The 57,671-nt window shown below is 46.5% G+C and carries 52 protein-coding genes (2 of these 52 running past the window's edge); 27 read left to right on the plus strand and 25 right to left on the minus strand.

Features of this window, described 5'->3' with window-relative positions:
- Positions 1-841, minus strand: partial view of a TonB-dependent receptor gene (locus tag R7Q48_RS05555; protein WP_025768678.1) — the beginning only. 1,196 nt of this gene lie to the left of the window's left edge; the window shows 841 of its 2,037 coding nt (coding positions 1-841); its start codon is at positions 839-841; its stop codon lies off the left edge, out of view.
- A 250-nt stretch (positions 842-1,091) separates the two neighbouring features.
- On the opposite strand from R7Q48_RS05555, the gene R7Q48_RS05560 reads away from it, so the two are divergent.
- The 5 genes from R7Q48_RS05560 to R7Q48_RS05580 are packed head-to-tail and all read left to right on the plus strand — an operon-like array spanning position 1,092 to position 8,340.
- Positions 1,092-2,303 (plus strand): acetyl-CoA carboxylase biotin carboxylase subunit family protein, encoded by a 1,212-nt coding sequence (locus tag R7Q48_RS05560; protein ID WP_238843746.1) that lies wholly within the window; start codon positions 1,092-1,094, stop codon positions 2,301-2,303.
- Positions 2,300-4,132, plus strand: a complete 1,833-nt coding sequence (locus R7Q48_RS05565; protein WP_256903077.1) for an IucA/IucC family protein — start codon at positions 2,300-2,302, stop codon at positions 4,130-4,132. Before R7Q48_RS05560 ends, R7Q48_RS05565 begins: the two co-directional genes overlap by 4 nt.
- A gap of 6 nt (positions 4,133-4,138) precedes the next feature.
- On the plus strand, positions 4,139-5,344 hold the full coding sequence (locus R7Q48_RS05570) for an MFS transporter (RefSeq protein WP_256903078.1): 1,206 nt from the start codon (positions 4,139-4,141) through the stop codon (positions 5,342-5,344).
- Entirely contained in the window at positions 5,316-7,145 is a 1,830-nt protein-coding gene (locus R7Q48_RS05575; protein WP_256903079.1) for an IucA/IucC family protein, read from the plus strand. Before R7Q48_RS05570 ends, R7Q48_RS05575 begins: the two co-directional genes overlap by 29 nt.
- The gene (locus R7Q48_RS05580; protein ID WP_318132193.1) at positions 7,138-8,340 is read left to right on the plus strand and encodes a type III PLP-dependent enzyme; all 1,203 of its coding nucleotides are present in this window, start codon (positions 7,138-7,140) and stop codon (positions 8,338-8,340) included. The genes R7Q48_RS05575 and R7Q48_RS05580 overlap by 8 nt, the downstream gene beginning before the upstream one ends.
- Before the next feature lie 73 nt (positions 8,341-8,413).
- Here the strand turns inward: R7Q48_RS05580 and R7Q48_RS05585 are convergent, their stop codons facing one another.
- The 3 genes from R7Q48_RS05585 to R7Q48_RS05595 are packed head-to-tail and all read right to left on the minus strand — an operon-like array spanning position 8,414 to position 11,788.
- Entirely contained in the window at positions 8,414-9,658 is a 1,245-nt protein-coding gene (locus tag R7Q48_RS05585; RefSeq protein WP_256903081.1) for an ABC transporter substrate-binding protein, read from the minus strand.
- A 2-nt stretch (positions 9,659-9,660) separates the two neighbouring features.
- Positions 9,661-11,091 (minus strand): ATP-binding protein, encoded by a 1,431-nt coding sequence (locus R7Q48_RS05590; protein WP_029861278.1) that lies wholly within the window; start codon positions 11,089-11,091, stop codon positions 9,661-9,663.
- Positions 11,081-11,788: a response regulator gene (locus R7Q48_RS05595; RefSeq protein ID WP_005383484.1), complete on the minus strand. Its 708-nt coding sequence runs from the start codon at positions 11,786-11,788 to the stop codon at positions 11,081-11,083. The genes R7Q48_RS05590 and R7Q48_RS05595 overlap by 11 nt, the downstream gene beginning before the upstream one ends.
- Before the next feature lie 265 nt (positions 11,789-12,053).
- Here R7Q48_RS05595 and ptsG point away from each other — a divergent pair, with 265 nt between their 5' ends.
- Positions 12,054-13,496 carry a glucose-specific PTS transporter subunit IIBC gene (ptsG, locus tag R7Q48_RS05600; protein ID WP_081886422.1) on the plus strand — a complete coding sequence of 481 codons (1,443 nt, stop codon included), beginning with the start codon at positions 12,054-12,056 and terminating at the stop codon, positions 13,494-13,496.
- Between the two features lie 95 nt (positions 13,497-13,591).
- Here the strand turns inward: ptsG and R7Q48_RS05605 are convergent, their stop codons facing one another.
- A complete protein-coding gene (locus R7Q48_RS05605) occupies positions 13,592-14,038 on the minus strand; it encodes a DUF302 domain-containing protein (protein ID WP_033906624.1) in 447 nt (148 codons plus the stop codon).
- Between the two features lie 227 nt (positions 14,039-14,265).
- Here R7Q48_RS05605 and R7Q48_RS05610 point away from each other — a divergent pair, with 227 nt between their 5' ends.
- Entirely contained in the window at positions 14,266-16,257 is a 1,992-nt protein-coding gene (locus R7Q48_RS05610; RefSeq protein WP_256903083.1) for a U32 family peptidase, read from the plus strand.
- 30 nt (positions 16,258-16,287) lie between these two features.
- On the opposite strand, the gene R7Q48_RS05615 is transcribed toward R7Q48_RS05610, so the two are convergent.
- The 5 genes from R7Q48_RS05615 to R7Q48_RS05635 are packed head-to-tail and all read right to left on the minus strand — an operon-like array spanning position 16,288 to position 21,159.
- The gene (locus R7Q48_RS05615) at positions 16,288-17,937 is read right to left on the minus strand and encodes a glycosyltransferase family 39 protein (protein ID WP_213966422.1); all 1,650 of its coding nucleotides are present in this window, start codon (positions 17,935-17,937) and stop codon (positions 16,288-16,290) included.
- Positions 17,934-18,650: a class I SAM-dependent methyltransferase gene (locus tag R7Q48_RS05620; RefSeq protein WP_154204080.1), complete on the minus strand. Its 717-nt coding sequence runs from the start codon at positions 18,648-18,650 to the stop codon at positions 17,934-17,936. The genes R7Q48_RS05615 and R7Q48_RS05620 overlap by 4 nt, the downstream gene beginning before the upstream one ends.
- 13 nt (positions 18,651-18,663) lie before the next feature.
- Entirely contained in the window at positions 18,664-19,041 is a 378-nt protein-coding gene (locus R7Q48_RS05625) for a GtrA family protein (protein WP_167415812.1), read from the minus strand.
- Positions 19,028-19,978, minus strand: a complete 951-nt coding sequence (locus R7Q48_RS05630) for a glycosyltransferase family 2 protein (RefSeq protein WP_256903084.1) — start codon at positions 19,976-19,978, stop codon at positions 19,028-19,030. Before R7Q48_RS05630 ends, R7Q48_RS05625 begins: the two co-directional genes overlap by 14 nt.
- 8 nt (positions 19,979-19,986) lie before the next feature.
- The gene (locus tag R7Q48_RS05635) at positions 19,987-21,159 is read right to left on the minus strand and encodes a glycosyltransferase (RefSeq protein ID WP_256903085.1); all 1,173 of its coding nucleotides are present in this window, start codon (positions 21,157-21,159) and stop codon (positions 19,987-19,989) included.
- A gap of 267 nt (positions 21,160-21,426) precedes the next feature.
- Here R7Q48_RS05635 and R7Q48_RS05640 point away from each other — a divergent pair, with 267 nt between their 5' ends.
- From R7Q48_RS05640 to R7Q48_RS05660, 5 genes are all read left to right on the plus strand, one after another.
- The gene (locus tag R7Q48_RS05640; RefSeq protein ID WP_005374689.1) at positions 21,427-21,672 is read left to right on the plus strand and encodes a DUF3297 family protein; all 246 of its coding nucleotides are present in this window, start codon (positions 21,427-21,429) and stop codon (positions 21,670-21,672) included.
- Between the two features lie 226 nt (positions 21,673-21,898).
- Positions 21,899-22,624 (plus strand): ABC transporter ATP-binding protein, encoded by a 726-nt coding sequence (locus R7Q48_RS05645; RefSeq protein WP_053307992.1) that lies wholly within the window; start codon positions 21,899-21,901, stop codon positions 22,622-22,624.
- On the plus strand, positions 22,611-25,121 hold the full coding sequence (locus R7Q48_RS05650; RefSeq protein WP_318132195.1) for an ABC transporter permease: 2,511 nt from the start codon (positions 22,611-22,613) through the stop codon (positions 25,119-25,121). Before R7Q48_RS05645 ends, R7Q48_RS05650 begins: the two co-directional genes overlap by 14 nt.
- Positions 25,121-26,230, plus strand: a complete 1,110-nt coding sequence (locus R7Q48_RS05655; protein ID WP_318132196.1) for a lipocalin-like domain-containing protein — start codon at positions 25,121-25,123, stop codon at positions 26,228-26,230. Before R7Q48_RS05650 ends, R7Q48_RS05655 begins: the two co-directional genes overlap by 1 nt.
- A 103-nt stretch (positions 26,231-26,333) precedes the next feature.
- Positions 26,334-26,600, plus strand: a complete 267-nt coding sequence (locus tag R7Q48_RS05660) for a DUF2999 family protein (protein WP_004746427.1) — start codon at positions 26,334-26,336, stop codon at positions 26,598-26,600.
- Between the two features lie 111 nt (positions 26,601-26,711).
- On the opposite strand, the gene R7Q48_RS05665 is transcribed toward R7Q48_RS05660, so the two are convergent.
- Together R7Q48_RS05665 and R7Q48_RS05670 are read right to left on the minus strand one after the other, a co-directional pair.
- Positions 26,712-27,299 (minus strand): GNAT family protein, encoded by a 588-nt coding sequence (locus R7Q48_RS05665; protein WP_318132198.1) that lies wholly within the window; start codon positions 27,297-27,299, stop codon positions 26,712-26,714.
- A gap of 91 nt (positions 27,300-27,390) precedes the next feature.
- Positions 27,391-28,254, minus strand: a complete 864-nt coding sequence (locus R7Q48_RS05670) for an AraC family transcriptional regulator (RefSeq protein ID WP_318132199.1) — start codon at positions 28,252-28,254, stop codon at positions 27,391-27,393.
- Positions 28,255-28,438: 184 nt separating this feature from the next.
- Between R7Q48_RS05670 and R7Q48_RS05675 the strand changes: the two genes are divergently transcribed.
- Both R7Q48_RS05675 and R7Q48_RS05680 read left to right on the plus strand, forming a co-directional pair.
- The gene (locus R7Q48_RS05675) at positions 28,439-29,338 is read left to right on the plus strand and encodes a GyrI-like domain-containing protein (RefSeq protein ID WP_318132200.1); all 900 of its coding nucleotides are present in this window, start codon (positions 28,439-28,441) and stop codon (positions 29,336-29,338) included.
- Between the two features lie 298 nt (positions 29,339-29,636).
- On the plus strand, positions 29,637-30,734 hold the full coding sequence (locus tag R7Q48_RS05680; protein ID WP_085569445.1) for a YdcF family protein: 1,098 nt from the start codon (positions 29,637-29,639) through the stop codon (positions 30,732-30,734).
- Positions 30,735-30,811: 77 nt separating this feature from the next.
- Here R7Q48_RS05680 and R7Q48_RS05685 read toward each other — a convergent pair whose 3' ends face one another.
- On the minus strand, positions 30,812-31,234 hold the full coding sequence (locus R7Q48_RS05685; protein ID WP_005374640.1) for an organic hydroperoxide resistance protein: 423 nt from the start codon (positions 31,232-31,234) through the stop codon (positions 30,812-30,814).
- Between the two features lie 137 nt (positions 31,235-31,371).
- On the opposite strand from R7Q48_RS05685, the gene R7Q48_RS05690 reads away from it, so the two are divergent.
- The 4 genes from R7Q48_RS05690 to R7Q48_RS05705 all read left to right on the plus strand — a co-directional run bounded on the left by R7Q48_RS05690 (position 31,372) and on the right by R7Q48_RS05705 (position 36,248).
- Positions 31,372-31,830, plus strand: a complete 459-nt coding sequence (locus R7Q48_RS05690; protein ID WP_318132201.1) for a MarR family transcriptional regulator — start codon at positions 31,372-31,374, stop codon at positions 31,828-31,830.
- A 305-nt stretch (positions 31,831-32,135) separates the two neighbouring features.
- Complete coding sequence (ahpC, locus tag R7Q48_RS05695) at positions 32,136-32,693, plus strand: alkyl hydroperoxide reductase subunit C (RefSeq protein ID WP_005374632.1); 558 nt, start codon at positions 32,136-32,138, stop codon at positions 32,691-32,693.
- Between the two features lie 333 nt (positions 32,694-33,026).
- Positions 33,027-34,595 carry an alkyl hydroperoxide reductase subunit F gene (ahpF, locus tag R7Q48_RS05700; RefSeq protein ID WP_005374617.1) on the plus strand — a complete coding sequence of 523 codons (1,569 nt, stop codon included), beginning with the start codon at positions 33,027-33,029 and terminating at the stop codon, positions 34,593-34,595.
- Between the two features lie 1,233 nt (positions 34,596-35,828).
- On the plus strand, positions 35,829-36,248 hold the full coding sequence (locus R7Q48_RS05705; RefSeq protein WP_318132202.1) for a VOC family protein: 420 nt from the start codon (positions 35,829-35,831) through the stop codon (positions 36,246-36,248).
- Positions 36,249-36,325: 77 nt separating this feature from the next.
- Here the strand turns inward: R7Q48_RS05705 and R7Q48_RS05710 are convergent, their stop codons facing one another.
- Entirely contained in the window at positions 36,326-36,865 is a 540-nt protein-coding gene (locus tag R7Q48_RS05710; RefSeq protein ID WP_171058398.1) for a CAP domain-containing protein, read from the minus strand.
- A gap of 127 nt (positions 36,866-36,992) precedes the next feature.
- On the minus strand, positions 36,993-37,949 hold the full coding sequence (locus R7Q48_RS05715; protein WP_257897596.1) for a LysR family transcriptional regulator: 957 nt from the start codon (positions 37,947-37,949) through the stop codon (positions 36,993-36,995).
- 127 nt (positions 37,950-38,076) lie between these two features.
- Here R7Q48_RS05715 and R7Q48_RS05720 point away from each other — a divergent pair, with 127 nt between their 5' ends.
- The 3 genes from R7Q48_RS05720 to R7Q48_RS05730 all read left to right on the plus strand — a co-directional run bounded on the left by R7Q48_RS05720 (position 38,077) and on the right by R7Q48_RS05730 (position 40,196).
- Complete coding sequence (locus R7Q48_RS05720) at positions 38,077-38,763, plus strand: DJ-1/PfpI family protein (protein ID WP_046875663.1); 687 nt, start codon at positions 38,077-38,079, stop codon at positions 38,761-38,763.
- Between the two features lie 83 nt (positions 38,764-38,846).
- Positions 38,847-39,332 carry a sigma-70 family RNA polymerase sigma factor gene (locus tag R7Q48_RS05725; RefSeq protein ID WP_318132209.1) on the plus strand — a complete coding sequence of 162 codons (486 nt, stop codon included), beginning with the start codon at positions 38,847-38,849 and terminating at the stop codon, positions 39,330-39,332.
- Between the two features lie 168 nt (positions 39,333-39,500).
- Positions 39,501-40,196: a VC0807 family protein gene (locus R7Q48_RS05730; protein WP_046875662.1), complete on the plus strand. Its 696-nt coding sequence runs from the start codon at positions 39,501-39,503 to the stop codon at positions 40,194-40,196.
- A 73-nt stretch (positions 40,197-40,269) separates the two neighbouring features.
- On the opposite strand, the gene R7Q48_RS05735 is transcribed toward R7Q48_RS05730, so the two are convergent.
- Positions 40,270-41,262: a zinc-dependent alcohol dehydrogenase family protein gene (locus R7Q48_RS05735; protein ID WP_257897594.1), complete on the minus strand. Its 993-nt coding sequence runs from the start codon at positions 41,260-41,262 to the stop codon at positions 40,270-40,272.
- Positions 41,263-41,350: 88 nt separating this feature from the next.
- Positions 41,351-42,166: an AraC family transcriptional regulator gene (locus R7Q48_RS05740; RefSeq protein ID WP_046876128.1), complete on the minus strand. Its 816-nt coding sequence runs from the start codon at positions 42,164-42,166 to the stop codon at positions 41,351-41,353.
- Positions 42,167-42,277: 111 nt separating this feature from the next.
- Here R7Q48_RS05740 and R7Q48_RS05745 point away from each other — a divergent pair, with 111 nt between their 5' ends.
- Positions 42,278-42,982: an MOSC domain-containing protein gene (locus R7Q48_RS05745; protein WP_318132203.1), complete on the plus strand. Its 705-nt coding sequence runs from the start codon at positions 42,278-42,280 to the stop codon at positions 42,980-42,982.
- A 54-nt stretch (positions 42,983-43,036) separates the two neighbouring features.
- Here the strand turns inward: R7Q48_RS05745 and R7Q48_RS05750 are convergent, their stop codons facing one another.
- Together R7Q48_RS05750 and R7Q48_RS05755 are read right to left on the minus strand one after the other, a co-directional pair.
- Positions 43,037-44,275, minus strand: a complete 1,239-nt coding sequence (locus tag R7Q48_RS05750) for a DEAD/DEAH box helicase (RefSeq protein WP_213866657.1) — start codon at positions 44,273-44,275, stop codon at positions 43,037-43,039.
- A gap of 264 nt (positions 44,276-44,539) precedes the next feature.
- On the minus strand, positions 44,540-45,541 hold the full coding sequence (locus R7Q48_RS05755; RefSeq protein WP_005383547.1) for an arginine deiminase-related protein: 1,002 nt from the start codon (positions 45,539-45,541) through the stop codon (positions 44,540-44,542).
- 404 nt (positions 45,542-45,945) lie between these two features.
- Here R7Q48_RS05755 and R7Q48_RS05760 point away from each other — a divergent pair, with 404 nt between their 5' ends.
- Positions 45,946-47,796 (plus strand): ABC transporter ATP-binding protein, encoded by a 1,851-nt coding sequence (locus R7Q48_RS05760; RefSeq protein WP_005374597.1) that lies wholly within the window; start codon positions 45,946-45,948, stop codon positions 47,794-47,796.
- 591 nt (positions 47,797-48,387) lie between these two features.
- Positions 48,388-49,095 carry a DUF445 domain-containing protein gene (locus R7Q48_RS05765; protein WP_005383549.1) on the plus strand — a complete coding sequence of 236 codons (708 nt, stop codon included), beginning with the start codon at positions 48,388-48,390 and terminating at the stop codon, positions 49,093-49,095.
- Between the two features lie 102 nt (positions 49,096-49,197).
- Here R7Q48_RS05765 and R7Q48_RS05770 read toward each other — a convergent pair whose 3' ends face one another.
- Together R7Q48_RS05770 and R7Q48_RS05775 are read right to left on the minus strand one after the other, a co-directional pair.
- Positions 49,198-49,674 carry an Lrp/AsnC family transcriptional regulator gene (locus tag R7Q48_RS05770; RefSeq protein WP_005374595.1) on the minus strand — a complete coding sequence of 159 codons (477 nt, stop codon included), beginning with the start codon at positions 49,672-49,674 and terminating at the stop codon, positions 49,198-49,200.
- Positions 49,675-49,966: 292 nt separating this feature from the next.
- Positions 49,967-50,215 (minus strand): hypothetical protein, encoded by a 249-nt coding sequence (locus R7Q48_RS05775; RefSeq protein WP_130545664.1) that lies wholly within the window; start codon positions 50,213-50,215, stop codon positions 49,967-49,969.
- Positions 50,216-50,573: 358 nt separating this feature from the next.
- Here R7Q48_RS05775 and R7Q48_RS05780 point away from each other — a divergent pair, with 358 nt between their 5' ends.
- Positions 50,574-51,107 carry a GNAT family N-acetyltransferase gene (locus tag R7Q48_RS05780; RefSeq protein ID WP_085569453.1) on the plus strand — a complete coding sequence of 178 codons (534 nt, stop codon included), beginning with the start codon at positions 50,574-50,576 and terminating at the stop codon, positions 51,105-51,107.
- Between the two features lie 18 nt (positions 51,108-51,125).
- Positions 51,126-51,560, plus strand: coding sequence for a hypothetical protein (locus R7Q48_RS05785; RefSeq protein WP_017820067.1), 435 nt, complete (start codon positions 51,126-51,128; stop codon positions 51,558-51,560).
- Positions 51,561-51,651: 91 nt separating this feature from the next.
- Here R7Q48_RS05785 and R7Q48_RS05790 read toward each other — a convergent pair whose 3' ends face one another.
- Positions 51,652-51,891 (minus strand): RNA recognition motif domain-containing protein, encoded by a 240-nt coding sequence (locus R7Q48_RS05790; protein ID WP_005374587.1) that lies wholly within the window; start codon positions 51,889-51,891, stop codon positions 51,652-51,654.
- 148 nt (positions 51,892-52,039) lie between these two features.
- Between R7Q48_RS05790 and R7Q48_RS05795 the strand changes: the two genes are divergently transcribed.
- Positions 52,040-52,573 carry a GNAT family N-acetyltransferase gene (locus R7Q48_RS05795; protein ID WP_213866655.1) on the plus strand — a complete coding sequence of 178 codons (534 nt, stop codon included), beginning with the start codon at positions 52,040-52,042 and terminating at the stop codon, positions 52,571-52,573.
- A 124-nt stretch (positions 52,574-52,697) separates the two neighbouring features.
- On the opposite strand, the gene putP is transcribed toward R7Q48_RS05795, so the two are convergent.
- From putP to putA, 3 genes are all read right to left on the minus strand, one after another.
- Positions 52,698-54,191: a sodium/proline symporter PutP gene (gene putP, locus R7Q48_RS05800; RefSeq protein WP_005374582.1), complete on the minus strand. Its 1,494-nt coding sequence runs from the start codon at positions 54,189-54,191 to the stop codon at positions 52,698-52,700.
- Between the two features lie 136 nt (positions 54,192-54,327).
- On the minus strand, positions 54,328-55,035 hold the full coding sequence (locus R7Q48_RS05805; protein WP_005383557.1) for a 1-pyrroline-5-carboxylate dehydrogenase: 708 nt from the start codon (positions 55,033-55,035) through the stop codon (positions 54,328-54,330).
- 11 nt (positions 55,036-55,046) lie between these two features.
- Positions 55,047-57,671, minus strand: partial view of a bifunctional proline dehydrogenase/L-glutamate gamma-semialdehyde dehydrogenase PutA gene (putA, locus tag R7Q48_RS05810; protein ID WP_213891009.1) — the 3' portion only. Its footprint extends 507 nt past the window's final position; only the last 2,625 of its 3,132 coding nucleotides appear in the window; its start codon lies off the right edge, out of view; its stop codon occupies positions 55,047-55,049.

The following is a 57,671-nucleotide window of genomic DNA, read 5'->3' on the forward strand; positions in this document are numbered from 1 at the left end:
GATAGTCGTTTGTACCGCCAAAGTAAGTGCTTACTGGCAAATCAACTGGCTTGCCATTTTTTGATGGCACACCACGATACGGCACTAGTTCTTGATGGGCGTATTCCACGTCAATATCAATGGTGTGACCTTCCGCTGGTAACACACGAATGGTCGGTGCAATGAAGAAATCGTTTGAATCAACATGATCAACGTACGAGTCGGCTTGACGGTATTCCAAGTTAATACGCCCGTTGACCTTATCTGTAAACGCCATTGAGCTGTCGACCTGACCAACATATTGGTTGTTGCTGCCTACACTACCGTTTACGTGAGTAAAATTCTCACCGTTAGCGCGTTTCGTCACCAAGTTGATGATGCCCCCAGCCGAACCACGGCCATACAAAGCACCCGCAGGGCCTTTCACAATTTCAACGCGTTCAACGTTCGCTAAGCTGCGGTAAGACTGCAACGTACCGTCATCTCGCAAGCCATCACGGTACATATCGTTGAGTGAATCAAAACCACGGATCATGAACTGATCGCGGCTGCCTTCGCCCAAGGTGTTATTGACCCCGGCTACCCCATCTAGCGCATCCACTAAGCGCACCGCGCCTCGGTCTTGCATTTCTGTTTTCGTTACTACGGATACCGCTTGTGGCACATCAAGCCATTCCACATCGGTTTTGGTGCCTGATTGAGGCATGTGTTCAGCATAACCTTCGTACTGATGCCCGAAGACTTGAATCGTTTCAGTTGCTGATGAGGTTGAGTTCGTCTCTTCTGAAGCCACTGCGCTTGGTGCTACTAGTGAAGAACCAATCGCGACCGCCAAGGGGGTCAGGGTCAATAATTTATTCATTCCATAATTCCGTTTAGTTGTTATAAAGCCAACGGATGGAAATAAGAACAAATATTATTTCTATTTGCAATATTAATTTTATGCTCTATATTTATTTACCCTAAAAACACAACTAACAACAAAAAAAACCAAACATAATAACAATAAACACTAAAACTTCTGCCCTCCGTCTCGCGAGAGGCACATTGGAAGACGACCGTGAGCGACTTTATCAACGTTAGAAGAAAATGTTAGAAAATTAGGAAAGCTCATGAAATCTACGATGATTATCGTAAGTCATGTCGTTAACGATGCAGTCACTCACGGCTTCGTGCCTGCAGCTAAAGCGATGGACCTTCACGTCGTTCTTATCACCGACCATAAGCTCAGCCATTTAGAGCTGGCGAGTCGTGATAGTCACTTTAATCCGGATACCATTCTAGAATGTGATGTCTTCAACCCATTAGAACTCATCGAAACCATCACGGAGCATGAATTAAAGCCAGACGCTATTTTTAGCAATAGTGATCACTTACAAACTTCCACCGCCATCTGCGCGCAATTTTTTGGCCTCCCATCCAAAGATTGGTCTGTCACGTTAAAGGCCAAAAACAAACACTTAACTCGACAAGTGTTAAATGAAAAATCCTTACCCAACACACAAAGCTGTTTGCTGCATCGCCATTCGAATGTGGCATTAGGCATGGCCTTCCCTGTCGTAGCAAAACCCAAAGAAGGCGTGGCAAGTTTAGATGTACAGCGCTGTGACTCCCAAAGCGAGCTCGATGCTTACTGCGAGGCGTTTTGGCAAAAGCACCCAAACGCCGCCATTCTGGTGGAGCAGTTTCTTCAAGGACCGTTGGTTACGCTCGAAACTTTAGGAGACGGTAACCAACTTATCGCCGTGGGCGGTTTTGATGTGTCGCTCTCTGAGCCGCCTTACTTTATCGAAACCGCCGCAGACTGGAACGGACCAAACGGCATTGCTCACCGAGAAGCTTGCTTGGCTCAACTGAAAGCGTTCGGCGTTGGTTTTGGAGTTTGCCACAGCGAATTTATCATCACGGAAAACGGCCCAGTTCTGGTGGAAATCAACTACCGCAGTATTGGAGATGGCCGCGAATTCTTGCTCAACAATCTCGCTCACTTCGGCTGGTTTAGCACGATTTTGGGTCTGCATCTGGGTCGAAGATTGGACGGCGATTACCAAATTCACGGGTCAGCGCACGTGCACTACGTAGTTGCAGAACACAGCGGTGTGATTGACGGAGGTTCGACGTCGTTCATCCAACACGATGACGATATCATCACCCAGCAACAGGTACTAAAAACCGCTGGAGAACACTTCCAACAGAGTTATTCCAATAAGGATTATCTCGCCCGAATTTCGATTGTCTCACCATCAGGGCGAAACCTCGACCAAGCGCTGCAGAACGCGCTTAGCAATTTCGATCTCGCTCCGACTCGTGAGGTGGCAGCATGAATGACAACGCTTTGTATCTAACGCAACGATTGATCGACACTTGCTTACGCGAAGACATGTTTGGCATTTTGTCGAAGGCCAAGTTCAGTAGCGACGCGCCAAAAGGGGGAATGGTTCCTCAAGACGAGCAAGTCTGGCTGATATTTGCCAACTCTGATTTCACGTTGTATTTACCTGTTGCGCCAACGTATTACATGCAGCACTGGCGCTACGGTCACGCCAATGACGAAACACCACAAGGTTGGTGGGTGGAGAAAAATGGCCAAGTCGAGCATCAACGACATTACAAAGAGTGGATTACACTACTAACGACACTGGCGCATGAGAGCTCTCACGAATTGTTGGCGGGATACCTTCAAGAACTGGAATGTGCAGAGAAACACAAAGCGCTGTGTGACCAAGCGTTTCATCATCACGCAGACCACATTTCTCAACCAATATCCGAGCTTGGTTCTTGGCATAAAAAGCTGCTGCTAGCCGACCAGATCGCTTCTTACCTTGACCATCCGTACTATCCAACTGCGCGGGCGAAGTTTGGTCTGAGCGATGAAGACCTTGCTAAGTACGCGCCCGAGTTTGCACCAAGCTTTGCTCTGCATTGGATTGCGATTGAAAAATCACTGGTGACATTAACCAGCGAACAACCTGATTGCTGGCCGACCATGGAGCAAGTTGGGCTTCCTGCTGATTTTGCACTGAGCCACGTTCTGTTCCCTGCACATCCGCTCACCCTGCGATCTTTAGAAGCCTTACCCGAAGGTGTGATAGAAGCGCCTTTAACGTATCTAGACGTGACGCCGACGCTTTCCGTTCGTACGGTGGTCGTGAACGACGCACCGCACATTCACATCAAAGTTCCGCTGATCATGCGATCGCTAGGCACGAAAAATATTCGCTTAATCAAGCCTTCAACACTGTATGACGGCCACTGGTTTGAACGCCTACTCAGCCACCTTGAACAAACGGACGCCGACTTAAACAGTCGCTTGTTCCATTGCAACGAAAAACACGGTGGACACGTCGGTGAGGATAAAACCTTCGCGTACATCGTACGTGAGTACCCACTTATTCATTGCGAAGACAAAGCGCTAGTTCCGGTTGCCGCACTGGCAAGCCCAATGCCTGACGACCGCTTGTTCTTAGAACACTTGTCAGAGCAGTACTATCAACAAGATACGCTGGCGTGGTTCAAAGATTATGTCGACCTATTATGCCAAGTGCACCTCACCTTGTGGCTTCGTTATGGCATCGCATTGGAGTCCAACCAGCAAAACGCCATCGTTGCATTTGATCAACAGGGCAAAATGACGCTCGCGATGAAAGACAACGACGCGGCGCGAATTTGGCCTGAACGCTTCAACTTCGCAACGGAGCATGCCGCCCAAAAACACGGAACAGGAACAACTCCCGTGGATTGTGATGAACTGCTCGACCAACGCATCAAAGTCGACAATGAATTGGCGCTCGGTCAGATGTTTACCACCATCACACTGCAACTGGATATTGCAGCGATTGTAGAAGCCATGGCAGCGAAGGGCATTGCCTCTTCAGCATCGCTTTACGCTATCGTGGCCAAAAGCATTGCAGAGCAACTCAACCGATTAGAAGGCGAAGGGTTAGAGACAAAACTGGCACGCGAGTTACTGCAAGAGGCACCTGATTTGTACGCCAAGTACTTGTTGAGTTCTGGCAGTTTGCTCTCGAAAGAAGCCTCCGGCGCGAGTGACATCAATAAGTTCTATGGTTTGTCGGCTCCGAACTTCTTGCTGCTTTCTAGCGAAGAAGCGCAACGCGCCTACTTAGAAGCCATCAAAAAAAGCGTACGTTAAACGATTATGACCAAACTCATCTACAGTGTGTTGTTGTGCCACTTTATCGCTGCGTTTGCCGCGTTAGGTATGCCGCTATTTCTACCCGCCGTGTTGCCAACGTTAGGCGCAAGCATTGATGCAGACTGGGCAGGGGTATTGTTTATCCTACCTACGTTTTGTACTGCGTTGGCGGCGCGATTTTGGGGCAACTTTGCCGATCGCTACGGTCGCCGCCGCTCACTCTTGCGTGCACAACTTGGCCTTGCAGCAGGGTTTTCACTGTGCGGCTTGGCAGACAACCTCGCCATGTTTGTGTTTGGTCTTATTGTTCAAGGAACCTTTGGCGGCACCATGGCCGCCTCAAACAGCTACTTATCTAGTCAAATTAAAGAAGCCAAAACACTCGGCAAGTCACTTAATAAAACCCAGCTATCTGCTCGCTTGGCGCTGATCGTTGCGCCCATTGGGCTCGGCTGGAGCTTGTCAGAGACCAACCCGCTCAACGCGTACCTGTGGTTATGCGTTTTGCCTTTAATTGCGATGGGCATCACGCTAACACTGCCAGCGGATAAACCCGCCGAACAAAACCTCGAAAAGCCAAACTCAGAATCTCAGCAAGAACAACCTGTTGCAAAGAAAAACGCAATGCATGCCATTCGTTGGATCTTCTTTGCTCAGTTCGGGTTTGCGTTTTCCATGGTGGTGACCTTTCCTTATTTCTCGCCGTTTGTGCAGCAATATGGCATCACTAACCACGCATGGATCGGTTTTTTGTACGCACTGCCGCATGGCGTCTATCTGTTGCTGGCAGGCAAAATCCACGTGTTGTCAGATGGGCTGAATCGCCATCAACCGCTGCGCACGTTGTGGCTCGGGTTTGCATTGCTTGCCGTGAGTTCTGCTTTGCATTTGATTGCGTCCGAAACCGCACTCATTGCTGCGAGAATTATCTTCGGCATCGCGATGGTGTGTTGCTATCACGGATTGCATCAGCATCTTGCGAGCAATCTGGATCGCAAACTCAGTGGCAAAGTATTTTCTCGCTTTGATGCCATGTCCAAATGGGGTGGCGTGGCAGCGGGATTTTGCGCTTCTTTCATTTCTAGCTTGGGGCTACTTGAGGTTCCTTTCCTACTTTCTGCGATAGTCAGCGTAATCACCTTGATCGCGCTGGTTCTCCACTCAAAATTTGGAAATCAACATGTTACAAACTCAATCCTCTCAGACTAGCGAGTTGCGCGCGCATGAGGTGCAGCTCAACCGTGAGAAAGCCCAACTCAACACGATAATGGGTGTTCTTAATTGTTACTTACGTGAATTTGCGCTACCGAATCAACAAGTGGAATGGCACTACCAATCGACATCGCTACCCCAAACGTTAAAACGCAACTATCCCGCTAAACAGCGGATAGCCGTTCATCTTTCTCAACAAAATGGCGTGCTGGTTTTGCCGATTCACTACGCGAGCAAACTGGGCAAAATCAAATTGGCAGAACTGCCTTGGGCGAAAATGCCGGGATCTGGTTGGGCGAAATTGGATGCCACGCAAACTCTTACGCTTTTGCTTAACTATCTCAAGCAGGTGTTGGCGATCCCGTTCAACCATGAGCTGATCGAACAACTGGAAAATAGCGTGCTGGTTACCGAGCAGTTTCTCAACGTCGCGCCCAAATCGCATCACAACGAATTTATCGCTTCGGAACAATCTCTGATTTGGGGGCATACTTTCCATCCGACCCCGAAAAGTCGTTCGGGCGTCACCATGGATGATCTCTTGGCGTTTTCTCCAGAAGTCGGCGCGCAAGTCCCGCTGTACTGGTTTGAAGTGGATACGTCCTTACTTGATGTGCTGAGTTCTGACGGAGAAGCTAACCCTGCGCAGCGCATGCTACAACAGCTCGCGCCACAACACGCCACCAGCAATGGGAAGACCCTCTACCCTTGCCATCCTTGGGAAAGCTACACCATTTTGAGCAACCCAAGCGTGAAGCGTGCCATTGAACAAGGCAAGCTCACGCCACTGGGTTTAGGTGGTGAAAAGATGCAGCCAACCTCTTCAGTTCGTACCCTCTACCACCCAGACATGGACTGGTTTGCGAAATTCTCCATCAACGTACGATTAACCAATTGCGTGCGCAAAAACGCGTGGTACGAACTCGACAGCGCCGTGCAGCTCACGTCGATTCTCAAACCGATTCGAGAAAACGAACAGCTGCACAACCCCGTATTTAAAGTGATGACGGAGCCTTACGCCACCACGTTGAATCTAGAAAGTGTCGCTGAGCGCAATTGGGATGACAACACCAAAGCACGCGAATCGTTTGGGATTTTGTATCGCGAAAATTTCTCGCTGAGCGAAGTCGATATTTTAAAACCAACCCTCGCAGGCGCTCTGTTTGCTTACGACAAAAACGGCAACAGTTGCATTGCTCAACGCCTTAAAAACAAAGCGCGTACAACGCAAAATCGCTATTCCGACATCGCGACACTGTGGTTTGAACGCTATTTGCATTGCCTAATTCCAGGTGTGTTTAACTACTACTTCAAACACGGGGTGGCGTTTGAGCCGCATTTACAAAACACCTTGATTGGCTTTGAACAAGAGATGCCGTGTTGTGTTTGGATTCGTGATTTGGAAGGCACCAAGTTACTGCCGGAGTTCTGGCCAGCAGAAACATTAACTGACTTGTCTGAACGCGCGCGACAATCGGTTTACTACAGTCGCGAACAAGGCTGGAATCGCATCGGATACTGCACCTTTATCAACAATATCAGCGAAGCGATTTTCTTCATCGCAGAAGGTGACGAGCCACTAGAGCAAACGCTATGGAATGCGGTGCAAAGTGCCATTGTGCGTTGGCAATCAGTGAATGGAAAACAGCCGGAACTAGAAGCGTTGCTGAATGGCGGTCACTTCCCGAGCAAAAATAATTTCACCACGCGTTTGATGCAAAAAGCCGATAAGGAGTCGGGCTATACCCAAGTCGCCGCGCCTTGGCAGCAACACGAAAAAGGAGCGCAACATGCCTAATTCACTCTCTCTACCGACACGCGTTTGCCAACAAGTTCACACGCTCGCACAGCAGCAAAATCAACCCTTGTGCGCGTACTTGTATGACCTAAACGCCTTAGAAGAACACATCAAACAACTGCGTCACGTTTTGCCGAAAAATGTCGAGCTGTTTTACGCAGCCAAAGCCAATCCATCAGGCCCGATTCTCAAAACGCTCGCGCCGTATGTCGATGGTTTTGAAGCGGCATCTGGCGGGGAACTGGCACACCTCCACCAGCAACAACTCGATAAGCCATTGATCTTCGGTGGCCCAGGAAAAATGCAAAGTGAATTGCAACAAGCGATTGAGCTTGATGTCGATGCAATTCATGTCGAAAGCCTCACCGAGCTACAACGCATTGGAGCACTAACCGAGCGCCTCAACCGCCCGGCTTCGATCTTTTTGCGTATGAACATTGATATCGGCGACATCACGCTCAGCAAGTTGGCGATGGGCGGCAAGCCGACCCCTTTTGGTTTGGACGAGTCCGAACTGGGTAATGCTTTGATGTTGCTGCGCGATTTCCCGCAAGTGTCACTGAAAGGATTCCATTTTCACTTGATGTCGCATCAGCTCGATGTTGAACGTCACTTAGCGTTAATGCAGCGCTATTTCCAAGTCGTGAAAGCGTGGCAACAAGAGTTTGAACTCGGTGAGCTGATGATCAACTTGGGCGGCGGCATGGGGATTAACTACCAAAACCCTGAGCAACACTTTCCGTGGATGGAGTTTTGCGACAAGTTGGAATTCCTCATAGCCAAGGAGCAAGTGCAACGTTGGACACTGCGTTTTGAATGCGGACGGTTCATCACGGCGGCATGTGGTTATTACGTGATGGAAGTGCTGGATATTAAGCAAAATCTTGGCGAAAACTTTGTCATCGCGCGCGGGGGAACTCACCACTTCCGCACGCCAGCAGCGCAGAACCATGATCATCCATTCGTCATCCTGAAAAACGAGCAGCACCACGAGATTTCTCACCCAATTCAGCATGCACAAGCAACTTTTGTTGGGCAGCTTTGTACGCCCAAAGATGTGCTGGCACGCAATCAACACGTCGCCCACGTCGATATTGGTGATTATGTTGTGTTTACCTTAGCGGGCGCGTATGCGTGGAACATCTCTCATCAAAACTTCTTGATGCATGAACCGCCGATCTTCCACTATTTCTAAACAGCATACTTCGCTTCACTCAAGCCCCAATCATTGGGGCTTTTTTATTCCACTCGGCACAAATTCATTGCCATTAACCGCTTTGCGAAATAGCAATAATGCGTTTTATCAGCTCGTCGGGTTCCATTTTGGGATTGCGGTAAAAACGGAAGATTTCCGAGTTTATCGCTTGCTGAGCTACCGGATTGACCGCCATCGAATCAATCATACTCGGCACAGCGAGATTGTGTTTAACGCCGTAGTGAAAGTCTTGATATGACTGGACCTGACAAGGATTAAAATCGCTGATGTCGATATCGGTGCGTACCGGAATCGAGCCTTTTACCTTATTGAACTTAGCTTGAAACTCGACGTCTGCCAGCGCGCTCGCGGTTTGCTGAGCCGCCTCGGCAGAAAACGATTTGCTCGACATAAACACCAAACTGTCCATGTTGTAGAGGAATACACCATCGCTGTCCGGCGTTGGGTAACAGCCGATCTCTTGCGGAACTGAGACTTGATTGGCGAGCAGCTCACCCAAAATCCAATCTCCACCGATTTGAAACAGCGCATGACCGTCGGCTAGCGCTTGGGTCGCCGTATCCCACTTACTGTCGGGTAATTGGTTGTCGATCAACAAACTAAGGCGACGAAATTGCGTCAACGCTTGGCGCAGGGTGTCGCTGTCGATGCTGTCTCTTTCAAGTTTAACCATCGCATTGGTGTAGAACTCAACACCGCCAGTGGAGATCACTAAGTTCTCGAAAAGTTGGGCGACTTGCCACGGCTGCTCACCGACCGCGATCGGTACGATACCATTTTGCTTGGCAAGCTCCATTGCGTCGAACATTTCTTGCCAATTTTTCGGTGCGGAAAGATTCAGTTGTTTAAGCAGCTTGTGGTTGACCCACAGCCAGTTCAAGCGGTGCAGTGTAAGTGGCAGGGCGATATAGCCGTTTTGTGTTTTATTGATTTCAATAGATAGCGGGTAGAGCACCTCGTCCCAGCGCTGCTCATCGGCAACTGCGTTGACGTTGTGCAAAATACCGATGGCATCCCATGCTTTAATACTTGGCCCTTCGATTTGCGCGAAGCTTGGTGGATTGCCCGCCAGCGCGCGAGCTTGCAGTACCGTCATCGCACTGTCTCCACCACCGCCTAACACCGGGCTTTGCAGCAGCTCTATATCGTGCTGTTTTAGCTGAGCTTTAAGTGTTTGCAGCGCTTGCTGCTCGCCGTCAGAAGTCCACCAATGTAAAAACTCTACCCCTTGTGGCGACTCAGCGCGAGCGACGCAAGGGGCGAGCAACAGTGGGAACAAGAATGCCAGTTTGTTCATAGTCAGTCTCTCGGGAAAGTCAGTGTGGCGCAGAGGCCGCCAAACTGAGAATGGCTCAGCAACAAGTTGCTGCCATGAGCCTTTGCAATACTCTGTGAAATGGTTAACCCCAGCCCGCTGCCTTCTTTATCGTTGCTAGCGCGGAAGTATGGCTGGCAGAGCTTTTCAAGTAATAAATCGTCAACACCGTCACCGTGATCTTCAATTTCAATCTGGATCGACTCTGGGCTTTCACTCAGCGTAATGTCCGCTTGATGGCCGTATTTGAGCGCGTTATCGACCAGATTCTGAATGCAGCGCTTAATCGCTAACGGTTTACCAGCAAAGTGGGTGCGGATTTCACCGTGGATGCGAATTGTGTCCGGCGCATCGGCGATATTGGCGGAAATGTGCTGAATCAGTTGGGTGAAATTGATCGGCTCGATTTCCTCGTGGATATCGGTCTCTTTAATGCATTGCAATGCGCCTTTGACCATCAAATCTAGGTCGTTACTCAGGCGGATAAAGCGTTCTCGGTCGGCGTCGTCATCCAGCATTTCCGCCCGTAGTTTTAGGCAGGCTATTGGCGTTTTCAGATCGTGGGAGATGGCACTGAACAGCATCTCGCGGTCTTTAATGTGGCTGTCGATGCGTCGATTCATTTTGTTAAACGCACGTACCGCTGCTTTCAGTTCGTTGCTGCCTCGCTCAGAGACTTCGGGCACGTCTAATCGGCTCGACATCAGGGTTGCGGCTTTTGCCAGTTCTCGAATGGGTTGAATTTCTTTGCGAACGATAAACCAGGTACACAGCAACAGCATTAGCGCGGACACCAATAGCGTCAGCCATTGGCGCAGCTCAAAATAGTTAGTCTCTAGGTTGATGTAAGGCGCGGGTAGCACCGCCGCGAGATAAAACCATTCGTTCTGTGCGACTTCGACCTGCATCACCAGAATGGGTGGGTTGAGATCACCAAACGAAAGCGAATAATGCGCCCACAATAGTGGCAGTTCATCGATAGGTAGCTCGTTGTTGAACACTTTGAGTTTGTCGCGCTGGGTGAACTCCACCTCGATATTAGGAATGCCGCTCAGCTCGCTTTCTAATACTTCACGAACTTGGTTGATGACCAACGTTTTGCGCTCGCTCTCTGGCAGTGGGTCGACGTCAATCTGGTGATTGTTGAGTGAGACGAAAAAGCGCGTGCCGCCCATATTGCGTAGTTGATTGAGCACCAAGTGGCGATATTCCGAAGGGAGGGTTTGAAAGAAAGCGATGGTGGAAGAAGCGCTCAGCGCTAAGCTTTTGACCGTGGTGGTCAGGCCTTCTTTATCGCGCTCGCTGGCGTGTTGATACCAGATAATCCCGGATAATACCTGCGCCAGAATGATCACCAGCAACAAGAACACACTGGTACGAACGACCAGTGATCCCGTCCAGCGTTTAATTCTCATAATGTACGTCCGTGGTCAGCATGTAGCCTTTGTTGCGCACCGTTAGGATCAGCGAACGGTCTTTATCTTCAAGGTGATGACGCAAGCGGCTGATCTGCACGTCAATGCCGCGTTCAAACGGGTCTGCATCGCGTCCCCAGATCTCGCGCGCAATGTCATCGCGAGACAATATTGATTGCGCGTGGTTGACGAACAAACCGAGCAGCGACAAATCCGCGCCACTCAGTTGCTTAACCTCGCGGCTAGCAACGTGGGTCAGTTGCCGGGTTACGGTATCTAATAACCAATCGTCAAAACGCACTTTACGCGTCAGTTTGCTATTGGCGGTCGATTGGCTGCGTCTCAAAATCGTTTTGATGCGCGCGAGCAGTTCTCGCGGGCTGAATGATTTGGTGATGTAGTCATCGGCGCCCATTTCTAGCCCTGCGACTCGGTCGGCTTCTTCAGTGACGGCGGTCAGCATAATGATCGGGATATCGGAGTTTTTGCGCAGTTTTTGGCACAGGGTAAAGCCGTCTTCACCGGGCATCATAATATCGAGGATGATTAAATCAGGATGGTGATCGTTGAGCAGTTGCCACATCACGCCGCCGTTTTCCGCGCAAAGCACTTCAAATCCAGCGCGACCAAGGTAATCTGACAATGCTTCGCGAAGGTCGAGGTTGTCATCGACGACCAGTATCTGCTTGTTTTCCATCCTACTTTCCCTGTGTCCGTCCCTGTGCCTGCCCCTGAGTTTGGCGCTGGCCAATATGATGCATTCTTAAACGCCCATGCACAATCGAGCCGATTACAATTTTCACTTCTCGGTGTAAGAGATTTGTAAGCGGCCACTTACAAACTGATTGCCTTTTGTAACCTTAGGCGCCGCCTTGCTCGCTATGATCATCCTGACCTTACGTGAAACAACATGACCTGAAGGAATCAGGTCCTACAACACTGGCATTCGTCAGGAGGAAACCATGTTTGCAAGTATATTTGGACAACTACAAAAAATAGGGCGGTCGTTGATGCTGCCTGTGGCGGTGTTACCGGTGGCTGGCTTGATGCTGGGTATTGGTAACGCGGGTTTTGCGTTTATTCCAGACGCGGTCAACAAAGTGATGCTCGCCGCCGGTGAAGGCGTGTTCGGCAACATGCAGTTGATGTTTGCGGTCGGTGTGGCGCTCGGGTTATCAAAAGGCAATGACGGTGCGGCTGCGCTCGCAGGCTTAGTTGGCCTAATTATTATGAACGCATCGCTCGGTATCGTGACTGGCCTGCGCGGCCTAGAAACTGACGCCACGATCATGGGCGTTGAGACGCTGCAAACCGGGGTGTTTGGCGGCATCTTTATCGGTGCGGTGGCGGCAATCATGTACAACCGCTTCTACAACATCAAACTGCCGGAATATTTGGGCTTCTTCGCGGGTAAGCGATTTGTGCCCATTGTCACCGGTCTATCGGCGATCGTCGTTGGTGCGATTCTCGCGTTTGCATGGCCACCTGTCGGACAACTTCTTGATGCATTCTCTCATTGGGCAGCGTACCAAAACCCTGTACTCGCGTGGGCGGTTTACGGCGCGGGCGAACGTTCACTACTCCCGGTTGGTTTGCACCACATCTGGAATGCGCCGTTCTTCTTTGAAGTCGGCAGCTATGTAGACCCAGAAACCGGCAAAGAGTTTACCGGTGAGCTCACTCGCTTCTTCGCGGGCGATAAAACCGCAGGTTATCTGTCTGGTGGCTTTATGTACTCCATGTGGGCGCTACCAGCAGCGGCATTGGCGATTTACCACTGCGCGTCTCCTGAGCGTAAGAAAATCGTCGGCGGTTTGATGATGTCTGCGGCGTTGACCTCTTGGTTAACTGGTATCACAGAGCCAATCGAATTTACCTTCCTATTCGTCGCGCCAGTGCTGTACGTGATCCATATTTTCCTAACTGGTATTGCGTTTGCGATCACCGCATTTTTGGAAATCAAACACAGTACTGACTTTGCGCACGGCGCGATCCAGTTCTTCCTTTACTACCCAATGTCGAGCAACGCGTGGATGTTCATCATCATCGGTCCAATCTGGGCGACGCTCTACTACGGCTTGTTCCGCTTCCTAATTGTGAAGTTGGATCTGAAAACGCCGGGTCGTGAAACCGACATTGCAGAAGTGAAGATTACCGGAGAGCCTGATGAAATTGCGGTGGATGTAGTAGCTGCATTGGGCGGCAAAGCCAATATTAAGTCAGTCGATGCGTGTATCACTCGTCTGCGTGTCTCGGTGAAAGACATCGCTAACGTTGATGTTGCTAAGCTAAAAGCACTTGGCGCGCGAGATGTGTTAGTGATTGGCGACAGTTTACAAGCGATTTTCGGCACGCAGTCTGACTCAATTAAGTCAAAAGTGCACAGCGTACTCGCCACCTCCTGATCTTACCTCCCCCAATCTAGGTAAGATTTGCCAACCTCCTTGTGAGGTTGGCTTTTTCGTTTTCGGAGTAAAAAAAGCGAAGCCAATAACCAGCCCTACTTCGCCGCCGCGTTGGTTAAATTGCCCAGCACGCCGCTGATTTTGTTCAATGCCTCGTCACAGCCTTCAATATGATGGCGCTGCTTTAAATAAATAGGATCGTTATAAGCTAACCACGTTTTGCCTTCATCATCTTCATACACCAACACTTTTTGGGGTAAATCGAGCGCCACTTCCTGCGCACAGATCATCAGTGGCGTGCCTACTTTAGGGTTTCCAAACACGATAACTTCGGTTGGTCGCAACGTCATATCGACTTTCGTGGCATTCTCTTGATGGTTAATGCGCGCAAAGACGTTCAACCCTTTTTCTTGCGCGATAGCGACAAATTTATCCGCCGTATTTTTTGCTGAATGCGTGCTCGCAACGGTTACCACACCCTCCCCAGCCAATGCACTCAATGACGTCAACGCCACGACCAACCCAATGATTACTTTTTTCATTTGTCGTCCCTTCCTCTCTCTGAGTCGAAAACTAGATATAGAAAAACCAAGTGTAGGAAAACTATAGAAGTCAAATTCCGCTATCGCGAATTGCACTCTACCCACTCAAGAGTCGACCGTGTAACACGGATTAATTGATTCAGATTAATAAAGCGTTAACTAGCTGAGCATCAAAAGCGTGAAATACGTAACATTTGCAGCCTATTTTAGTAAGAAAGAGAAAAGTAGTGACACGCGATCAATTTGAGTTATTAGCACCCGGTGGTGATTTAGATTCCATCAAAGCCGCCATTGCCGCTGGCGCCGATGCAATTTACTGTGGGCTCGACCGCTTCAATGCTCGTAACCGAGCGACCAACCTCACCTTAGATAACTTAAATGGCGTGTTAACGTTGGCTCATCAGCACAGCTGTAAGATTTTCCTAACATTGAATGTGCTGATTTTAGAAAGTGAAATTCCGGCGATTGTTCGCTTACTCAGCCAACTGAACACCACCAAAATCGATGGCGTGATCGTGCAAGATCTCGGTCTGACCTATATTCTCAAACATCACTTTCCCGATTTGGATGTGCACGCGTCAACGCAACTGAACACGCATAACGAAGGCCAAATCCTCTTTCTCAACCAGCTCACCGCAAGCCGAGTAAACTTATCTCGCGAACTTAACATCGATGAAATAAAACATCTGGCGCAATTTGGTCGCGAGCACAACGTAATGATGGAAGTGTTTGTCCACGGCTCATACTGCATCGGATTCTCCGGAATTTGCTACATCAGTTCAGCTCGCAATGGCGCATCAGGTAACCGTGGACGCTGTAGCCAACCTTGTCGCGAACAGTACGAAACGACCAAAACAGGCAACAACTACCCACTCAATATGAAAGACAACTCCGCATTTAGCGATTTAGAAGCGCTTGCTGATGCGGGTGTGTATTCCTTAAAAGTGGAAGGACGAATCAAGAAATCGCACTACGTCTATACCGTGGTCGATAACTGGCGTAAACAGATTGATCGCTTGTGCGAGGGTTTGGAACTCTCTGAAGACACCACAGAGTTATACACCGTATTTAACCGTGATTTCTCTAACGCATTTTTACAAGGCGATTTCGGTAAAGCGATGTACATCGACAACCCTCGCGATCACGCCGTAAAACACTTCTCGAAGATCTACAAATGCGAATCCGCCGATGATGTGCAAGCGGTGAAAAAGAAACTCTACGACGACAAAACCGCGATCATTGAGAAAGTGGCAGAGCAAACTAAGTCGTTCGATGTCACTTCGACACAAGTATCCGGCAGCAGCTTGAAAGGGTCGATTGATGTACCAACTCTGCCAGCGTTACCTCAACCAGAACCTCGCCAAGGTGCGCCAAAATTATCGGTTCTGATCTCGTCAGCACAAGAAGCCATGCTGTGCGAATACCACGACATTGATGTTTACTATCAGTTGCCAATGGGATTGTCTGGCGAACTGAGCGCGATGATTGAGTTGTTCCAAGCCAACCCAATGCTCAAACCTTGGTTCCCAGCCATTTTGATTGGCGAAGACTACCACGCCGCGCGCGTATTTTTGGAAACCATCCAACCTGAGTTGTTGATCACCAACAACTCAGGCGCCGGCATGATCGCAAAAGAGCTCGGCTTAGGCTGGGTGGCAGGCCCACAAATGAACACGGTGAACTCATACGCGTTTAAATGCCTTCAAGACGAGTTCGCGGCAAGTGGCGCGTTTGTTTCTAACGAGCTGAATATGAAGCAGATGCGTCACATAAAGCGTCCGAAAAACATGCGCAGCTTCTACAGCATTTATCATCCAAATACCCTACTCACGAGCCGCCAATGTTTGTTCCAACAAACCGAAGGATGCCGTAAGGTGAAGGTCAACAAAGGTTGTTTGAAACGCTGTGATAAACGCACATCTATCATCAACTTAAAAGACAATCCTTACGTGGTGCAAAAACAGAAAGGCAGCCACAATTCAATCTACAGCGAGCACAACGTCTTAAACCTGCAAGTGCTGCACGATCTGCCGCAATTGTTTACCGATGTGTTGATCGATCTGCGTGATATCCAGACCGAAACGAAAGTCTCAGCAAGCAAACCTGAGTTGACTGACACGTTCTTAGCTCTACTTGAAGATCACAGCGAACTAGCCATCCAAACGCTGAATGACATGATTCAACCAACAGCCAACGCGCAGTATTTAAAGGGGTTATAGGGGAACAAAACTAGGTTCTACAACTTTTTGCTAAGGGCCAAACAAATAGGGGGAACTCTCAGGATTGCTTTGCCTGAGCGCCTCAATGCCAAGGTGAGAAAAATACCAATGAAGAGTACAAGTACCATCTTGGGACATCAGTGTATACGCTCCGGAGTTGAGCCATATCTTCTCTCCGACAGACACACCAACACCATCAATAAAGCAACGGTTCAAGCGATCACTCTCAAGCACGTACCAACCCGAGCGCAGTAAATCGCCTCGAACACTAGATTGTGTTTTTAACCCAAGAGTCAGAATAAACGGAGCAATAGATACATAGTGTTGCCGAAGAGCATCACGGTCCTCCTCTAATAACCAATCAGGAATTCGATAACTTTCGACGATGAGTATCGGCTTTACTGCACGAATTTCCTGCCAAACGTCATACTGACCCCGATAGTAGTTGTCTATCTTGATGGCAGATGTTCGCCAATGATAAGTAGATGGACGAAAAAGACCTATTCCTTCATAGGCAAAGACAGCGTCGTCAACTTGCGTGTGCCTTTCTATGAATGTTTGTAGGGCGACTTGGTGCTGATTATTATGTTGTACCGGATAGTGGAGGATACGAGCAATCACAATCAAGAATAGTACGATACAAGTGACGACCGTCCCTTTCGACCACTCCCGAGTAGATGAAACAACGTACTGGATTGAGAACGCAACAAATACCGCAAGTATAGGGTAAAGTGTGACCAAGTTATATGCATGATAGTGGGGGTTAGCCAAAACCGACAACACAGCTAATATAACCAAAGCTATCAAAAACTGAGCTTGCTTAAACGACAGTACTTTCCACTTACCGACACATATTCCCACTCCTATGAGAGCAAACAGCCAATAAACAATATCATGTAAAAAGTACTGTATCAGTACATCAACCTTCAGAGAGTTTGCGTCACTAACATGCGATGTCGAATACAGAAATAAATCAAACGTCGTGTACAAAAACAGTTCAAGTGAAGAGATTCCAACGGTCGCAACAAACAAAGCTACGCAAGAGATAATGCCTAACAAAAGCGCACTGACATCCAAGACAAAGTCACGTACGGAGCGCTTTTGAATTAGCCGAATAAGCCCGAAGAGCCCAATCACTACGCCAATCAAAATCGCCTTAAATTTGAAGAGTATCGCAAGCCCGAATAATAACCCCACCCAAAACAATTTATGAGCATCACTTCCTGGGCACACATACAACACAATGATTATTTGTAACCAAAGAAAAAGAATAACGAGGTCAGGACGAAGGTCAATGCCACGCATCACCATCGCAGAAGAGGCAAAGAGCAATAACAATGTAGTGAGTGCAATATTGACTGTAAATATTTGGCGAAGAAGCACATAGACTTGCCAACCTATCGCCAACAAAAACAAAACAAAAAACGAACGAAAAACGTAAATAAGCTCGAATCGTTCGCCAAAGAAAAAGTAAACTGGCGTCATCCAATCAAAAAGCAAAGTATAGCTATCAACATTGAAGTCAAGATTCGGCCGTTTCCCAACGCTCATTAACCATGTGGTATAAAGCGCCATGTAATCATCATTAACGAGCGCGAGATTGAATATGATGTAAACATAAAAACCGAATAACAGACTTAAGTTAATCCCAAGTAGCCATCTAACTCTTGCTTCACTCATCGCTTCTTAAGTATCCAAACTTGTTTCGTTTTGAGTAAACTCGGCCAAATTGACTCAAGCCATATCAACGGGCGCATTAAAATGCCTGGAATAAAGTTATAGACAAAGCTAGGAAAGAGCAGGATCACTTGAGAGTCTATAACCTCGAAACCGTGTGCATCTGCCAACTTGTAAATACTAGATGTGCTATTGGTGTAAACATCTCCTCCTAGCTGTTCAGAAAAAAGTCGGGTCCAAGTTCGCGGAGACCACCTTAGGCTATCAAAAATAAGATATCCTTCTGGTGCAATTACCCGTTCAAACTCCGAAAACAACCGATCTTGATCATCGCAATGAAACAGAAAACGACTAGATAATACTACTGAAAACTGCTGCTCTGGATATGTCGTTGAATAGATGTCTTGTTTAGAAAAATGTGTTTTTTGGAACAAAGGGTTCTCGTAACAAACTGCGAGCATCTCATCAGAGTAATCTGCCGCATAAACTTTTTTAAAGCCAGACGCCTTAATAGTTGGAAGCATTCTTCCCGTGCCACAGGGTATATCTAGAATTGACTCTTGCAAGGAGCAGATATTAAGAAACTGTGAAAACAAAGACACTTCAGACTGATGTACAAATTGTCCACCAACATTTGAAAAACGTAGATCTTCATACTTTTTCACCGTTTCAGAATCACTGTAGAAATCTTGTTTTTCTTGCCGATTCGTTTTCATAAGTCACCTCTTTTCAGCGCTGAAACAAATGAGCTTGATTAAAGATGATGCGTTTCATTAATAGATATACAATTGGGAAACGAATCAACACGACCAAAATCTGCGAAATGAGAACATGAATGCCTACAATACTTTTAAAGATATAAAGCAGCAAAACACTCAAGAACAATGATCCTGCCGTTATGGTGATGAATTTAAAAAAGCTTCTTACATTTGTACAAACAGAAAACGTATATATTGAGTTCATGATGTAACTAAAGGCAGAACCCACTAAAAAAGACAAAACAGAAGATGTCAAATAATAGACATCAAAATAAATAAGAACACAAAAAACGAGGTAACTGACCAGAGTATTCATGATACCCACTGAACCAAACTTAACTATCTTCATCGCTACTCTTTATATTCCTTGTGTAACGAATAATGTAATCGGGTCGGTCTTGACCTTGCTCGAAAATTCGCCCGACGTAAGAGCCGATTAAGGCAATAAAGAACAATAAAATCCCTGAGAAAAAGACTTGGAAAAAGATGATTGATGTCCAACCATCGACAGTTGTGCCAAAAACGAACTTACTTACTAGTGCTTTGGTGAGATATAACAAGCCAAGTGACCACATCAATGTTGAGATAACAAACATCAGTTGAATAGGAAAGCGGGAAAAATTAAGTACCGCGTCTGACGCTAAAGCAAACATCTTAGTAAGTGAATACTTCGTTTCTCCTGCATGTCTACCATCACGTTCATATTGAATAATGGTTTGATTAAATCCGATAATGGCAAAAATACCCCTCAAGTATTTGTGCTTCTCTCGGTAACATGAAATGGTCTCTCTAACTGGCTTAGTAAATGCTCGAAAATCACCGCAATCTTCAATTAAATTAGCGGGAGAAGTAAGGGATAAAAAGCGGTAAAACAATTTTGCACTAATTAGCTTAAAAGCGGTTTCATTTCTTCTCGACAAGCGTTGGGCATGGACGATATCAAAGCCTTTATCGATCTCTTCCAAGAACTGTGTAATAACTTCTGGGGGATCTTGAAGATCGATATCAATGGTAATATTAATATCTCCAGTTGCAGCTTCGATTCCAGCAAACAAAGCGGTTTGCTGCCCAACATTCGCAGCAAGATGCACGATCACTAATCGTTCATCCGCCATAGCCAGCTTGTCTAAAATTACTGCACTTTTATCAAAACTAGCATCATTAACTACAACAAACTCAAACAAATACTGATCGTATTGCTTAGCAATTTCGCACAAACGCGAGTAATACTCCTCGATGACAGACTCTTCATTAAAACACGGAGCGATAAAGCTAATTTTATCCATACTCCCTCCTACCCAAGGCCGAGTGTTCGCGCATAGCCAGACACAAAACTTTCTAACGTATAACGAACTTTAAACTGCTCTATTTGATTTCTAGACATCTGGTCAAGTTGACCTAACTTAAAACCGTTCTCTATCGCACTTGCACTCGCTTCTAAATCATCCAGATCAATTTCAATGGCATTAGAACCGAATTGAATGACATCCGATAATTGCTTAAAATCAGGAATCGCAATCGGTAATCCGCAAGATACCGCCTCCACGATTAGGTTAGGTGTTAGGCTCGTTCCGACACATGTCCTTAGCGGTAAAACCAACAAATCTGCACTCGCCATCTCAACTGAAATATCAATGCTCTCTTTAAACTCTATTTGGTGATGTAGCTCATGTTTAGAAACAAGTTTCTCTATATTTGCTTGGTCGCCGAAGCCACTGAGACAGAGCGTTAGATCAAAATCGATACATTCTCGCTTCTTTAGTATTGCAGCCAATTCAATTAAAGCGTCAACGCCTTTTGATGGCTTAGAATGGCCGATATAAAGTAAAGACATTCTTTGTGTCTTCTTTGCAGGAATGGGTCGCGAAAAGTGCTCAGAAAAAACCCCATTTTGAATGAAATAGACTGGCAAATGAGACAGAGAAGATAACTGAAATTTCTGGTAGTTACTGTGCACAATCGCTTGACAAAAATTGTCTAACAAACGCTTGTATAAAAGCGCACTGATAAACGAATTAAATAGCAATAAATGTAAATACTTAAACCAATTCCGAAAAAAATAATGCTTGTTATTACGGACCTCGTCTAAGGTCAAATATGACTGCCAAATGGATAAAGTCGTCTGCTTTTGATATCGAGATTTTAAAAAGAAAAAAACCACCAATAGTTCTATAGGCGTAGCAATATGTAGGTTAACCTTCGCACTGTTGGTTTTCTCGATCAGCCTGTTGAGCTCTCTACATAAGTAAATAAGATTCATCAGCCCCTCAAACAGAGATTCATATCGACTCTCATTACGAAAGGTATGTTGTTCAACCTTAATATGAGAACGAAACTCAGTTGGAGTAACAGTGACAACATGATGTCCATTCTCAGTTAAGCACTGCGCTAAATTGACGAAGTTTTTACTCATTGCTTCTTTTTGATCACTTCGAAATCTAGCGATAGCTAAGATCACAAGTTCCATTTGTTTTCCTAATACTTATCGCACCTAATAACCATAGTATAAACAACGAGAACCTGAGAAACTGTTTACTAGTAAGAGAATCAAAATGATAAAAAGACAATGATTGAATTAATTTTAAAAGGACTCACCGAAAGAGCAAAAGGAGATAGATAAAAATTAGGGCTTTATTGCAGTTCAGTTCATTAAAAACCAGTCACAATCCTTGAACACTCGCCTTGCACTGACTACAATGACGCACTTTTTTTAATGACTTCAAGGTCAAACAAAATGACAGATACAGCTAAACCAGCTCTACCAGATCGCCTAGCGGGTAACCCACGTAGCCCATTCTTCATCAAAGAATGCTTCGAGCACCAAATCGGTATTCGTATCAACGGCCAAGAGCGTACTGACGTAGAAGAATACTGCATCAGCGAAGGTTGGGTAAAAATTGCTTCTCCTAAAGCAAAAGACCGTTTCGGTAACCCAATGCTAATCAAGCTTAAAGGCGAAGTTGAAGCGTACTACGTGTAAGCTGACCACGCTGAATGTATTTGAAAGCTCGAGTCTGACTCGGGCTTTTTTAATGCCTGTCATATCCCTTCCTCGTTTAATCTATTCCCTCTTCTTTTCAGTACAAGTTATTAAGAAATCGATGTAAATCGCTGTTTTTATCTGATTGTTGTCTAAAGTTTCTAGAGAACTAACTGCAATAGCCATTGCCAAAAGAAACGACACCTTTTTAATCCAGGGAGAGGAAATGGAAAGCCCACTTGTCACACTCAAACACGCCAGCAAAAGCTTTGTCGATGGCAAAGAGACACATCGCGTGTTGGAAGGCGTCGACTTCACGTTGAACACAGGAGCGAGTGTTGCGCTGACGGGCGCAAGTGGCAGCGGCAAAAGTACTTTGCTCAATGTCATCGCTGGCTTTGAGCCGCTTTCCGATGGTGAGTTGTGGTTAGATGGCGATAACACGGCGGCTTGGAAAGACCCACAATGGAGCCGATTTCGACATCAAAAACTCGGTGTTATCTTCCAGCAATTCAATCTATTAACGCCGCTCAACGTGCAGCAAAACATCGCCTTCCCCCTGCATTTGAATCAACAGAAATGGAACGACTGGTGCGATTATTTGGTCGAGACTCTAGGTATCAGCCAACTTCTCGACAGGCATGTTTCTGCCCTTTCCGGCGGTCAACAGCAACGAGTCGCTATCGCACGCGCATTGGCACACAAACCTAAACTGCTACTTGCTGATGAACCCACAGGAAACCTCGACCAAAAAGCGGGCTTGGAAGTGATGAAACTACTGAGTGAAATCACCACCCAAGGCAATACGGCAGTACTGTTAGTCACCCACAGCCCTGAATGCGCTGAGTTTATGAAAACCCAATTACGTTTGAAGGATGGGCGTTTGGAAAATAGTCAGTTGCATGGCGGTCATCACCAAAACAAACATGAGCTTCGCCATGAAGCAAGCTAAGCTATCAAACACCAGATTCACTCATACTCGACTCGCCCTGAATCTGTTTGCAGCGCACTATCGGCAGGCGCCACTGCAAGCCGCCGCAATTCTGATCGGTATCGTGCTGGCCGTGACCTTGTTTGTTGCGGTGCAAGCCATCAACCTCAATGCCAAGCGCAGTTATGCGGAGTCTACCGAGCAGCTTAGCGCACAAGCTCAGAACGTAATTATTCCACCAGCAGGGCAAAACTATCTGCCCGAATCGCTCTACTTCACCCTTAGACAAAACGGGCTCAGTGCAGCGCTACCTGTAATCGAAGGGCGAGTGAGAGACGAACAAGGGCGTCGCTGGTCAGTACAAGGCAGCGAGTTGATTGCCGCCATCTCTTCACGTTCGCGCTATTCTTCAGAAAACCAACAAAACGTATCTTTGTTCGATAGTGCGTTACCTTTACCTGAGCTTTTAGCTGGCAAGCCAATCGTGATGATGAGTCAATCTCAACATCAAAACTTAGGAGAAGTAGAAACCCTAACTCTGGACGACATTCCAACCCAAGTGGTGGTGCTACCCGACGAATGGCAGTTAGGTAGCCGAATGTTGATGGACATTGGTTTTGCCCAGCAACTGCTCAATAAACAAGGACAGCTCAGTTACATTGCGGTTTTCCATTCGGGTGTTAAAGGGAATAAAGACACGCAAGCAAATTGGCAGAAGCTGATTGGCGATCAAGGGCAATGGATTTCCAACAATCAAAGCACAGACCTTGGCTCGCTGACCGACAGCTTTCACCTCAATCTCACAGCAATGAGCTTACTTGCCTTTTTAGTCGGGCTGTTCATTGCCTACAACGGCGTAAAATACAGTTTGCTGAAACGCAATCGTCTGTTAGTACAAATCCAACAGGCAGGTGTTGCGCCGAGCATTGTGTTCTCTGCGCTGTTGGTTGAACTCACTCTTCTCGTTACCATCGGCGCTTCGCTGGGTTTTGTATTGGGCATGCAGCTTAGCCACTGGTTGCATCCGACCGTGGCACTGACTTTAGAACAACTTTACGGTGCGACACTGCTGCCCGGCACTTGGCAATGGCAATGGTGGGCGCAAGCATTGCTGCTCACGTTAGCCGCCACCCTATTGGCGTGTTGGCAGCACTTTAAACAGCGAGTGCGCCAGCCGCTTTCCTCTCATGGCGGATTTTATCAAGCACCTGAAGCCTCTAACGAAAACCAATTGTTCTTGATAGGTGCTGCGTTGACAACTCTCGCACTCGCAGGGTTATGGCTGAGTGAACACCACCGATTTACCATGGCGTGGCTCGGCGTGCTTGTGGTGTCGATTCCTTTGTACTTACCCAAAACACTCAGCGTGTTAGCCAATTGGTGTGAAAAACGCACCACTTCCGGTTTGATGCAGTATCTGTTTGCTGAGCTGCGCGAGCTGATTTCTCCGCTTTCTCTCGCCATGATGGCACTGCTACTCGCCGTTACAGCCAATATGGGGATGAACACCTTAGTGGGCAGTTTTGAATCCACCCTAAAACAGTGGTTAGAACAAAGACTGCACGCCGATATTTACGTTAGCCCTGCCCAAGGGGAAATCGCAGATGTAGAGCGCGCATTAGGGCAGTTCGACAAGGTTGAGACCGTCTACAAACAATACTACGTCGACGATAACCTGCAAGGTTTACCGATTTTGCTTGGCACCAAAGATAAAGACACCTTAGAGCAAACCATGGTGTTCAAATCGCATTTGGAGAACTTCTGGCAGCGTTTTTACCAAGGTGAGTCAGTCGCGATCAGTGAACCAACCGCGGTCAAACTGGGTTTATCACTGGGTAGCGAGCTCACGCTTGATGCCATTCCAAATAAGAGCCTACTTGTGGGTGCGATATTCCACGATTACGGCTCACCCAACGGTGAAGTGTTATTAGCACCAAAGCTATGGCAAGAGAGCGGATTTACCGACTTGCCAACAAGTCTTGGAATTAAAGTCTCAGGTGACCCACAAATCGTATACGACCAACTGCGCGAGCAACTGAATCTGCATCCAAGTCAGCTCTACGATCAGGCGCAAATCAAATCCATCGCGTTGGATATTTTCTCGCAGACCTTCGCCATTACACGCGCACTCAACGGCGTGACGTTGATGGTCGCAGTGATTGGCTTGTTCAGTGCTTGTTTTATGTTACTCGACGCGCGCAAAGCCGCCATTGCAAGGCTGTACGCACTTGGCGTCAGCCGTCGTAAATTAATGACCATGGTGGTCGGACAGATCGTCGCTTTGGTCAGTTTTACCCTTGTTATCGCCCTACCTTTAGGAGCCATGGTGGGTTACGTGCTGACAGACATCGTCACCTTACGCGCTTTTGGTTGGAGCTTAAATTATCTGTGGAATTGGAGTGATGCGCTCAGTATTGCGGCGATCACCATCTTGGTGGCAGTGATTGCAACCTTGATTCCGCTGTGGCGATTGGTCAGCAAGCCTGTCGTATCCAGTTTGCAAAGCGAGGTGTTGTGATGGTTCGATTAGCAAGCACACTTACTCTATTCATGAGCAGTCTGTTCCTGTTCGGTTGTGAAGATCCCCAACAACAAAATATGGGCACGTTGCTGGGCAGTGGAGATATGCAAAGCGAGAGCAACCTATTCACACCCGTAGAAAAAGGGGTTGAACTCACCTTTCCTACCGATCATCAAGCACACCCGGATTTTCGTCATGAATGGTGGTACTTAACCGCTAACTTAATCGATGCAAACGGCAACCCACTTGGCGTCCAGTGGACACAATTTCGCTTTGCTGCTGCGCCGCCAAAGGACGAAGATGACGTGAAGAAAACCGAGTGGCAAGCTCAACAAATCTACATGGCGCACAGCGCAGTCACGACCGCAGACAAACACTACGCCGATGAAAAATGGTCGCGCGATCAAGCCTCTCTCGCAGGCGTTGATTCTTCACCATTTCGGGTTTACCTCGATGATTGGCAGTGGACTTCTTCAACCACCGATCTCTTCACTGCCACATTGAATGCAAACTCCGAACAGTTTGGCTATTCGCTGACGCTTACCAGCACTGCGCCTTATCAAAAGCAAGGCGAGCAAGGTTACAGCACCAAAAGCGCCGATGGTCAGGTGGCTTCGTATTACTACAGCCAACCGTTTATTGATGTCTCCGGTGAAGTCACCATCGACGGCAAAACCCATCAAGTGTCGGGCAAAGGCTGGATAGACCGAGAGTGGAGCTCGCAATTCTTACTCGACTCACAACAAGGCTGGGACTGGTTTGCCCTAAGGTTGAATGACGACACCAGCTTGGTGGTGTTCCAATTGCGGGATTCCAAAACCGGAGCAGCCAGTTACTCCAGCGCAAGACTGATGCAACAAGGTGGTTCTGGCATCGCCATTTCTCAAAAATACATTCAGTTAAAGGCGACTAAGCAAACAGAAATCCAAGGTCGCAATTATCCAACCGAGTGGCAAGTGTCGATTCCTAACCAGCAAGTTGAGCTCACGGTTTCTGCACTCAACCCGAACGCGAAAATGCCCCTTTCTGTGCCTTATTGGGAAGGCCCGGTGCGTATTGAGGGCTCTCATTCTGGGACAGGTTATATGGAACTAACGGGGTATTGAAAAGTTGAATGATTACCCCAATTATTCAGCTAGTACAAACACAGGTAACCGAGTGATACACTGCACCTCAGTGTCATCCAATGAATAATTGAAAGGAAATATGATGAACCCAATTATCGCCTTGCTAAAAGAGAACAACATCAGCGACGAACAAATCAACGAGATTTTTCAGACTCTGACGCAAAACCCTCTAGCGGCAATGGCAACAATCAGCCAACTAGGTTTGCCACAAGACAAGCTACAAATGCTGATGGCGCAAGTGATGCAAAACCCTGCGCTAATCAAAGAAGCCGTAGACGAGTTGGGATTGGATTTCTCAAAGGTTGAAGAAGCAAAAGAGAAGCTTCAAAGCCAAAACCAAGGCAACTAAGTCTTAGCCATTTAGCGCTGAATATAGAAAAGGCCGTTAACCCGAGCATGTGGGTTAACGGCCTTTTTTGTTCACTAATTTGTTGTTAGCTACTTTTTTGCCAGCTAATTATCAGCGATTTAAAGACGCGAATTGATCTGCGGTCATACCGTAGTAAAGTTTATCGTCAAAGCCTTGCTCTAGTTTGTAGTAGTCTTTCTGACGGCCTTCTTGAGTAAAACCATTTTTCTCTAACGTCTTGTAAGAACCAGCATTAGAAGCGTAGCAATCGGCACTGACTTTATGGGCGTTTAGCTCAGTAAAGCCAATGTCGGTCATCATTTGGCAAGCGCGAGTCGCAACGCCTTTACCCCATGCACAAGTTGGTAATTGATAACCTACTTCGTAGTTGCCAGTTAAGAACATCACTGCGGTCACTGCGCACATTCCCATGTACTGGCCTTGTTGGTCACGAATCACGAACGTTGGGCTATCTGGCCAAACACTGTCTTTAATCGCTTGTGCCGTATTTTCAATAATAGGGCCAAAGAAACCCTCATATAGGCTGTTGTCAGCAGGTGCGAAGAACAGATACTGATTGACCTTATCATCGTTCAACATCTCGATAATATCTTGTAGATCATAGCCTTGAATCAGTTGGATAGTCAACGATTCGTTAAATGGGATGGCTTCGCCTTGTTTTAGTTTTTGATATGACATGTGTTACCTCGTTATCTGCTGAAAATAGTAGCTCAGCGGATAAGAGAAAAATTGGATTTTTGCGACAACTTTCGGGCTGATTAGCAATGTATTACGACTCAAAATCGCCATAGATATCGATGGTTAAGTCACGTTTTTTCAGGTATTTGCTCGGCGTTTTTCTTAGCTGATGTTTGAGGGTACGAATCAAATGCGATTGGTCACTGAAACCAAATTGTTGTGAGAAACTCGCCCAATCAATCGCTTCTTGTTGCTTGTAGAGAGTCAAAATCATCTGCTCCAGACGCGCCATTTGTTGATACTGCTTAACGCTCAACCCCACCACTTGTTTGAAACTGCGCTCAAGCGTTCTGCGAGAACAGGCGCACTGTTTGGCTATCTCATCAATATCCATCGCTAGTTCAGGTGAGCGTAGTGCCTGAGCATCCATCACGGAAACCGCTTTTTGCGATGCCAAAAACGGTTTGGTACGGCAAGGTTCGATATCTAACGCATCTAGATGTTGTTTGATGTAGTTCAGCAAACATTGCGGTGAATCTTGCAACTTTAGCTGCCATAACCCTTGTTGAAAGCGCTCATCAAAGGCCGTGTTGAGCCAATCAAACCATTCGCATTGGTTAATTGCGCTAACTTGGGGGGCATCACGAAACCGTGACTCAATGGCATACAAACCCTCTGGGCGAAAGGTGATACCAATACGCTTGATGGGAGCCGTATCTTCCAACAGCAGCAAGTGTTCGTTAGCCGTTAATAAATGGCAGCCTTTGCCAGTAAGCTTTGTGTCTCCCGTGTCGTAGCTGTAGTCTTGCTCTGATGGCGTAAAGAGTAAATGACCACGCGGGTTTGGGATAAGGTGCGGCTTGGGGTCAATGACTTCACCCTCTGGCACTTCCAAGTACCAAATTTGATGAATGAGCCAGTTGTACTCTGGCAGAGACTGTTTCCAAGCTATCATGATTGTCCTAGCGGTTAGTAAAGATAATGAGCGCAACGTTTTTGCTTAAACATCTGTTCGTTGAGTGTGACTGATTGATGCTCATCTCGCCACGCATTTCTCACCCTGCTCCCTTGCAAGCTTGTTGGATTGCGGTAGGCTTTGAGCAGAGAATACAAGCTGAACAGAACAAGGAAATACCCCGATGCGCGTCGACTACCACCAACGACTGGTTCCTGTGATTCGCTTTTTAGAACAACACTTTAATGAACCACTCAACCTGCCAGAAGTGGCCGCGCTGGCGAACCTTTCTCCTTATCACTTTCATCGCACCTTCAAAGCCGTGCAAGGCGAGACATTGGCTGATTTCATTCGACGTTTACGTTTAGAAGCCGCCGCCGATGACTTATTCAAATCCAAGCAACCGGTATTGAACATTGCCCTAGAGTACGGATTTTCTAGCTCACAGAGCTTAGCCAAAGCCTTCAAACAACATTATGGCGTTACACCCACGGCCTTTCGTGACTGCGAAAACTATCAGCAGTTTTCTGAATTAGCACGAAACAGCAAGATTGGACACACGTTGCGCAAGAATGGAAACGAAGTGACACCAAGCGATTCATATACTGGCTCTGAACTCACCAAATGGAGCATGACAATGGAAACGCAAAACTTTGAAAAAGCAAAACTGGCTTACATTCGCGTAAACGGCCCTTACGGCCAAGGCTATGAAGAGCCATCAGGTCGCCTGTATCAATGGGCAGGAATGAAAGGTTTGGCAGGCAATACCTGCATCTTCATCTACCATGACAACCCAGAAATCACGCCAGACGAGAAGTGTCGCACTGATATCTGCTTGATGGTGCCAGAAGATACGGAAGTTCCGAAAGGCATTGAGCTGCAAGATTTGTCCGGCGGTCAATATGCCGTGATGCGCCAACACATTACTGACCCGATCCAATACTCAAAAGCGTGGGATGATGTCATGAGCAAAGTGATTGAATCCGGCATCGAAAACGACGATCGCCCTTGCTTTGAGCTTTACCACAGCTTCGACCCTCAAACGCACCATGCAGACGTTAGCTTCTGCACTGCCATCAAATAAACCAAAAGCCTGCATCGTTGCAGGCTTTTTCATTTCTTACTCTGGTTGCTTAAATTCGTTCTTCTAAACGCTGTTTATCTTTTAATCCAATTACTTAGAACACGAACGAATACCTCAGTATTTTCGTGATCCTACTTCGCGTTTTGGCCACGCGCATTCATTCGCTCGGCTGAGTTGGGATTCATTTCACAGATTATTCATGAAGCGAACCTAGACTGAAAAAATTCTATCGACCCCGTTCGACCTACAACGCTAGGCACAATAAAAACTAGGTACTACAGCACCTCTAGGACATTCCATGAAGAAGAACTTACTTGCCATTGCTCTTGGTAGCGTGATTGCGCTGACTGCTGCCCCATACTCTATCGCGGCTAACGATGCCGCCGTCCAATCTTCCGCCGACTACTCACAGATCGTCACTAAACGTCAGGTTGTCGACCAACTACTGAATGACGCGGTACAAGCATTCAAATCCCCTGCGCGTATCTCTCATGCGGGTTTTACCGCCAAAATGCCGAGCAACATGGAGATTGTTACCGACCGCTTACTAGAAGCCTACAAACTTGAGCCGTACCGTACTGACCTACTGATTTCTGCGGCCAACGCGCAGATCTACAACAAGAATGCAGACCGCGCGATTGAACTGTTTGAACAAGCCCTTTCTGTTGCACCAGACGATGTGGATTTGCACGCTTACTTAGCGGTATGGCAACGCTTTGAGGGCAACCAAACGGAATCAGCGAAACACATGGCGACGCTCACTAAGCTCAATGCAGGTAAAGCGGCAGACATCCAACGCATCTTCGACACCGTTGACCGCGTACTTGCCACGCCGCTAAAAGAGAAAGCCGACAAAGGCAAATTGGATGACAAAGGCGCAATCGTCACGTTGGGATACGCGCTGAACCCAGATGGTTCAATGCATCAAATCTTGGTTGAGCGTTTGGAAACTACGTTAGCAATGGCGAAAGCAAATCCAGACGCATTGATCGTATTGACGGGTGGTGTACCGAAGAACCACAAAACCGAAGGCAAGTTAATGGCGGATTGGCTGATTGAAAAAGGCATCAGCAAAGATCGCATCATTGAAGAAAACTACGCCACCAGCACGGTAGGTAACGCCCTATTCAGCAGCTACGCGTTGGCGCGTCATAACATCAAACACGCGACCATCATCAGTTCCGCGAGCCATGTGCGCCGTGGTCAAACCTTGTTTGAAATTGCAAGCTGGCAAACTGGCCCACAAGGCATCACTTTCGACACAGTGAGCTACCCAGACAAACCACTTAAAGACTTAGCCAAAGCCAGCGATAGCGAACTGCTTGGTATCTACCGCGATGCTCTGCGTACTTACGGCATGTGGAGCTACCGCTCTTACCCGCTAGAGTCGCGTTAAGTATTCTCGACTCATACCAATCAAAAAAGCCTGCGCACTTGCAGGCTTTCTTGTCTTTGTAACGTGGTAAGAACCGCTTAAATTGCTTCGCCGTTTACCGTTACTGCCACATCAATGTTGCCACGAACTGCGTTTGAATATGGGCAAACTTGGTGTGCAATGCGCGTTAGCTCTAGCGCTTGTTCTTGTGGCATGTCTAGCTCTACCGCTAGACTCACTGTTAGTGCAAAGCCGCCGTTGTCGTTCGGACCGATGCCCACTTCTGCCGTTACAGGAGCGCTTTTCAGGTTTACTTTACCTTCACGTGCTACGTGCAAAATCGCGTTAGAAAAACACGCTGAATAGCCCGCCGCAAAAAGCTGTTCTGGATTAGTTGCTGCGCCTGTGCCGCCCATTTCCTTCGGGTATGACAGCTCTAGATCGAGAAGACCGTCATCAGTTTTTACTTGACCATTACGACCAGCCAAAGCGGTAGCTTGAGTTTTGTATAGAGTAGTCATGCGAGTGTCCTTCTTAATTTAAGTTGCGCACAATTTAATTGCTTGCAATCTTATATCGAAGTGAAGATAGTTTGCAACTATATTGTGCACAATTTATTTTATAACTCTCTTTCTCTGTAAGCAGGTAGGCAACACCAATGAGCCAGTGTTACACCGACAATACCATGACCGACAACGATAAACTCTTACTCGAAAACCAAGTTTGCTTCCCGCTCTACAGCGCAGCAAATGCAGTGATCCGAGCTTACCGCCCGTTGCTGGACGAGCTTGATCTGACTTACTCGCAGTACTTAGTGATGATGGTGCTGTGGGAGAAAGACGGTGCCAGCGTAAAAGAATTGGGGTCACAACTGCATTTGGACTCAGGCACACTCACACCGCTGCTTAAACGCATAGAAGCAAAAGGCTATGTAGAGCGCGGCCGAAGTGAAACCGATGAACGCGTTCGCGTACTCAATCTAACAGAGCAAGGTCGTGCCCTTAAGGAACAAGCCAAGTCAGTGCCAAACGCCATGATGTGTAAAATCACCTTAGAGCTGGATGAAATGATCATGCTGAAGAAGTTGTGCGGCAAAGTGCTCGACAATCTGGGCTAAGAAGATAGAAGCATCCGCTTCCACACTTCCTATTAGAAAGAGCCTGCCGAGATGCAGGCTCTTTCGATCTTAGCTAGAAGATCTACTCAAAGTAATCATCGGTATTCTCTATTGCTAATCTGCCTTCATCTTCAATAAAACCTATCAAAGCAAACTCACTTACATCGGATTTCCCTATCAAGTGAAATAGGAAATGGCTATCAATAGGATAGTTACAAGCGATTTTCCTTAAACACACTCCGATGAGAATATACTTTCCGAAAGCAACAACAGCTCAGCTTAAAACATTCAAAGGAAAGTAAATTATGATTAATACTCAAATCAAACCATTTGCAGCTACAGCGTACAAAAACGGCGAATTCGTTGAAGTAACAGAACAAGACGTTCTAGGTAAATGGGCAGTATTCTTCTTCTACCCAGCAGACTTTACGTTTGTATGTCCAACAGAACTGGGCGACCTAGCAGACCACTACGAAGAGCTACAAAAACGTGGCGTAGAAGTTTACTCAGTATCAACTGACACACACTTCACTCACAAAGCATGGCACGACAGCTCAGACACAATCGGTAAGATTCAGTACTACATGCTTGGCGACCAAACAGGCAACATCACAAACAACTTCGGTGTGATGCGTGAAGGTCAAGGTCTTGCAGACCGTGCAACGTTCCTAATCGACCCTGAAGGTACTATCCAAGCAATGGAAATCACTGCTGAAGGTATCGGTCGTGACGCAGAAGACCTACTACGCAAAGTGAAAGCAGCTCAATACGTAGCAGCGCACCCAGGCGAAGTTTGCCCAGCTAAATGGAAAGAAGGTGAAGAGACACTAGCTCCATCACTAGACCTAGTTGGCAAAATCTAAGCCACTGAAATTTAAGTTCTAATCAGTTCCGATTTCCTTTTTCTGATTAGAACTGAATTAGAGAGCACTTCAGGTTAGATACCTTGACGACCTTCTGCCTGATTTGCTCTCTCCCCCTCTGGTTTTATCTACAGTAACCACTTTTTATTACCTATCTGAATAAGTAGGTGTGCAGTAATTGCGTAGAAAAATCGTTTAGAACCAGGCATAGATTTTCGATAGCTAGTTACTCTAACTACAAAATCTATAACGCAGTTATCAACGATTTTAGCTAGCAAGAATGAACAAATACTTGTTTTGATTGGTAACTATTTAATTAAGGTAGTAACAACTATGTTAGACCAAGCGATCCAACAACAACTCAAACAATATCTGGCTAATGTAAAAGAAGAAGTTCGTTTAGTGGTTAGTCTAGATGAAAGCAAAGCATCGAATGACATTTTGTCTCTAGCGAACCAAATCGCAGAGATGAGCGACCTAATCACCGTTGAACGTGACGACAACGCAAGCGCACGTAAACCAGTGATGGCGGTAACTAACCCAGCAAAAGGCACAGCACTGCGCTTTGCAGGCTTGCCAATGGGTCACGAATTTACCTCTCTAGTATTGGCACTGCTTCATTCTGGCGGTCACCCAATCAAACTAGAACCAGAAGTGATTGAGCAAATCGCAGCACTAGACAAAGATCTAGACGTAGAAATCTTCATTTCACTGTCGTGTCAAAACTGTCCGGACGTGGTTCAAGCGTTCAACATGATGGCGGCGATCAACCCGAAAGTAAAAGCAACCATGATCGACGGTGGTTTGTTCCAAGACGAAGTGAAACAACGCGACATCATGGCCGTACCAAGCGTATTCGTGAACGGTGAGCTATTCGGTCAAGGCCGTATGTCTCTGACTGAAATCCTGAACAAAGTGGATGACGGAGCAAGCGAGAAAGCCGCAAAAGCACTGAGCGAAAAAGACCCATACGACGTACTTGTTGTCGGCGGTGGTCCTGGTGGTAGCGCAGCTGCTCTATACGCTGCTCGTAAAGGTATTCGTACTGGCGTTGTTGCTAAGCGTTTTGGTGGTCAGGTTATGGACACCATGGCAATTGAGAACTTCATTTCGGTAAAACGTACTGAAGGTCCAAAACTGGCAACTGACCTAGCAGAGCACCTAAAAGAATACGACGTAGACGTCGTGACTGAGCAACAAGCTGAGAAGCTAATGGGCGCAGCACACACAGAAGATGGTTTGATTCACATCCAACTTGAAAGCGGCGCAACGCTGAAGAGTAAGAGTGTCATCCTAAGCCCTGGTGCACGCTGGCGTGAAATGAACGTTCCGGGTGAACAAGAGTACCGCAACAAAGGTGTCGCGTACTGCCCACACTGTGACGGCCCACTGTTCAAAGGCAAGAAAACCGCAGTTATCGGTGGTGGTAACTCAGGCATCGAAGCAGCTATCGACCTTGCTGGTATCGTAGAACACGTAACGGTTCTTGAATTCGCAGACGTACTTCGTGCAGACCAAGTGCTTATCGACAAAGCGAACTCACTGCCAAACGTAGACATCATCACGATGGCACAAACTACTGAAGTAGTGGGTGACGGTACTCGCGTAACAAGTTTGAAGTACAAAGACCGCAACACAGACGAAATCAAAGAGATTGAACTGTCAGGTATCTTTGTTCAAATCGGTCTAGTACCGAACACAGAATGGCTAAAAGATTCAGAAGTAGCGCTATCTGAGCGCGGCGAAATTGAAGTCGGTAGCCGTGGCGATACTAGCCTAGAAGGTGTCTTCGCAGCTGGTGACGCAACAACCGTTCCTTACAAGCAGATCATCATTGCGATGGGTGAAGGTGCAAAAGCAAGCTTAGGCGCATTTGACTACCTAATCCGTAAGCAAGGTTAATCTCCAATTTCTTGAGCACAAAGCGCACGGTGCTGTGTTTTCTTCCCCGGAAAACCAATCGGGGCACCGTGACAGCGATGAGTAACAAGAAATACAATCAAAAAACCTAGAAGCCCAAAGACTTTGCCAGCAGATATTAACTGCTGGCTTTTTTGGTTTGGGGAGAGGTGTAAGCAAATCTCTCAGCGCTCCGAGTTCAAACTGGAGGGAATGGCTCTACAATCACGGATAATTCAGTTCACTCCACCAGCATCACAACGCGCTGCGAATAGATTCTGAATACTCGCTTAGGCTCTTGCAGAATGACGCTGTTCGTTTAGCGTTCTCTCCCCGTCATTCCCGCGAACCTAGGTGAGACTCGGAATCTACTCACCGTAAACTCGATCGAAAATGAGTAGCACGAACAAACAAAAGGTGAAACAAGGTTGCAAGCACCTTACCCAACATTCAACCAGCAACCCCACCTAACCTCCCCTTGTATCAAACTCCGAAGCTCTCAACACGCAGAGCTCAAAAGGGAGGAACTGGTTCTGTGCTCGCGGATAATTCAATTCACAACGCAACATAACAACACACTGAAAGTAGATTCTGAATACTCGCTTAGGCTCCTTCAGAATGACGCTGTCCGTTTAGCGTTCTCTTCCCGTCATTCCCGCGAACCTAGGTGAGACTCGGAATCTACTCACCGTAAACTCGATCGAAAATGAGTAGCACGAACAAACAAAAGGTGAAACAAGGTTGCAAGCACCTTACCCAACATTCAACCAGCAACCCCACCTAACCTCCCCTTGTATCAAACTCCGAAGCTCTCAACACACAGAGCTCAAAAGGGAGGAACTGGTTCTGTGCTCGCGGATAGTTCAATTCACAACGCAACATAACAACACACTGAAAGTAGATTCTGAATACTCGCTTAGGCTCTTTCAGAATGACGCTCTTCGTTTAGCACTCTCTTTCCGTCATTCCCGCGAACCTAGGTGAGACTGGGAATCTACTCACCACAAACTCGATCGAAAATGCTTAGCAAGAACACGAACAAACAAAAGGTGAAACAAGGTTGCAAGCCCCTAACCCAGCTCTCAGATTCAAAGCACCAAACCCACCGAATCTCTCAATGTATCCAGATCCAAAGATATCAACCCTAAAAAATTTTAAAAAAGCCCTTTACCTAAACTTAACTTGAGGTTTTAGCATATTCATCGTTGGCTAGAAAATGACAAAAAGGAGCACATCATGATCCAACTAGAACATATTAACTTAGTCGTGAAAGATATCCCTGAAATGCTGAAGTTTTACCAAACTGCATTTCCACATTGGTACGTGCGTGATGAAGGTAAAGGCGAATGGAGTGGCAAACCAAGAAACTGGCTACATTTTGGCGACGAGTATCAATACATTGCTATGAGTGACCACGGTGAAGGTGAGAACCGCGAGTTGGGCGGCCACCAAGTAGGGCTAGCGCATTTTGCTTATGTGACCAACAACGTCGATGCAATCATCAAAAGACTAACCGATGCAGGTTATCCGATTGCCCAACCTGGCGCTGATGAACCATACCGCAAGAATGTGTATTTTGTTGACCCTGCAGGTTTTGAGATCGAATTCGTTGAATACCTGACGGATGACCCAAAACTTCGTAACCTGACAAGCTAAAAGAGACGTAAATAATAAAACGCCAGCAGATGGTGACTACTGGCGTTTTGGTTTATCTATCAGGTTTCTTTATCGCATTAGCGCTGTTTGGCAAAAACCTGAGTCCAGTAATACCCGTAGCTTGCCGAGTGATTTTCGACAAGCGACGCGCCCATCTGATCAAAATCCGCACTCATGATATTGAGGCAGTGACCTTCGCTCGATAACCAAGCATTAACGACGGCGTTAATGGAACTTTGCCCTACGGCGACATTCTCACCAATAGCGCTCCAAGCATAGCCCGTTGCGTTGACTCGATCTGACATATTGCTGCCGTCAGAGCCTGTGTGACTCATGAAATCGCTGTTCGCCATATCGCTTGAATGTCGATAAGCGGCGCTTTCCAAATCGTAGCTCCAAGTCAGTGCCCCAACAGGTGGCATGGTGGTTGCGCCACACTGTTGTGTAGTAGAGCGAGCGCTGTTGACCGCTGCGAGCATCTGCTCGGCAAATGTGCCTTGTGACGATGTGGAACCTGTGTTTTGTGAGCCGTTTTCTACAGGAGCTGACGACTCCCCATCGCCGCCACATGCGCTGAGAAGTAGAGCCAAAACTGGCACTAAGATCTTAGTTGGCATTGTCTTTCCTTTATGAGTGACGAAGAGCAAACTGCGCTTGTCGATAATAACGCCCAATAACCTAACAAAAACCCATAAAAGCACCATATGGCTTGGAGTGTTTTAACCAAAGACTCACATGAAGTTTTCAATCGCCTTGGTTCGGTTGGTAAATCGGCAACGTTTCAGCCCACGTATGGAATGGCGTTTCATCCATATCCTGTATCGCTTGGGTGATAAAATCGATGAACACCCTCACTCGAGCAGGCACATATTCCCGGTTGGCATAGAGAAGATACACGCCATTTCCTGCTTGGCGCATACTCGGAAATATCGGCACTAAACGCCCAGATTTGAGCCAATCTCTCGCGATAAAGTGAGGAATCTGAGTTAACCCTAAACCTTCTGCGCAAAGCTCTGCCATGGATTCGCCGTCGTTTACAATAAAATTTCTCTCGGGGTTACACTCACTTGCACCGTCTGATTCTGGCATCCGAATCGGCAACAGTTTCCCCGTTTGTTTAAAACGAAAACGAACCCAAGAATGGTCATTGAATGCGTCTGGGCCACTCGGAACACCATGGCGCGCTAAGTAATCCTGACTGCCACAAATAATAAAATCGATAGGACTCAGCTGGCGCACAATCAACTGGCTGTCCTGAACAACACCAGATCTAATCGACACATCAATCCCTTGTTCAATAATATCAACGTAGGCATCATCGTAATGAATATCGATAGTGATGCTGGGGTAGCGGCGACAAAACTCTTTTAATAAAGGGCGAATGTAAAGGCGACCGTAAGAGACCGGCACATTAATCTTAAGCAGTCCTGAAAGCGCATCATTGTGGCTTTTCAATGAGTCCTCACACGCCGTCAGTTCGTCCAGTACAAACCTAGCGGTATTTGCGTATCGACGACCGGCTTCTGTCAGACGGATCTGTCGCGTAGAACGTTGGAAAAGCTGTATTCCCAAGTCGCTTTCAAGACGATGGATGGCCTTACTCACCGTAGAAGGGTCTGTGCCATACGCTTTGGCGGCCGCAGCAAAACTGCCACCTTCTAAAGTGGCAATAAAAAATCGTAGGGACCGTATCTTATCCATAAAACTCGTGCACTCCATTCGTGAACTTTATTCACTTTAGTAAAGACAAAGTGGCTCTTCAATCACCAATCAGCCCAAATATAATGAATCTCAATAACTTGGATGCTCTGTTAGCGAGGAAAAAACAATGGGTAAAAATGGATTAAAGAATGCACTACAACTATTAATAGCGACCTTAGTCCTATTCTTTGGGATGCTTCAAACGGCACATGCGGCGGATAAACGCATTGGCATTCTGGTTTACGACGGCGTACTGACCTCTGATGTTACTGCGCCTTTAGAGGTCTTTGGCGTCGCAAGTCGTCTGACTTGGTTTAGCGATTATGAAGTGCTCACTATTTCCGTCTCTGAGCAGAAAACCATCACCACTGAAGAGGGATTAAAAATTGGTGTGGATGCTTGGATTGGCGATCAGCCGGAGCTCGACGTGCTGGTTTTAACATCCAGCTACGACATGGATGCGCTAATCGAAAACAAGGATCTCATTCACTTTATTCAAACCACATCAAAGGCGGCAGATTGGATGGCAAGTAATTGCTCTGGTGCGTATCTATTGGCCGAGGCTGGCCTTTTAAACGGTAAGAAAGCGACGACATGGGCAGGAGGTGAAAACGGATTACAAAAAGACTATCCAGCAGTTGATGTACAGGTCGACCAGAATTTTGTTGTTGATGAGGGTGTCATCACCTCAAACGGCAGCCTAGTTAGCTATCAAGCCGCCCTTAAATTGCTGCATCTCATGACTTCAGAATCTAAAGCTCAAGAAGTCGCAGACGCCCTTCAATACTCACGTTTTTCTACCCAGCCATTTTAAGCGGGCAAGAATGAAACCGCAGGTAACCTTTGAGCTTCAGAGGTTACCTTGCTACTCAGCTCTACACTTCTGATCTTAATGCTATGGAAAAACACAAACGATACGAAGCAATGACGAAGGAGCGATACCAAGATATCTATCGTCTCGCGTATTGGCTATGCAAAGATCATCACCTTGCTCAAGATTTGGCGCAAGAAACCTTTCTGAAAGCGTGGCGATTCTTTGATAACTTAAATGATCCCAATGCCGCGAAGCCTTGGCTCATCACCATTTTGCGTCGTGAGGATGCTCGGCGCTTTGATAAAAAGCAGTACAATTTTGTCGATATTGATGAGTGTGTAATACAGGCAAAAACCTACCCTGGCAGTGACCACGACATGGCACAAGATTGGCTTCAAAAACAAATGATGATTCTCGAACCCAAATACCGAGAGCCATTGGTCTTAAAACTCGTAGTCGGGTTTAATCATAATGAAATTGCTCAAGTCTTAGAGCTTAATCACAACACCGTGGCGACTCGATTATTCAGAGCACGCAATCAGATCATTGCGCAGAGGGAGCGCGATTAAGACACAAAAAAAGTAGTCAATCATGTCAACTAACTGGCTATGCTCCGGTCTATTTCATAAGTCGTTACACAACTCGGCGCTTTAACGCTTTACATCAAGCGCGACTAGATGAACACTTCTCGTCAAAGTACAATAACAGCCGACATAGAGTAGAGTCAGTAAAACATTATGAGTAACACAACGGCGAAAAAGCCGAATCCCCTATTCGAGATTCTTTTTAACGTATTCATCCCTTCCTTTATCTTGATGAAGTTTAGCGGTGATGAACACCTAGGAACAGCAATGGCGCTGGTTGTCGCTTTGCTATTTCCTATCATTTACGGCGGTATGGACCTTGTCCGGAACAAGAAATTTAACTTTATTTCTGCACTTGGCTTTATCAGTGTTTTATTAACTGGCGGCATTGGCTTGTTAGAGCTTGATACACGTTGGCTAGCCTTGAAAGAAGCCCTGATCCCTGGCCTGATCGGTTTAGCGGTTTTGGGCTCAACGTTTACCCGCTACCCACTGATGCAGAAGTTAGTACTGAATGACACGGTATTGAATTTATCGCTGATTAACGAACGCTTGAAAGAGAACGGTCAATCAGAGGCATTTGAACGTTGTCTAATGTCATCAAACTATCTGTTTGCGAGTACTTTTGCGTTCTCATCCGCGATGAACTACTTCCTTGCGACTTGGATCGTGACCAGTCCTTCGGGCACGGCTGCCTTTAATGAAGAGTTGGGTAAGATGACGCTTTACAGCTACCCGATGATTGCAATTCCAAGCATGTTAATGATGTTCGGTATTTTTTATTATATTTGGCGTCAAGTACGTACGATGACATCGCTCGAGACAGAGCAAATTTTCCATCTAAAATAGTCCCATCATTACAAATAACCCATCAAAAAAGGGAGGATTTTATCCTCCCTTTTCTCAACAGACTCACTGTAATTCATAGCGTCAAAATGATTTTTCCTGACACCGCCGATGAGCGTTGCTCAACCATTTCAATCGCAGTTTGAAAATCCTCTAGCGGCAGCTCAGACTCTACACTTAACTTTATATCGTTGGTAATAAAGTGGTCTAACATTTCAGCGAATACCGTCTTTCTCCCGCCTTTGCCTACCGATTCTTCCCAATACCGCAAAAAGAAGGAGCTAAAGTCGATGTTGTTGGTCTTCATCGATTCAAAAAACGCGGGCGTATAAGGCGCTAACGACAATGTTCCGTAGTTGATGTATTGGCCATTTTCTTTCAAGGTACGAATGAGATCCGTGCCAGCCTCACCGCCTATCGCATCCAAAGCGGCCGTTGGTTGTGGCAGTTTGCGCGTTTGCAGTTGCGCATGTAAGTCTTGCTTCACGTCCAACACTGGAATCGTATCGTACGGATACTCGTCTGGCTTTGAAGTGACAGCAATCAGTGTAAAACCCAGTGAATGGGCAAGCTGGGCAAATATCTTACCGATCGCCGAACCCGCCGCATTGATGATCACCACATCCTCTTTGTTCAACTTAGCCAACTTAGTGGTGATCACCCACGCGGTTAACGCGTTGATGTACAACTGGCAGGCATAGCCGTTATCCAAACTCTCAGGTAGCGGAAAAAGATTCTCAGGCGAAGCATCTATGTAGTATTGCCAAGTACCACTCATCGCCACCAACACTTTTTGCCCAACTTGAAGGTCAGTGTGACCGACTGCACTGACTTCCACCACACGCCCAACCGCTTCAAATCCCGGCACGCGAGGTGGTACGTGAACGCGGCGGTATTGCCCAACACCATAAATGGAAAGCAAGTCACTTGGGTTAATGTTTGTAGCTTCGAGCCTCACCCGAATCTTGCCCTGAACAAGCGGTTTGAGGGGCTCTTTTTCCAACGACAGCGACGTTTTGGGCTGACCAAAACAGAATTGATTCACTCGAGTATTTATCGTTGGTGCCATTGTTATTCATACCATGTAATTGAAATTAAAAAGGGACGTTTCGCGACTTCTTCTCAAAAGCATTAAGTGAAGTCGAAGCTCTGTATTTCTACCTGCGCGATGCGCCGTTCACTCTAAACTGTTGTGGCGTCATATCAAAATAGGCTTTAAATGCTTTGATGTAGGAGGAGTCGTTTTGATAACCCACTAGGTCTGCAATGGCTTGGATTGGCAACGATTCATCTAACAAAGAAAGCGAGTAAATCAGCCGAATTTGTTGCCGCCAAAGCAGAAATGAAGTGTTGAATTCCTTGGCAAACAACCGTGATAAAGTGCGCTCAGACGCCCCAATTTTCTCCCCCCACTCTTTTAGCGAACAGCTCAACGCGGGCTCGTCAGTCAGTTGCTCGAAAATCAGTTTGAGTCGTCTGTCTTGTGGCAGTAATAACTGAAATGTCTGCACGTTGCTTTTCAAAATTTGATCATGCAACACCGCCAGCAAATGCAGCACTTCTTCATGGCTTGTCTCATTTTCACACTGTCTGCGGATCTCTTGTAAAAGCTCATTTAAAAACGGCGTTAAAGCAATGGTTCTCACTTGTGGCTCGTACATTGCGCCAAACGCAGGGTTAAGGTAAATGCCAACAAAGATCGTGTTACTCAGAGCAATCGACTCGTGTTGAACACCCGCAGGAACAAATAACGCAGAAGTGTGCGGAACCAAATGCTGATAATGCTCCGTTTGCGTTTGCAATAACCCTTTGATAGGAAAGATGATTTGATGCCAAGTGTGTTGATGCAGCGCATCAATGTAACCTTTTGGCATGTCGATGGTTTTCACCAAAACAGGAGAATGGGGATTCGCGGCCATCATCTCATTGGAGGTCATGACGCCTGACTTCGAATCAATTTGGCGAGTTAGCATTGTTGATTGTCTTTTCATCCCTATTCCGACACAAGTTCACTAGGCTATCATGCTCCGCATCGCGAATGAAGGTAAACACTTTATCTCTCATTCAAATAATAAGGAGGTTACATGAAGAAAATCGGCGTCGTAAAAGCTGTGCTAGCAGGGAAAACCGTCCCTTATGCTCATGGAGCGCAAAGCGCTATCAACAAACAAGTGCAGCCTGAGCGCCAGCACGCAACAGAGCTCGGTTTTACCAGTGATGAGCAAGGCGATCCGCGCTTTCATGGTGGGATTCAAAAAGCGCTTCATATTTACCCAAGCGAACACTACCCAATCTGGCAACAAGAATTAGGCGAAAGAACAATTTTCCAATCTGCTGGCAGCTTTGGCGAAAACATCAGCTCCAAGGGCGTCACCGAATCCACGATTTGCTTGAAAGATAAAATCCGTATCGGCTCAACACTACTGGAAGTGTCGCAAGGTCGCATGCCTTGTTGGAAGCTTAACGTACGATTTGACCAACACGACATGGCGAGAAGACTGCAAGATACGCTTCGAACAGGCTGGTATTTCCGAGTGTTGGAGGAAGGCGATATCGGTGCAGGTGACGAGGTTATTCTGTGTGAAAGACCTTATCCAGAATGGCCACTGGCTCGCATCATGGGTGCGGTTTTCACTGGCTGTTTAGATAGAGAAGAACTCACTAAGTTGTCTGAACTGCCGTTAGTCGAGTCTTGGGGCAAGCTGGTCGAGCGCCGTCTAGAAACTGGTGAAGTCGAAGATTGGGAAATGCGCTTAATTGGCCCAACTGCCGTTAATACTCAAAAGTAAAATTTGTAAGCCATGCTCTGAACCGACTATGCCGTCAAGAGCGTGTTTTTTGTTTTACTTCGCACTCGGGGCTGGGCGTTTCGACTTACCTTGAAACTGCTTAATGCTCTTCTTAGCATGAGTTCGACGGTTGGCTTTTTTATCGCGTGGCGCGCGTTTGCTCTCGCCAGTTGATGGCTTATCCGTTACTGGAAAACCTGCCAGATCTTGCACTGGTAATGCACGTTGAGTCAGGTGACGAATCGCGCTTAGTGCGTCCATTTCACCATGACAAACCAATGACACCGCCACACCTTGTTCGCCTGCGCGAGCGGTGCGCCCTACTCGGTGAACATAGGTTTCTGCATGCATTGGCAGTTCAAAGTTGATCACTACAGGCAATTGCTCAATGTGAATGCCGCGCGCTAGTAGATCGGTGGCAATCAACACCTGAATTTGCCCAGATTTAAACTGCGCCAGTGCTTCTTCTCGCTCATCTTGACTCTTATTGCCATGCAGCGCATTGGTTGAGATGCCCGCTTTATTCAGCTTCTTCGCTAAGCCATCGGCGTTCTCTTTCGCACCAATAAAGACTAATGCCTGAGTCCACGCGTTTTTTTGAATCAGTTCAATCAATGCCTTGGTTTTACTGCCTTTGTTAACGAGGTACAGCGTTTCAGCAATATCTTGGTTGGTGCTGTTTTCTTGATGCGCTGCAACTTGCTTTGGTGCCGGCATAAGCAGCTTCGCTTTACCCTTCAACTCATCTGAAAACGTTGCCGAGAACATCGCGGTTTGACGCTGGTTTGAAATAAGCCCCGCAATATTTTGCACGTCAGGCCAAAAGCCCATATCCAACAGACGATCCGCCTCATCCAACACTAGGTAATGGATATTGCTTAAGTCTAAACCGTTGTTTGCCAGATCAACCAAACGACCTGTCGTCGCGACAAGGATATGAGGATTTGTCGCTAGCGCCTGCTGTTGTTGCTCTTTATCAACGCCGCCACACAAACACACTGCGTTGAGTTCAAGAACTTGACCAACTTGGTTAATTGCTTCACTCACTTGCATTGCCAGCTCACGAGTTGGCACAAGAATCAGCGCTTTTTGCTCTGGATTGACACCCAGCTTTTCCAACAAAGGCAAACCATAAGCAAGGGTTTTGCCGCTGCCTGTATTTGCCAAAGCCAATAGATCTTGACCAGCCAACAGCTCAGGAATGGCCAACGCTTGAATATCGGTCGGTTTCTTGAAGTCTTTTGGCAGGGCGTGAATCAGCTCAGAACTCAATGAGAGAGTAGAAAATGGCATTAGCGAAACCTTGTACTTTTGGTTGAAGAGGCAATAAAAACAATGAAGATGCGGTAAAACGCAGGCGCGGACTTTACCACAATCTGCTAGGTGAACCATCCTATTTTAGGCGCTTAAACCAAGCGTCGCCTACGCAAATCTTCAGAAAACTAAAAAGCGCAAAAAAGCCGTTAGTCTGTACTGCCACAGAGCTAACGGCTAAAAACCCTTGAAGAGAATGCTTCGTCAGCCTTTCACTGCGGCTGAAAAGAAATGTGCAGTTTATTAAAGCACAGCTTTACGATTCGGTAAGAACACTTCACCCAACATGCAACGAACCGAACCACCACCAATAGATTCTATGGTAGAAACGTCGAATGGCAGCAATTTACCGTGCGTTGCCAATTGGTTTCTTTGTGCTGGTGAGAATGCATCGTACGCCGATTGCGACATCGCAATCACCTTGTCGCCGTTGATCGTTTCCAGTTGCAGAATGTTACCGCAGAACTGGTTCATCTGTTCAAGCGAAATTGAGATGACTTGCTTGTCTTTGGCGAGTGACTTCATTACAAAACGACGCTCAAATTCTGGGATCACTTCGTCACAAATCACGCAAAACTGTTCGCCAACCGCCATCATCACATTGGTGTGATAAATCGGCGCACCAGACGGCAAACGAGTTTGGAAAGAAATCACTCGTTCATAGCCAATACGATCGGCGTAATCTTCTAAAACCAGACGATCACAACGTTGTGAGAGTGCGGCATAGACCGTTTTATTTAGGTGGTCAAACACCATCACACCCGTGCTTTCTAAATACGCTTGCTCGTCAAGATATTCAGTTAGACTGCTGCGTCGATGAACTTCTCGCCCTGCTTGCGCTAGTGCTGCCACAAGCGCATCGGGACGTACTTCTTTTTGACGGTTTTCACAGGCCATTGGAAAGGTGTACAACGTGCCATCTGGCGTAGTGCTAAACCAATTGTTTGGAAATACCGCGTCTGGCGTCGCAACATCTGAAGTTGGATAATCAAACTCAACAACTTGAACGCCCTCTTGACGCAGCGTTGCAACCATACTCGCGAACTCGGCCATTACTCGACGTGAGACTTCTTCTTGGCTGAGTGACACTTTATGTTGGAACTCATTATCTTGTGCGGTTTCTTCATTAAAACGAAACTCTTTCGGTGGCACCATCACTACGCAGTTTGCGGTTTGGCGCTGAGCACTTTGCGTGCTTTCTTCTTTCCCATTAGCAAATTGGGTCACTGATTCGTGTAATAGCATCCAATATATTCCTTATCACTAGAATGAGGAGATTGTAAATTTATTGTTAACTTCAGTTTTGCTGTTTTGACAATTAATTTAATTGCACAAAAGTGTTTTTTGCTGCATTAAGTTTATTTTTCCCTAAATTTTATTGTCACTTTGCAGGTTTAAGATTTTATGGCACCGTGATGAACATGATAAGAATTCATCATAAGAATCAGAACCATAGACAATCACACTCATAACCAACTAGTTACATTTAAGACACAATCGGTTAGACTATTTTTTCGCCCCTCTCGTCAATCGGTCTGCTTTATCGAGGAGCAGGCAAGAAACTCTCATACACGCGGTTTCGTCCAAAGCAGCGTGAATCGATGGATTTAGCCACCCCAAATGGCACTGTTTTAACTTTAGGATGAGTTATGTTTAAACGATTTGAAGGCTTTACAGAGCCGTTCCCCAAATCTACACCGGATCAGCCTCCTTCAGGGATGTTCGCTTTTCTGCGTTATTACACTCGTGGTTATGAAAAGCCTTTGATCATCATGTCTTTGATGGCCACAATTGTGGCTGTTGTTGAGGTAATGTTGTTTGGCGCCATGGGACAATTGGTTGATTGGTTGTCTACCAGCAATCCAGAAACGTTCTTACAAGACAACAAATCGGATTTGATTTTCTACGGAGCCTTATTGCTGGTTGTCATGCCTATATTGGTGATCTTGTACTCGTTGCTCGTTCATCAAACGTTATTGGGCAACTACCCAATGTCTATCCGCTGGCTTGCACACCGGTATTTGCTCAATCAAAGCTTGAACTTCTATCAAGATGATTTTGCAGGCCGAGTCGCAACGAAAGTCATGCAAACCTCATTAGCTGTGCGCGAAACCGTAATGAAAGCTATGGATGTGTTTGTTTACGTTACGGTTTACTTCACCAGCATGATCATTATGTTAGCGACGGCAGACTGGCGTTTGATGATCCCAATGATCGTCTGGTTACTCGCTTACATCGCTATCCAAATCTATTTTGTCCCTAAGCTCAAAGACGTCGCTTCAGCGCAGGCCGATGCACGTTCGACAATGACAGGGCGCATCGTAGACAGTTATACCAATATTCAAACCGTCAAACTGTTTTCTCATAGCCAGCGCGAAACCCAATATGCCGAGCAAGGCATGAAAGGATTTTTGAATACGGTCTATCGTCAAATGCGCCTAGTGACCGGCTTCGACGTCGCTGTAGAGATCTCAAACTATATTTTGGTATTTTCCGTTGCTGCTTTATCGATTTACCTGTGGTTGGATAGTGCCATTAGCGTTGGCGCGATTGCGATTGCTGTTAGTCTTGCATTGCGCGTAAACGGTATGTCTATGTGGATAATGTGGGAAGTTGGCGCCCTCTTTGAAAACATGGGAACCGTTGTCGATGGAATGAAAACGCTCTCTAAGCCTATTGATATTAAAGATAAACCAGGTGCAAAAGACTTGGTTGTCACTGAAGGAGGCATTCACTTTGATAACGTCAGCTTCCATTACGGTGAGAACAAAGGCGTGATTAGCCATCTCGACCTCAACATCAAACCAGGAGAGAAAGTAGGCTTGGTCGGGCGCTCCGGCGCCGGAAAATCGACTTTGGTGAACTTGTTACTTCGCTTCCACGATGTCGAAGACGGCAGCATTAAGATCGATGGACAGAACATCTCAGAAGTCACACAAGACTCTTTGCGTTCAAAGATCGGTATGGTGACCCAAGATACTTCTCTGTTACACCGTTCAATTCGAGACAATATTTTGTATGGCAATCCAGATGCGACAGAAGAAGATTTGCTGAAAGCCACTAAGCAAGCGCATGCCCATGAGTTTATCGAAACTCTGACCGACCCATTTGGTAATGTCGGATACGATGCGCAAGTTGGTGAACGTGGTGTGAAACTGTCTGGCGGCCAACGTCAGCGTATCGCAATATCTCGTGTGCTACTCAAAGACGCACCATTGCTGGTACTGGATGAAGCCACATCGGCTCTGGATTCAGAAGTCGAAGCAGCGATTCAGGAAAGCTTGAATGAATTAATGCAAGGGAAAACGGTTATTGCTATCGCTCACCGATTATCGACCATCGCACAAATGGATCGCCTCATCGTGCTAGATAAAGGCAGCATCGTTGAACAAGGTTCTCATCAAGAACTCATTGCGAATAACGGCATTTACGCCCAGCTTTGGGCGCATCAAACTGGCGGATTTATCGCTGAAGAACTAGACAATCAACATGCTTCTTAACGAGTGATAAGCTCAATAAAAACGGCGCTTTAAGCGCCGTTTTTTATTTTAATCCATGGCTAGACGCTCATATAGCCATTGTGGTTTCTCATATATGAAACACTCTCCATGATAAAGCTCACACTTTTTCTGCTAATATGCCGCCTCGTTGCGTATCCATTGCAATGAACACAATACAGAGTATTGAGCCGTCTTCATTTGTCATTTCACTTTTTGAGAAACAGCTATACTCAATAGATGGCTTAGTTATTATATTAACAATAAGGTAATTAGCTTATGTGTAAATGTGGTTCAATGCAGATCGTACAACTCAAACCAAGTTGGGCTGACAAGCTATTTGGCTACTCAGAAAGATGGAAATGCCAACTTTGTTGTAAGATCTACCGCATCTAAAATTAAAAATAGAATCTTAGTTTTTCTAAGAAAAAGCAGTGGCCCGACAATGATTGTCGGGTTTTGTTTTTCCGAGCATTCATTTTTTTCCCTTCGCTACAAGACTACTCATCACGGCAAAATCTAGCATCTTAATGTGACTTAGGTATAGAATCAGGCCCACTTATTTATTCCGATATTCACATATAACTGGTCACTATGAACAAAAGTTTGCTAACGAATGTCCTTGCTATCGCTTTGATGGCTGGAGGTCATCAATTACAAAACGACTATCTTTGGTATGCAGGGCTGTTTGCGTTCTCAGGCGCCATCACCAACTGGCTTGCCATCCATATGCTGTTTGAGAAAGTGCCTGGATTATACGGTTCTGGCGTGATCCCCGCACGATTTGAAGAGTTTAAACTGGCTATCAAAAACCTGATGATGGAACAGTTTTTTACTGAAGCGAACATTGACCGATTCTTGAATAAAGAAATGGCGGGCGGTGTGAACATCGATCTTCAACCAGTAATTGAGAAAGTAGATTTAAATCCAGCATTTGATTCCCTAGTGGAAGTAATTGAAGGCTCTCAGTTTGGTGGCATGCTAGCGATGTTTGGCGGCTCGGAAGCGCTACAACCCATGCGCCAACCTTTCGTCGAAAAGATGCAAGAATCCATCATTGAGTTGAGCAAGAGCGATAACATCAAAGAAGCACTGAAAGAGCAATTCGAATCTCCTGCAATGATGGATGAGATAAAGCAGAACATTGAAGGTATCATCGATCAACGTTTAAGCGAATTAACACCGGCATTAGTTAAAGAAATGGTGCAAAAGATGATTAAACAGCACCTTGGCTGGCTAGTCGTTTGGGGCGGTGTTTTTGGTGGTTTAATTGGCGTTATCAGCACCTTTATCGGGGCATAATCGCTCACCGATTTATTAAAAAGGAGCTTCGGCTCCTTTTTTAATCGTGAAAAAGTAATATACCAAGCCACGCTAAATAAGGAGGATCAACACATGCCTCGCCTAACCAAGGAGCTCGGGATTAACACCAAATCCCGTTTTATGTTCTTCTATGACCACTTCACTACGAGTTTGAATCACGCCCGGAAGCGTGCCTAACTTACTCGACATAAACTCCTGATACGCTTTCATGCTCTTAACACGAACTTTTATCATGGTATCGAAATCTCCAGAGAGCGAGTAGCACTCTTCAATTTCAGGCATCAATTCCACCGCTTTCGCAAACTTTTCAAAAATAGAAAAACTGGTTTGGTCTAAACGAATATGGATGAATACTTGCACATCCAGCCCCAACTTTTCCGCATTCAACTCTGCATGGTAACCATTGATATACCCTTCTTTTTCTAGCCGCTTTACACGGTCAGAACATGGAGAAGTCGTTAAGTTAATCAGCTTTGCTAGTTCTACAACTGGAATTCTGCCTCTCGAATGAAGCACTCTCAAAATATGTAAATCAATCCGGTCCAATTGATAACTCATTAACCCACTTCCTTGTAACCACTTAGAAAGCATCACATTAATCGTTGCTCAAACAATTGCAAACCATCAAATGCACAGCATGTGAAATTCAGCAGAGAATAACCAGAAAACAACGAAGGAGGGAAAGAGCTATGATTATTGCCGCTCACTTAGTAACCGTGATATGAAGAGAAAAAGCAACCTAGCGGCTCCCGCGGAGTCGCAAATTTGAAAGCGCATGATACGCCTGTATAGATCTGTCGTTCGGGCAACGCCACCCTAATTAGCCATTAATCATGGCTATCACTCAGAATTAGAGTGCGGCCGATGTATGCCGTGTAGGATGTGGAACAACCTCTCCAATTGCACGATGATTACAACAACGGCAGTAGTATTGAGGCTCCATCTCGTAATAATGTTCACCTGATACAAATTTCGCCATCAGCTGTGTAAAACTCACCATTTTGCCTGTTAACGACTCAACAGACTGAGGCTCGCAACGCTTCATAATCACTTTATGTTGCGTTGATTTTCTACAAGCTGCGCAATATATATCCGGCATTTCTCTTCTCCCTACTTTTTCGTCCTACTGACAATTGACATATTTTGTTCAAAATAATTCCACAATTAAAAAGCTCCTTTAATTTTTTGTGCCCTATCTTCAAAAAATTGAACGAAAGTATCAAAAAACTGAGACATTGGTCAGACCTCAACTTTTGTACCATCAATATGAGCAAACGTGCTTATGTGTGTAATAATACGACACATTACACATAAGCAATTGTTCGGGCTTATTATTTAGTAAGGCGCATGACAACTACACGCCTGGCTAGATCGAGCTTTCGAGACGCCTTGTTATCTCGATTTACCCCGCAAACCAGTTGCTAGCAGCTATAGCCGTCTCATCAAGGAAGAAATGCATGACGATACAACCGATTCTCACTACCGAAAGACTCGTCCTCCGGCCATTCAATATCGATGACTGCCAACAAGTGGCTTTACTCGCTGGAGATAAGCGAATTGCCGACATGACAGCAAACATCCCTCATCCTTATGAGCGACCGATGGCGCAAGCATGGATAGATAGGCACGATCCGATGTATCAGCAGCATCAAGGCGTGGCGTACGCTATTACCTTGCGAAACACTGGGGAGTTACTTGGTGCAGTGAGTTTACCGCGTATCGAAGAGGGCTACGGTACATTAGGCTACTGGGTTGGCGTGCCACATTGGGGGAAAGGCTATGCATTCGAGGCCTCCAAAGCCTTACTCGAATTTGCTCGAATGCACTTTGAGTTAAACGGAATAACCGTGATGCATTTGGTGGACAATCAGCGTTCTAAATCGGTGATCCAAAAACTAAATATCCCTTACATCGGTGACAAAACATTGCGCATGCAAGGCAAAGAACGAAAGGTTTGTGTCTACCAACTCACGTTCGTCGCTTCTGAATAAAGTCGAGGAATATGTCGGATGATCATCCATGAAACTTCACAAAATCTGCCCAAGAACAACCCTTTCTTGCTAGGAACTGTATTGTTGTCGCTGTTCTATTTTTCCTACCTAGCAGACAAGATCGTCGAGTTTGGACTCGTAGCACTCACAATAATAGGATTGAAACTGCTCTCAACGTACTTCACGCGCCGCGCGTTCAATCCTAAAACGCTAGATATCGATGCAAGCACCAACACCTTGAAGTACCGCCAGGGCTCAACGGTTTACTTCCGTCTACCTCTTGATGACATTGTCAAAGTCCAAATACAGAAAGAGTTCTTCTCTAGCAAAAGTTTGATGCTCTACACAGTCAACGACGCTTACCAAGTGCCGAATTCAGACAATTTCGATTCTCTACAGTTAAAGGATTTAATGAAACAACTTGAAGAGAGAATTGATGATCAATCTCGCTAAAACGAAAAGAGAAGACATTCTAGAATGTTGCCAATTTGGTCTCTAAATAGAAAGACAAAAAAGCCAGCAATAACGCTGGCTTTTCTCTGTATTAGTCTTGTGCGACTTTCACGCGAATTTTGCTTTTTTCTACGTTCGTCAAATTCAGTGCTTCAAGAGCAGAAATGGCTTCTGCTTCGTCCGGCATGATGACAAAACCGAAGCCTTTCGACAAACCCGTGTCTTGATCAAGCACTAGCGAACACAGTTCTACTTTGCCGTACGCTGAGAATAATTTGCGGATATCTTGCTCGGTCATGTGACGAGCCAAGTTTCTTACTAAAAGTTTCATAATGAACCTAGTTGGTTTGATAACGGTTCGATTCTCTCAGTTTCTCTCTGGCAAACCAAGTGAATAATATGACGGCGTTGACTAGATCATTCTAAGTACATCTGTTTAAATGATTTTCCGTTCATTTTTCACCCATAGGAGAGTCGGCATGGAAACGAAACGTCTCAAACTCATCCCTGCTTGTTTAGAACGAGCCGAAGAGGCGCATCAAGCTGTCGTTCGTAGCCAAAAAACTCTCGAAGTCTATCTGCCGTGGGTGCCTCATGTGCTGACATTAGAAGCGATGATAGAAGGGACAGAGAAAGCCATCGCAAACTTTGAAAACTTCGAAGAAGAGCTGCGTTACTACATGATTGAAAAGGAAAGCGATCGCTTACTGGGTGCGGTCGGCCTGATGATTCGAGATCCCGACGTACCATCCTTTGAGATAGGTTATTGGTTAGATAATGCTGCCGTTGGCAATGGTTATGTTGCCGAGGCTGTGCTCGAAGTTGAGCGCTATGCGTTTGATGACTTGGGCGCCAAGAGAGTCGCAATTCATGCTGATAGCACCAACCAAAAGAGCCGGGCTGTAGCCGAGCGCTGTGGTTATGAGTTCGAAGGAGAGCTCAGAAACGAACGTCTGACTACATCGGGAGAGTTGAGTAACACCGTTATTTACTCCAAAATTCGTCGCGACTAACACTCCAATCTAACCGAGCAATGCTAAGCTCTGATCTCAAGCTACCACCATTAACGTTAATTAAGTTTCAGATAAAACAAAGCCCGCTAAAATAGCGGGCTTTGTGTTCATATACGGGAAGTTACTAGTCTAGTTCAACCAGTTTTTTCTCGAACGACTGGTGTTGGTCTAACACGTCTTGCGCAGCACCACCCGTTGCTTTACTTACCACAATGATGGCAAGCGTAGAGAAGATGATGCCCGGTACGATTTCGTACACATCAAACCAACCGCCAGTTAGCTGCTTCCAAACTACGATAGTGATACCACCAACAAGAATACCTGCTAACGCGCCGTTACGGTTCATACCGCTCCAGTAAAGGCTAAGTACAACCGCAGGACCAAATGCCGCACCAAAACCAGCCCAAGCGTAAGATACAAGACCGAGTACTGAGCTATCAGGCGTCATCGCTAGGAATAGCGCAACAAGCGAAATAACGATAACACCGATACGACCAATCATTACGATTTCTTCAGAAGACGCTTCTGGCTTGAATACTTGCTTGTAGAAATCTTCTGCAAGCGCTGAAGATGAAACAAGGAGCTGTGAGTCAGCGGTACTCATTACCGCCGCTAGGATTGCTGCTAACAACATACCCGCAACGACAGGGTGGAATACTGCGTTAACCAATAGCATGAAGATCTTCTCACCGTCCTCTAGTTGAGTACCCGGATGACCCGTAACCCAAACCAGACCAACAAGACCAACAAGCATTGCACCAACCATAGATAGTGCCGTCCAAATCACTGCGATACGACGTGCAGTCGTTAGATCTTTGTTTGAACGAGACGCTTTAAAACGCGCTAGGATGTGTGGCTGACCAAAGTAACCAAGGCCCCACGCCGCTAGAGAGATAATGGCAATCGCAGATAATGGTTCGCCTTTCGCGTCATTCCATAGCGTTGCAAGTTCTGGGTTGATGTCATGTAGATCAGAACTTAGCTGACCTAAACCACCGTCCATTACCGCTATAGGAACAATCATTAGCGCAGCCGCCATTAGAAGACCTTGCACTAAGTCAGTCCAAGATACCGCTAGGAAACCACCGAATAGTGTGTAAGAAACGACACACACCGTACCGATGATAACAGCGTAGGTATAATCTAGACCGAATACCGTCTCAAACAGTTTGCCCCCTGCGACCAAACCTGAGCTGGTGTAGAAAAGGAAAAATAGAAGAATGAAAAACGCAGAGATTGTCTGAATCAGTTTCGACTTATCGTTGAAGCGACGTGACAGGAACTCTGGCAACGTTAGCGCGTCAGTTTGGATACTGTAGGTACGGAGGCGTTTTGCACTGATGAGCCAGTTTGCCCATGTACCAAGAAGTAGACCGCCGGCTAACCAGAAGGCCTCGATACCCGCAGCGTACGCATAGCCAGGCAAGCCTAGCAGCAACCAACCACTCATGTCTGAAGCACCTGCAGATAATGCAGCAGGCCACGGACCTAGGCTACGGCCACCTAGGAAGTAGTCAGATGAATTGGAAGTCCTCTTATACGCGTAAACGCCAATAGCAACCATAATCAGTAAATACGCCACAAAAGTGGACGTGATAGCAAAGCTATTTTCTATCATTAGATAGTCCTCGTTATAATTATTTCCTTCCTTGCCTGCCCTGATATTTTACCGTCTCAGCAATACATCAGAGTATAAAAAACCAATCTGGACCGGCTCTCAGTCCAGTTACTCCAGATTGGCATTACAAGTCAGGTTAGTGAGTTTCGTTCCCCAACTCGAGTAGAGTTGCGTTACCACCCACCGCGGTAATATTTATCGTTCGAGTGCGCTCAGTAATGAAGCGCAACGAGAGATGAGGATCATGAGCCAATTTCGGTGACTCTAAATCCGTTTCAGAAACTAAGCCGACGATTGCACCGTCACGCTTAGCTAGTTGAAGATTGAGCGCATGCTCAACCTGTGAACGCCCAACATAACCCACACTACGTACATCGCTCTCAAGCAACGGGGCAGACGCATCGTACGCAACAACCTGGACTAAGTTAGATGGGAAGTTTGCCAACGCTACAGCTTGCTTAACCAATTGGTTTAGCTCTGCATTGTCACTGCAAACGACCACACTGTTGCCTGCAATTAAGGCACAGGTGATCATCGCAAAAGCACTGTATAACGCATTATCAGCAGGCTCGATGTTGTTTTCACAAATCACCAAAGCCACACCGCGTCCTGCGGCATACAGTTCGTTAGTTTCCCCTGTAGGGCCAACTAACTGGTGAGTTTCTGCAAGAAGAGCTGATGCTTGTTGCAAGTGGTAAGAAACCACTTTGGCAACGGTAGACTGCTGCCCTTCTAGTGCAGATTTAAATGCCAGAACATGCTCGCATTTGTAATCAAAATCAGTCAGATTCCACTGCTCCCACGCAGAGAATGCATCTTTAAAATAGGTGATCTGATGAACCATAATGCGACTCCTTATGCGTTTTCTGCTTGAGCAAGAAGATGTTGAGTAAAGCGGAATAGGTAGTGTGGACCACCAGCTTTCGGGCCAGTACCCGACAAGCCTTGACCACCAAACGGCTGTACACCAACCACAGCGCCAACTTGGTCTCGGTTGATGTAGCAGTTACCTACTCGTGCATGTTTCTCAATCCAACGGTACGTGGTTTCGTTACGGCTATGGATACCCATCGTCAAGCCAAAACCCGTTCTGTTGATCTGCGCAACCACGTTCGGTAATTCAGACGCTTTAAAGCGAACAATGTGCAAGATTGGACCAAATTGTTCTTCTTTCAGCACATCGATGCCCGAGATTTCAAACGCACTTGGTGAGACAAAGTCACCATGCTGGCACGATTCATCCAGCTGTAGCTGAGCGACTTTAGTCTGTGTTTTGCTCATTTGCTCAAGGTGAGCAAGGAGTTTTTGTTTTGCATTGCTGTCGATAACCGGACCAACATCCGTTTTGTGTAGGTAAGGTAAACCAACATACAGCTCATTCATCGCACCTTGAATCAGGTTGATCATACGGTCTGCTACATCTTCTTGTACAAATAGAACACGAAGGGCAGAACAACGCTGACCAGCAGATGCAAACGCCGAACGAATCACATCACGCACCACCTGCTCTGGCAATGCAGTACTGTCCACGATCATTGCGTTTTGACCACCTGTTTCCGCAATAAACGGAACCGGTTTCGCGCTGCGCTCCGCGAGCGTGACGTTAATGCGTTGCGCCGTTGCCGTTGAGCCAGTGAATGCCACACCAGCAATAGCATCATGAGAAGTCAGTGCATGACCGATCTCAGCGCCGCGACCAGTAAGTAACTGAATCACACCAGCAGGGAAACCCGCATCAAGCATTAATTCAATAGCGCGAGCGGCAATTAAGCTTGTTTGCTCAGCAGGTTTTGCAACCACAGTGTTACCTGCAATCAGTGCTGCCGTTACCTGACCAAGGAAGATAGCCAACGGGAAGTTCCAAGGGCTGATACACACAAACACACCAAGACCTTCACGGCTAGAAATGCGTTTCACACCGTCAAAGCCTTCTAGCTCAAATGGCTGTAGGTTTTGCGCTTGTTTCGCGTAATAACGACAGAAATCCACTGCTTCACGAACTTCATCAATACTATCGTGAATCGTCTTGCCCGCTTCTTTGTGACAAATCGCCACCAGCTCAGCCAGATTTTCTTCCATTAAGTCAGCAAGCTTTTCTAAACAAGCCGCTTTTTGCTCAACAGGAACACCTTTCCAATCAGAGAAAGCAGTTTGCGCCGCATCAATTGCAGAGGAAACATGATCAAGTGTTGCAAATGCCACTTTGCCGACTTCAATTCGGCGATCGTACGGTGCGGTGATGATCTCAGCCGCATTTTCCTTGATCATGCTTTCGGCAAAGCGTTCACCATTGATCATCGGGCCTGCAACCCACTGGTTGTCCATGAAGCTTTCGACCTGCGCTTCAAATGGCTTCGCCTCACTGTCGATATCAATGTTGACGCCATATGAGTTCTTACGCTCAGGGAAAATATCGGCAGGCAATGGAATTTTGTCGTTGTGTAGCGTGTCAAAACCCGTCAACACATCCACAGGGTGATGGGTCAACTCATAAATCGGACAACGCGCATCAACTAGACGGTGTACAAACGAGCTGTTCGCACCATTTTCAAGCAGACGACGAACCAAGTACGGAAGAAGATCAGCATGGCTACCGACAGGTGCATAAATACGTACTGGCTGACCGTACATTTTCATAACATGGTTATACAGAGAATCACCCATACCATGCAGGCGCTGGAACTCGTATTCTTTGTGCTCCGCCATGACAGCAATTGCCGTCACCGTGTGAGCATTGTGGCTTGCAAATTGTGGGTAGATATTACCGCGAACACCTTCGCTAAGTAGGAAACGAGCACAAGCTAGGTATGCAACGTCCGTCGCTTCTTTGCGAGTGTATACTGGGTAATTTGCATAACCCGCTTGTTGAGACCACTTGATTTCGCTGTCCCAGTACGCGCCTTTAACCAAACGCAGAGGAATAACGTCACCTTGCTCTTTTGCGAGTGCATTTAGCCACACCAAGACTGGTAGCGCACGTTTTGAGTAGGCTTGAATAACCAAACCAAACTTGCCCCAACCTTTCACAAGATCGCTACGGTACACTTTCTCAAATAGCTTCAGAGAAAGCTCAAGGCGATCCGCTTCTTCTGCATCGATTGTGATTGCAACGTCGACTTCAATAGCACGTTTTAGTAGTTGCATTAGTGAGTCATACAACTCTGTCATTACACGCTCTTCATTTGCGACTTCGTAGCGCGGGTGTAATGCAGAAAGCTTGATGGAAATCGAAGGCGCAGGGCTGGTGTCGTTACCGTAAGTCTCGCGACCTACCGCTTCGATCGCCATTAGGTAATCTTTGAAGTACTTGTTCGCGTCCGCTGTAGTTAACGCCGCCTCACCCAACATATCAAACGAGTAGGTGAAACCTTTGTCGCGCATTGGGCGACCGTTCTTCTGCGCTTCTTCGATCGTACGACCACGAACAAACTGGTGACCCATTATCTTCATTGCCTGATACATGGCTTTACGAATCACGGG

Source organism: Vibrio sp. 378 (assembly GCF_033339435.1).

Excerpts from the sequence above, each read along its gene's own strand:
- R7Q48_RS05670 (WP_318132199.1), bottom strand. The coding sequence starts at position 28,254 with ATGATAGCTTGGAAACAGTCTCTGCCAGAGTACAACTGGCTCATTCAT.
- R7Q48_RS05620 (WP_154204080.1), bottom strand. The coding sequence starts at position 18,650 with ATGAAAACGAATCGGCAAGAAAAACAAGATTTCTACAGTGATTCTGAA.
- R7Q48_RS05690 (WP_318132201.1), top strand. The coding sequence starts at position 31,372 with ATGAGCCAGTGTTACACCGACAATACCATGACCGACAACGATAAACTC.
- R7Q48_RS05785 (WP_017820067.1), top strand. The coding sequence starts at position 51,126 with ATGATCATCCATGAAACTTCACAAAATCTGCCCAAGAACAACCCTTTC.
- R7Q48_RS05565 (WP_256903077.1), top strand. The coding sequence starts at position 2,300 with ATGAATGACAACGCTTTGTATCTAACGCAACGATTGATCGACACTTGC.
- R7Q48_RS05615 (WP_213966422.1), bottom strand. The coding sequence starts at position 17,937 with ATGAGTGAAGCAAGAGTTAGATGGCTACTTGGGATTAACTTAAGTCTG.
- ahpC (WP_005374632.1), top strand. The coding sequence starts at position 32,136 with ATGATTAATACTCAAATCAAACCATTTGCAGCTACAGCGTACAAAAAC.
- R7Q48_RS05590 (WP_029861278.1), bottom strand. The coding sequence starts at position 11,091 with ATGAGAATTAAACGCTGGACGGGATCACTGGTCGTTCGTACCAGTGTG.
- R7Q48_RS05630 (WP_256903084.1), bottom strand. The coding sequence starts at position 19,978 with ATGGATAAAATTAGCTTTATCGCTCCGTGTTTTAATGAAGAGTCTGTC.
- R7Q48_RS05780 (WP_085569453.1), top strand. The coding sequence starts at position 50,574 with ATGACGATACAACCGATTCTCACTACCGAAAGACTCGTCCTCCGGCCA.
- R7Q48_RS05635 (WP_256903085.1), bottom strand. The coding sequence starts at position 21,159 with ATGGAACTTGTGATCTTAGCTATCGCTAGATTTCGAAGTGATCAAAAA.
- R7Q48_RS05790 (WP_005374587.1), bottom strand. The coding sequence starts at position 51,891 with ATGAAACTTTTAGTAAGAAACTTGGCTCGTCACATGACCGAGCAAGAT.
- R7Q48_RS05575 (WP_256903079.1), top strand. The coding sequence starts at position 5,316 with ATGTTACAAACTCAATCCTCTCAGACTAGCGAGTTGCGCGCGCATGAG.
- R7Q48_RS05625 (WP_167415812.1), bottom strand. The coding sequence starts at position 19,041 with ATGAAGATAGTTAAGTTTGGTTCAGTGGGTATCATGAATACTCTGGTC.
- R7Q48_RS05570 (WP_256903078.1), top strand. The coding sequence starts at position 4,139 with ATGACCAAACTCATCTACAGTGTGTTGTTGTGCCACTTTATCGCTGCG.
- R7Q48_RS05720 (WP_046875663.1), top strand. The coding sequence starts at position 38,077 with ATGGGTAAAAATGGATTAAAGAATGCACTACAACTATTAATAGCGACC.
- R7Q48_RS05775 (WP_130545664.1), bottom strand. The coding sequence starts at position 50,215 with ATGCCGGATATATATTGCGCAGCTTGTAGAAAATCAACGCAACATAAA.
- R7Q48_RS05595 (WP_005383484.1), bottom strand. The coding sequence starts at position 11,788 with ATGGAAAACAAGCAGATACTGGTCGTCGATGACAACCTCGACCTTCGC.
- R7Q48_RS05755 (WP_005383547.1), bottom strand. The coding sequence starts at position 45,541 with ATGCTATTACACGAATCAGTGACCCAATTTGCTAATGGGAAAGAAGAA.
- R7Q48_RS05705 (WP_318132202.1), top strand. The coding sequence starts at position 35,829 with ATGATCCAACTAGAACATATTAACTTAGTCGTGAAAGATATCCCTGAA.
- R7Q48_RS05710 (WP_171058398.1), bottom strand. The coding sequence starts at position 36,865 with ATGCCAACTAAGATCTTAGTGCCAGTTTTGGCTCTACTTCTCAGCGCA.
- R7Q48_RS05765 (WP_005383549.1), top strand. The coding sequence starts at position 48,388 with ATGAACAAAAGTTTGCTAACGAATGTCCTTGCTATCGCTTTGATGGCT.
- R7Q48_RS05750 (WP_213866657.1), bottom strand. The coding sequence starts at position 44,275 with ATGCCATTTTCTACTCTCTCATTGAGTTCTGAGCTGATTCACGCCCTG.
- R7Q48_RS05650 (WP_318132195.1), top strand. The coding sequence starts at position 22,611 with ATGAAGCAAGCTAAGCTATCAAACACCAGATTCACTCATACTCGACTC.
- R7Q48_RS05805 (WP_005383557.1), bottom strand. The coding sequence starts at position 55,035 with ATGGTTCATCAGATCACCTATTTTAAAGATGCATTCTCTGCGTGGGAG.
- R7Q48_RS05770 (WP_005374595.1), bottom strand. The coding sequence starts at position 49,674 with ATGAGTTATCAATTGGACCGGATTGATTTACATATTTTGAGAGTGCTT.
- R7Q48_RS05745 (WP_318132203.1), top strand. The coding sequence starts at position 42,278 with ATGAAGAAAATCGGCGTCGTAAAAGCTGTGCTAGCAGGGAAAACCGTC.
- putP (WP_005374582.1), bottom strand. The coding sequence starts at position 54,191 with ATGATAGAAAATAGCTTTGCTATCACGTCCACTTTTGTGGCGTATTTA.
- ahpF (WP_005374617.1), top strand. The coding sequence starts at position 33,027 with ATGTTAGACCAAGCGATCCAACAACAACTCAAACAATATCTGGCTAAT.
- R7Q48_RS05675 (WP_318132200.1), top strand. The coding sequence starts at position 28,439 with ATGCGCGTCGACTACCACCAACGACTGGTTCCTGTGATTCGCTTTTTA.
- R7Q48_RS05685 (WP_005374640.1), bottom strand. The coding sequence starts at position 31,234 with ATGACTACTCTATACAAAACTCAAGCTACCGCTTTGGCTGGTCGTAAT.
- R7Q48_RS05730 (WP_046875662.1), top strand. The coding sequence starts at position 39,501 with ATGAGTAACACAACGGCGAAAAAGCCGAATCCCCTATTCGAGATTCTT.
- ptsG (WP_081886422.1), top strand. The coding sequence starts at position 12,054 with ATGTTTGCAAGTATATTTGGACAACTACAAAAAATAGGGCGGTCGTTG.
- R7Q48_RS05640 (WP_005374689.1), top strand. The coding sequence starts at position 21,427 with ATGACAGATACAGCTAAACCAGCTCTACCAGATCGCCTAGCGGGTAAC.
- R7Q48_RS05760 (WP_005374597.1), top strand. The coding sequence starts at position 45,946 with ATGTTTAAACGATTTGAAGGCTTTACAGAGCCGTTCCCCAAATCTACA.
- R7Q48_RS05740 (WP_046876128.1), bottom strand. The coding sequence starts at position 42,166 with ATGCTAACTCGCCAAATTGATTCGAAGTCAGGCGTCATGACCTCCAAT.
- R7Q48_RS05585 (WP_256903081.1), bottom strand. The coding sequence starts at position 9,658 with ATGAACAAACTGGCATTCTTGTTCCCACTGTTGCTCGCCCCTTGCGTC.
- R7Q48_RS05715 (WP_257897596.1), bottom strand. The coding sequence starts at position 37,949 with ATGGATAAGATACGGTCCCTACGATTTTTTATTGCCACTTTAGAAGGT.
- R7Q48_RS05665 (WP_318132198.1), bottom strand. The coding sequence starts at position 27,299 with ATGTCATATCAAAAACTAAAACAAGGCGAAGCCATCCCATTTAACGAA.
- R7Q48_RS05735 (WP_257897594.1), bottom strand. The coding sequence starts at position 41,262 with ATGGCACCAACGATAAATACTCGAGTGAATCAATTCTGTTTTGGTCAG.
- R7Q48_RS05725 (WP_318132209.1), top strand. The coding sequence starts at position 38,847 with ATGGAAAAACACAAACGATACGAAGCAATGACGAAGGAGCGATACCAA.
- R7Q48_RS05580 (WP_318132193.1), top strand. The coding sequence starts at position 7,138 with ATGCCTAATTCACTCTCTCTACCGACACGCGTTTGCCAACAAGTTCAC.
- R7Q48_RS05655 (WP_318132196.1), top strand. The coding sequence starts at position 25,121 with ATGGTTCGATTAGCAAGCACACTTACTCTATTCATGAGCAGTCTGTTC.
- R7Q48_RS05795 (WP_213866655.1), top strand. The coding sequence starts at position 52,040 with ATGGAAACGAAACGTCTCAAACTCATCCCTGCTTGTTTAGAACGAGCC.
- R7Q48_RS05660 (WP_004746427.1), top strand. The coding sequence starts at position 26,334 with ATGAACCCAATTATCGCCTTGCTAAAAGAGAACAACATCAGCGACGAA.
- R7Q48_RS05560 (WP_238843746.1), top strand. The coding sequence starts at position 1,092 with ATGAAATCTACGATGATTATCGTAAGTCATGTCGTTAACGATGCAGTC.
- R7Q48_RS05605 (WP_033906624.1), bottom strand. The coding sequence starts at position 14,038 with ATGAAAAAAGTAATCATTGGGTTGGTCGTGGCGTTGACGTCATTGAGT.
- R7Q48_RS05645 (WP_053307992.1), top strand. The coding sequence starts at position 21,899 with ATGGAAAGCCCACTTGTCACACTCAAACACGCCAGCAAAAGCTTTGTC.
- R7Q48_RS05680 (WP_085569445.1), top strand. The coding sequence starts at position 29,637 with ATGAAGAAGAACTTACTTGCCATTGCTCTTGGTAGCGTGATTGCGCTG.